At 72.4% G+C, this 57149-nt stretch carries 51 protein-coding genes and 1 riboswitch (1 of these 52 only partly in view); of the genes, 42 read left to right on the forward strand and 9 right to left on the reverse strand.

Annotated features, from left to right (window positions below; all coding sequences use genetic code 11):
• Nucleotides 1-156: 156 nt before the first annotated feature.
• From ACFVFQ_RS20950 to nusB, 4 genes are all read left to right on the forward strand, one after another.
• Nucleotides 157-1023 (forward strand): Pro-rich N-terminal domain-containing protein, encoded by an 867-nt coding sequence (locus ACFVFQ_RS20950; protein WP_383418153.1) that lies wholly within the window; start codon nt 157-159, stop codon nt 1021-1023.
• A gap of 66 nt (nt 1024-1089) precedes the next feature.
• Complete coding sequence (locus tag ACFVFQ_RS20955; protein WP_383418155.1) at nt 1090-2196, forward strand: aminopeptidase P family protein; 1107 nt, start codon at nt 1090-1092, stop codon at nt 2194-2196.
• A 63-nt stretch (nt 2197-2259) separates the two neighbouring features.
• Nucleotides 2260-2826 carry an elongation factor P gene (efp, locus tag ACFVFQ_RS20960; RefSeq protein WP_383418157.1) on the forward strand — a complete coding sequence of 189 codons (567 nt, stop codon included), beginning with the start codon at nt 2260-2262 and terminating at the stop codon, nt 2824-2826.
• Between the two features lie 2 nt (nt 2827-2828).
• Nucleotides 2829-3266, forward strand: coding sequence for a transcription antitermination factor NusB (nusB, locus tag ACFVFQ_RS20965; protein ID WP_383418159.1), 438 nt, complete (start codon nt 2829-2831; stop codon nt 3264-3266).
• A 268-nt stretch (nt 3267-3534) separates the two neighbouring features.
• Here the strand turns inward: nusB and bldD are convergent, their stop codons facing one another.
• Nucleotides 3535-4035 carry a transcriptional regulator BldD gene (gene bldD, locus ACFVFQ_RS20970; protein ID WP_018539834.1) on the reverse strand — a complete coding sequence of 167 codons (501 nt, stop codon included), beginning with the start codon at nt 4033-4035 and terminating at the stop codon, nt 3535-3537.
• 224 nt (nt 4036-4259) lie between these two features.
• Between bldD and pyrR the strand changes: the two genes are divergently transcribed.
• From pyrR to ACFVFQ_RS21040, 14 genes are all read left to right on the forward strand, one after another.
• Complete coding sequence (pyrR, locus tag ACFVFQ_RS20975) at nt 4260-4895, forward strand: bifunctional pyr operon transcriptional regulator/uracil phosphoribosyltransferase PyrR (RefSeq protein ID WP_383418161.1); 636 nt, start codon at nt 4260-4262, stop codon at nt 4893-4895.
• A gap of 94 nt (nt 4896-4989) precedes the next feature.
• Entirely contained in the window at nt 4990-6012 is a 1023-nt protein-coding gene (locus ACFVFQ_RS20980; RefSeq protein ID WP_383418163.1) for an aspartate carbamoyltransferase catalytic subunit, read from the forward strand.
• A gap of 4 nt (nt 6013-6016) precedes the next feature.
• Nucleotides 6017-7303 (forward strand): dihydroorotase, encoded by a 1287-nt coding sequence (locus tag ACFVFQ_RS20985; protein ID WP_383418165.1) that lies wholly within the window; start codon nt 6017-6019, stop codon nt 7301-7303.
• Nucleotides 7300-7884, forward strand: coding sequence for a hypothetical protein (locus ACFVFQ_RS20990; RefSeq protein WP_383418167.1), 585 nt, complete (start codon nt 7300-7302; stop codon nt 7882-7884). Before ACFVFQ_RS20985 ends, ACFVFQ_RS20990 begins: the two co-directional genes overlap by 4 nt.
• Entirely contained in the window at nt 7881-9038 is a 1158-nt protein-coding gene (gene carA, locus ACFVFQ_RS20995) for a glutamine-hydrolyzing carbamoyl-phosphate synthase small subunit (RefSeq protein ID WP_383418169.1), read from the forward strand. The genes ACFVFQ_RS20990 and carA overlap by 4 nt, the downstream gene beginning before the upstream one ends.
• Nucleotides 9031-12342: a carbamoyl-phosphate synthase large subunit gene (gene carB, locus ACFVFQ_RS21000; RefSeq protein WP_383418171.1), complete on the forward strand. Its 3312-nt coding sequence runs from the start codon at nt 9031-9033 to the stop codon at nt 12340-12342. The genes carA and carB overlap by 8 nt, the downstream gene beginning before the upstream one ends.
• A gap of 76 nt (nt 12343-12418) precedes the next feature.
• Nucleotides 12419-13528, forward strand: coding sequence for a quinone-dependent dihydroorotate dehydrogenase (locus tag ACFVFQ_RS21005; RefSeq protein WP_383418173.1), 1110 nt, complete (start codon nt 12419-12421; stop codon nt 13526-13528).
• Nucleotides 13525-14361: an orotidine-5'-phosphate decarboxylase gene (gene pyrF, locus ACFVFQ_RS21010; protein ID WP_383418175.1), complete on the forward strand. Its 837-nt coding sequence runs from the start codon at nt 13525-13527 to the stop codon at nt 14359-14361. The genes ACFVFQ_RS21005 and pyrF overlap by 4 nt, the downstream gene beginning before the upstream one ends.
• Before the next feature lie 205 nt (nt 14362-14566).
• Complete coding sequence (locus ACFVFQ_RS21015) at nt 14567-14890, forward strand: integration host factor (RefSeq protein WP_016572363.1); 324 nt, start codon at nt 14567-14569, stop codon at nt 14888-14890.
• Between the two features lie 38 nt (nt 14891-14928).
• Nucleotides 14929-15549 carry a guanylate kinase gene (gene gmk, locus ACFVFQ_RS21020; RefSeq protein WP_383418177.1) on the forward strand — a complete coding sequence of 207 codons (621 nt, stop codon included), beginning with the start codon at nt 14929-14931 and terminating at the stop codon, nt 15547-15549.
• A gap of 80 nt (nt 15550-15629) precedes the next feature.
• Complete coding sequence (gene rpoZ / locus ACFVFQ_RS21025) at nt 15630-15905, forward strand: DNA-directed RNA polymerase subunit omega (RefSeq protein WP_274917076.1); 276 nt, start codon at nt 15630-15632, stop codon at nt 15903-15905.
• Between the two features lie 110 nt (nt 15906-16015).
• A complete protein-coding gene (coaBC, locus tag ACFVFQ_RS21030) occupies nt 16016-17281 on the forward strand; it encodes a bifunctional phosphopantothenoylcysteine decarboxylase/phosphopantothenate--cysteine ligase CoaBC (protein ID WP_383418180.1) in 1266 nt (421 codons plus the stop codon).
• Between the two features lie 272 nt (nt 17282-17553).
• On the forward strand, nt 17554-18762 hold the full coding sequence (gene metK / locus ACFVFQ_RS21035) for a methionine adenosyltransferase (protein WP_383418181.1): 1209 nt from the start codon (nt 17554-17556) through the stop codon (nt 18760-18762).
• A gap of 115 nt (nt 18763-18877) precedes the next feature.
• Nucleotides 18878-21007 (forward strand): primosomal protein N', encoded by a 2130-nt coding sequence (locus ACFVFQ_RS21040; protein ID WP_383418183.1) that lies wholly within the window; start codon nt 18878-18880, stop codon nt 21005-21007.
• A 457-nt stretch (nt 21008-21464) separates the two neighbouring features.
• Here ACFVFQ_RS21040 and ACFVFQ_RS21045 read toward each other — a convergent pair whose 3' ends face one another.
• Nucleotides 21465-22007, reverse strand: a complete 543-nt coding sequence (locus tag ACFVFQ_RS21045) for a hypothetical protein (RefSeq protein ID WP_383418185.1) — start codon at nt 22005-22007, stop codon at nt 21465-21467.
• Nucleotides 22008-22259: 252 nt separating this feature from the next.
• On the opposite strand from ACFVFQ_RS21045, the gene fmt reads away from it, so the two are divergent.
• From fmt to ACFVFQ_RS21095, 10 genes are all read left to right on the forward strand, one after another.
• Nucleotides 22260-23198 carry a methionyl-tRNA formyltransferase gene (fmt, locus tag ACFVFQ_RS21050; protein WP_383418187.1) on the forward strand — a complete coding sequence of 313 codons (939 nt, stop codon included), beginning with the start codon at nt 22260-22262 and terminating at the stop codon, nt 23196-23198.
• Between the two features lie 117 nt (nt 23199-23315).
• Nucleotides 23316-24755 (forward strand): RsmB/NOP family class I SAM-dependent RNA methyltransferase, encoded by a 1440-nt coding sequence (locus ACFVFQ_RS21055; RefSeq protein ID WP_383418189.1) that lies wholly within the window; start codon nt 23316-23318, stop codon nt 24753-24755.
• Nucleotides 24756-24902: 147 nt separating this feature from the next.
• Nucleotides 24903-27125 (forward strand): NADP-dependent isocitrate dehydrogenase, encoded by a 2223-nt coding sequence (locus tag ACFVFQ_RS21060; RefSeq protein WP_383418191.1) that lies wholly within the window; start codon nt 24903-24905, stop codon nt 27123-27125.
• Nucleotides 27126-27270: 145 nt separating this feature from the next.
• Nucleotides 27271-27951 carry a ribulose-phosphate 3-epimerase gene (gene rpe / locus ACFVFQ_RS21065; protein ID WP_383418193.1) on the forward strand — a complete coding sequence of 227 codons (681 nt, stop codon included), beginning with the start codon at nt 27271-27273 and terminating at the stop codon, nt 27949-27951.
• A gap of 208 nt (nt 27952-28159) precedes the next feature.
• Nucleotides 28160-29149, forward strand: coding sequence for a sugar-binding transcriptional regulator (locus ACFVFQ_RS21070; protein ID WP_383418195.1), 990 nt, complete (start codon nt 28160-28162; stop codon nt 29147-29149).
• Between the two features lie 61 nt (nt 29150-29210).
• Nucleotides 29211-29684, forward strand: coding sequence for a ribonuclease domain-containing protein (locus tag ACFVFQ_RS21075; protein WP_383418197.1), 474 nt, complete (start codon nt 29211-29213; stop codon nt 29682-29684).
• Nucleotides 29681-30124 carry a barstar family protein gene (locus tag ACFVFQ_RS21080; RefSeq protein ID WP_383418199.1) on the forward strand — a complete coding sequence of 148 codons (444 nt, stop codon included), beginning with the start codon at nt 29681-29683 and terminating at the stop codon, nt 30122-30124. The genes ACFVFQ_RS21075 and ACFVFQ_RS21080 overlap by 4 nt, the downstream gene beginning before the upstream one ends.
• 163 nt (nt 30125-30287) lie before the next feature.
• Complete coding sequence (locus ACFVFQ_RS21085) at nt 30288-31751, forward strand: GuaB1 family IMP dehydrogenase-related protein (RefSeq protein WP_383418201.1); 1464 nt, start codon at nt 30288-30290, stop codon at nt 31749-31751.
• Nucleotides 31752-32105: 354 nt separating this feature from the next.
• On the forward strand, nt 32106-33575 hold the full coding sequence (locus ACFVFQ_RS21090; RefSeq protein ID WP_383418203.1) for an amino acid permease: 1470 nt from the start codon (nt 32106-32108) through the stop codon (nt 33573-33575).
• Between the two features lie 10 nt (nt 33576-33585).
• Nucleotides 33586-34041 carry an Lrp/AsnC family transcriptional regulator gene (locus tag ACFVFQ_RS21095; RefSeq protein WP_383418205.1) on the forward strand — a complete coding sequence of 152 codons (456 nt, stop codon included), beginning with the start codon at nt 33586-33588 and terminating at the stop codon, nt 34039-34041.
• A gap of 27 nt (nt 34042-34068) precedes the next feature.
• Here ACFVFQ_RS21095 and ACFVFQ_RS21100 read toward each other — a convergent pair whose 3' ends face one another.
• Nucleotides 34069-34572, reverse strand: a complete 504-nt coding sequence (locus ACFVFQ_RS21100) for a nuclear transport factor 2 family protein (RefSeq protein ID WP_383418207.1) — start codon at nt 34570-34572, stop codon at nt 34069-34071.
• A gap of 321 nt (nt 34573-34893) precedes the next feature.
• Between ACFVFQ_RS21100 and ACFVFQ_RS21105 the strand changes: the two genes are divergently transcribed.
• Together ACFVFQ_RS21105 and ACFVFQ_RS21110 are read left to right on the forward strand one after the other, a co-directional pair.
• Nucleotides 34894-35700, forward strand: coding sequence for a carbon-nitrogen hydrolase family protein (locus ACFVFQ_RS21105; protein ID WP_383418209.1), 807 nt, complete (start codon nt 34894-34896; stop codon nt 35698-35700).
• Nucleotides 35701-35922: 222 nt separating this feature from the next.
• Complete coding sequence (locus ACFVFQ_RS21110) at nt 35923-37638, forward strand: flavin monoamine oxidase family protein (protein WP_383418211.1); 1716 nt, start codon at nt 35923-35925, stop codon at nt 37636-37638.
• 20 nt (nt 37639-37658) lie between these two features.
• On the opposite strand, the gene ACFVFQ_RS21115 is transcribed toward ACFVFQ_RS21110, so the two are convergent.
• From ACFVFQ_RS21115 to ACFVFQ_RS21125, 3 genes are all read right to left on the reverse strand, one after another.
• Nucleotides 37659-38591, reverse strand: coding sequence for a TIGR03619 family F420-dependent LLM class oxidoreductase (locus ACFVFQ_RS21115; RefSeq protein WP_383418213.1), 933 nt, complete (start codon nt 38589-38591; stop codon nt 37659-37661).
• Nucleotides 38592-38675: 84 nt separating this feature from the next.
• Nucleotides 38676-39410, reverse strand: a complete 735-nt coding sequence (locus ACFVFQ_RS21120) for a DUF5995 family protein (protein ID WP_383418215.1) — start codon at nt 39408-39410, stop codon at nt 38676-38678.
• A gap of 118 nt (nt 39411-39528) precedes the next feature.
• A complete protein-coding gene (locus ACFVFQ_RS21125) occupies nt 39529-40923 on the reverse strand; it encodes a uracil-xanthine permease family protein (protein ID WP_383418217.1) in 1395 nt (464 codons plus the stop codon).
• A 144-nt stretch (nt 40924-41067) separates the two neighbouring features.
• Between ACFVFQ_RS21125 and ACFVFQ_RS21130 the strand changes: the two genes are divergently transcribed.
• The gene (locus ACFVFQ_RS21130; RefSeq protein WP_383418219.1) at nt 41068-41553 is read left to right on the forward strand and encodes an acyl-CoA thioesterase; all 486 of its coding nucleotides are present in this window, start codon (nt 41068-41070) and stop codon (nt 41551-41553) included.
• 10 nt (nt 41554-41563) lie between these two features.
• Here the strand turns inward: ACFVFQ_RS21130 and ACFVFQ_RS21135 are convergent, their stop codons facing one another.
• Nucleotides 41564-42766, reverse strand: coding sequence for an MFS transporter (locus tag ACFVFQ_RS21135; RefSeq protein ID WP_383418221.1), 1203 nt, complete (start codon nt 42764-42766; stop codon nt 41564-41566).
• Nucleotides 42767-43467: 701 nt separating this feature from the next.
• Nucleotides 43468-43598, forward strand: a riboswitch (FMN riboswitch).
• A gap of 184 nt (nt 43599-43782) precedes the next feature.
• Between ACFVFQ_RS21135 and ribD the strand changes: the two genes are divergently transcribed.
• The 10 genes from ribD (at nt 43783) to ACFVFQ_RS21185 (ending at nt 52681) form a co-directional block, all read left to right on the forward strand.
• The gene (gene ribD, locus ACFVFQ_RS21140) at nt 43783-44877 is read left to right on the forward strand and encodes a bifunctional diaminohydroxyphosphoribosylaminopyrimidine deaminase/5-amino-6-(5-phosphoribosylamino)uracil reductase RibD (protein WP_383418339.1); all 1095 of its coding nucleotides are present in this window, start codon (nt 43783-43785) and stop codon (nt 44875-44877) included.
• Nucleotides 44878-45513, forward strand: a complete 636-nt coding sequence (locus ACFVFQ_RS21145) for a riboflavin synthase (protein ID WP_383418223.1) — start codon at nt 44878-44880, stop codon at nt 45511-45513.
• On the forward strand, nt 45510-46172 hold the full coding sequence (locus tag ACFVFQ_RS21150) for a nicotinamide riboside transporter PnuC (protein ID WP_383418225.1): 663 nt from the start codon (nt 45510-45512) through the stop codon (nt 46170-46172). Before ACFVFQ_RS21145 ends, ACFVFQ_RS21150 begins: the two co-directional genes overlap by 4 nt.
• 94 nt (nt 46173-46266) lie before the next feature.
• Nucleotides 46267-47568 carry a bifunctional 3,4-dihydroxy-2-butanone-4-phosphate synthase/GTP cyclohydrolase II gene (locus ACFVFQ_RS21155; protein ID WP_383418227.1) on the forward strand — a complete coding sequence of 434 codons (1302 nt, stop codon included), beginning with the start codon at nt 46267-46269 and terminating at the stop codon, nt 47566-47568.
• Nucleotides 47569-47613: 45 nt separating this feature from the next.
• Nucleotides 47614-48099: a 6,7-dimethyl-8-ribityllumazine synthase gene (ribH, locus tag ACFVFQ_RS21160; protein WP_383418229.1), complete on the forward strand. Its 486-nt coding sequence runs from the start codon at nt 47614-47616 to the stop codon at nt 48097-48099.
• Nucleotides 48100-48182: 83 nt separating this feature from the next.
• Nucleotides 48183-48455 (forward strand): phosphoribosyl-ATP diphosphatase, encoded by a 273-nt coding sequence (locus ACFVFQ_RS21165; protein ID WP_383418231.1) that lies wholly within the window; start codon nt 48183-48185, stop codon nt 48453-48455.
• Nucleotides 48456-48504: 49 nt separating this feature from the next.
• The gene (gene hisG, locus ACFVFQ_RS21170; protein WP_383418233.1) at nt 48505-49353 is read left to right on the forward strand and encodes an ATP phosphoribosyltransferase; all 849 of its coding nucleotides are present in this window, start codon (nt 48505-48507) and stop codon (nt 49351-49353) included.
• 42 nt (nt 49354-49395) lie between these two features.
• Nucleotides 49396-49860, forward strand: a complete 465-nt coding sequence (locus ACFVFQ_RS21175) for a PH domain-containing protein (RefSeq protein WP_383418235.1) — start codon at nt 49396-49398, stop codon at nt 49858-49860.
• 179 nt (nt 49861-50039) lie between these two features.
• On the forward strand, nt 50040-51422 hold the full coding sequence (locus ACFVFQ_RS21180) for a hemolysin family protein (RefSeq protein WP_383418237.1): 1383 nt from the start codon (nt 50040-50042) through the stop codon (nt 51420-51422).
• Nucleotides 51419-52681, forward strand: a complete 1263-nt coding sequence (locus ACFVFQ_RS21185) for a hemolysin family protein (RefSeq protein ID WP_383418239.1) — start codon at nt 51419-51421, stop codon at nt 52679-52681. Before ACFVFQ_RS21180 ends, ACFVFQ_RS21185 begins: the two co-directional genes overlap by 4 nt.
• A 169-nt stretch (nt 52682-52850) precedes the next feature.
• On the opposite strand, the gene ACFVFQ_RS21190 is transcribed toward ACFVFQ_RS21185, so the two are convergent.
• Together ACFVFQ_RS21190 and ACFVFQ_RS21195 are read right to left on the reverse strand one after the other, a co-directional pair.
• Nucleotides 52851-54752 (reverse strand): AAA family ATPase, encoded by a 1902-nt coding sequence (locus tag ACFVFQ_RS21190; protein ID WP_383418241.1) that lies wholly within the window; start codon nt 54750-54752, stop codon nt 52851-52853.
• Nucleotides 54753-55246: 494 nt separating this feature from the next.
• On the reverse strand, nt 55247-55855 hold the full coding sequence (locus tag ACFVFQ_RS21195) for a uridine kinase (RefSeq protein WP_383418243.1): 609 nt from the start codon (nt 55853-55855) through the stop codon (nt 55247-55249).
• A gap of 154 nt (nt 55856-56009) precedes the next feature.
• Here ACFVFQ_RS21195 and ACFVFQ_RS21200 point away from each other — a divergent pair, with 154 nt between their 5' ends.
• On the forward strand, nt 56010-57149 hold the 5' portion of the coding sequence (locus ACFVFQ_RS21200) for a peptidase C39 family protein (protein WP_383418245.1). 228 nt of this gene lie beyond the right edge of the window; only the first 1140 of its 1368 coding nucleotides appear in the window; the start codon lies at nt 56010-56012; its stop codon lies off the right edge, out of view.

Raw genomic sequence — 57149 nt, forward strand, 5'->3', positions numbered from 1 at the left:
CCCGGGCCGGGGGCGGGTTTATCTGGCCCCCACCCACACCCCGGGGGGCCCCCCCCCCCCCGCGCCCCCCCCCGCGGGGGCCCCCGCCCCCCCGGCCCCCCCCCCCGGCCCCCCCGCCCCGCACCACGTCGACCGCACGAGACGGAGAGCCACCGGATGCAGTACGCAGTGGGGGCTCCGCTGCCACCGCCCCGCGGCCCGCTTCACACCCCCGGCGCCGGCATGACCATGAACTGGACGCCCCACCCCGGCCCGCCTCACCCGCCGGGCGCCCCGCACACCCCCGCGGCCCCACCGCCCCCGCCCGCCCCACCGGCGCCCGGCGCCCCCGCCCAGGGCTGGCCCGCCCCCGCTCCGCACCAGGCCCCGCACAGCGGGGACGTCACCGGCCACGTCCAGCTGCCCCCCGGCGCCCCCGTCCCGCTCCCCAGCCCGCCGCCCGGCAGCGCCGCCCCCGACGTCTCGGGGACCGCCGTCGCGGTGCTGCTGATCGGCCCGGCCGGCGCCGGCAAGACCAGCGTCGCCCGGCACTGGGCCGACACCCGGCGGGTGCCGACCGCGCACATCAGCCTGGACGACGTCCGCGAGTGGGTCCGCTCCGGCTTCGCCGACCCGCAGTCCGGCTGGAACGACAACTCCGAGGCCCAGTACCGCCTCGCCCGCCGCACCTGCGGCTTCGCCGCCCGCAACTTCCTCGCCAACGGCATCTCCTGCATCCTCGACGACGCCGTCTTCCCGGACCGCCCGGTCGTCGGCCTCGGCGGTTGGAAGCGCCACGTGGGCCCGGGACTGCTGCCGATAGTCCTGCTCCCGGGCCTGGAGGTCGTCCTGGAGCGCAACGCCCGACGCTCCGGCAACCGCCGCCTGACCGACGAGGAGGTGGCCCGCATCCACGGCCGGATGGCCGGCTGGTACGGCTCCGGCCTGCCGATCATCGACAACTCCCAGCACGACGTCGCCACCACCGTGCGCGCCCTCGACGAGGTCGTCGCCGGCAGCATCGCCAGCCCGCCGAGCTGGTAACCGCGCCCTTCCCCCGGGCGGCGCTCTCGAACGGCCGCCCCGGGACAGCGGTCGTACGCTGGCGATATGTCCGAGTTGTACGCGGTCCGACGCGCGCGGCTGCGCGACCGCTGCGCAGCAACCGGAAGCACCGCCGCCCTGATCTCGCGCCCCGCCAACGTCCGCTACCTCACCGGCTGCACCCCGCCCGGAGCGGCCCTGCTGCTCGGCCCCGGTGACGATGTCCTGCTCTGCGGCCGCCCGTTGACCGGTGACCCCACCGAGGGACGGCCCGCCGACGACGTCCGGACCTCGGTACTCCCCGCCCGCGGCGGCGACCCCGTCGTGGCCGCCGCCGGCCTCGCCGCCAAGCAGGGCGCCAGGACCCTCGCGGTGGAGGAGCACCACCTCACCGTCACCCGCCACCGGGCGCTCGCCCGGGTCGCCCCCGGGCTGCGCCTCGCCGACCTGGCCTGCGCCGTCGAGGCACAGCGGCTGGTCAAGGACGACGACGAGATCGCCTGCCTGCGGATCGCCGCCGAGATCAGCGACCAGGCGCTGGGCGAGCTCCTGGAGTCGATCCTGGTCGGCCGCACCGAGCGGCACCTCGCGCTGGAGCTGGAGCGCCGCCTGGTCGACCACGGCGCGGACGGCCCGGCCTTCCCGACCTCCGTCGCCACCGGCCCGAACTCCGGCCGCGCCGGACACCTGCCCTCCGACCGCCGCGTCGAGGAGGGCGACTTCCTCACCGTCAACCTGGGCGCCAACTACCGCGGCTACCGCTGCGAGATCGGCCGGACCTTCGTCATCGGCACCACCCCGGCGGACTGGCAGATCGACCTCTACGACCTGGTCTTCGCGGCCCAGAAGGCCGGTCGGGAGGCGCTGGCGCCGGGCGTGGAGTGCCACGAAGTGGACCGGGTGGCCCGTCAGATCCTGGAGACCGCGGGCCACGGCGACGGCCTCGGACTGTGGACCGGGCATGGAGTCGGACTGGAAATCGACGAGGACCCTCAGTTGTCACCCGGAGCCATGGGTAAACTGGACGCTTGCGTGCCGGTCACCGTCGAGCCAGGGGTCCACATCCCGGGCCGTGGGGGTGTCCGAATCGACGACACCCTCGTCGTCCGCCCCGAGGCGGACGGCGGACCCGAGCTACTCACGATCACGACCAAGGAGCTGCTCGCCCTCTGAGCCACCGGGCTCGCTGCGGGCGGTTCTGCGGTACCCACCACCTGTCCAGGAGATTCCGCAACCGTGGCTTCCACGAACGACCTCAAGAACGGCATGGTGCTCAAGCTCGAAGGCGGCCAGCTCTGGTCCGTCGTCGAGTTCCAGCACGTCAAGCCCGGTAAGGGCCCGGCCTTCGTCCGCACCAAGCTCAAGAACGTGCTCTCCGGCAAGGTGGTGGACAAGACCTTCAACGCCGGCGTCAAGGTCGAGACGGCCAACGTCGACAAGCGCGGCATGCAGTTCTCGTACATGGACGGCGACTACTTCGTCTTCATGGACATGGACACCTACGACCAGCTCCACATCGACCGCAAGACCGTCGGCGACGCGGCCAACTACCTCGTCGAGGGCTTCGACGCCGTCGTCGCGCAGCACGACGGTTCGGTGCTCTACGTCGAGCTGCCGGCCGCCGTCGAGCTGACCATCAAGCACACCGAGCCGGGCGTCCAGGGCGACCGTTCCACCGGCGGCTCCAAGCCCGCCGAGCTGGAGACCGGCCACTCGATCCAGGTGCCGCTCTTCATCACCACCGGTGAGAAGATCAAGGTCGACACCCGTACCGGCGACTACCTCGGCCGGGTGAACAGCTAACCGTGGCTGCCCGCACCAAGGCCCGTAAGCGCGCCTTCCAGATCCTCTTCGAGGCCGACCAGCGCGGTGCCGATGTGCAGTCCGTGCTCGCGGACTGGATGCGCCACGCCCGGACCGACCCGCGCCAGCCGCCCGTGCACGAGTACACCCTGGAGCTGGTCGAGGGGTACGCGGAGCGCGTCGCCCGGATCGACGAGCTGATCTCCACCTACTCCGTCGGCTGGGACCTGGACCGGATGCCGGCGGCCGACCGCTCGATCCTCCGGCTCGGCGCCTACGAACTGCTGTGGGTGGACGGTACGCCGGACGCGGTGGCGATCGACGAGGCCGTGCAGTTGGCCAAGGAATTCTCCACGGACGATTCCCCGGCCTTCGTCAACGGCCTGCTGGCCCGCTTCAAGGAACTGAAGCCGGGGCTGCGGCGCGAGGACGCGCGCTGAGCCGGTCCCGGCGGCCGGTGACCGGCTGACCGGACCCGAGGCACGACGAGGGGCCCGGGAGCGATGAGAACATCGCTCCCGGGCCCCTCGTCCGTCTGTTCCCGCCGCCGGCCCTCCCGGGGGTCTCCTCGGGCCTGTCCGATGGGTCATGGCCGGGGCCGACCCTGACCCATCGGACAGGCCCGAGGGCCCCAACGACGACCGCCGCTCCGGGCGGTGGCCCGGAGCGGCGGTACGTTTCTGCGTAGGAAGCGCGGGGCTTGGCCCGTCAGATCTCCTCGTGCTGCACGGCCCGGCGGGCGTCCGCGTCGAGCACGCCCCAGCTGATGAGCTGCTCGGTGAGCACCGAGGGCGACTGGTCGTAGATCACCGCGAGGGTGCGCAGGTCGTCCTGGCGGATCGAGAGGACCTTGCCGTTGTAGTCACCGCGCTGGCTCTGGATGGTGGCGGCGTAACGCTGGAGCGGGCCGGCCTTCTCCTGCGGGACGTGGGCCAGGCGCTCCAGGTCCAGCACCAGCTTCGGCGGCGGCTCGGCGGCGCCGCCCGGCGTCGTGCCCGGAAGCAGTTCCTGCACCGGCACGCCGTAGAAGTCCGCCAGCTCGGCGAGGCGCTGTACGGTCACGGCACGGTCGCCGCGCTCGTAAGACCCCACCACCACGGCCTTCCAGCGGCCCTGGGACTTCTCCTCGACGCCATGGAGAGAGAGGCCCTGCTGGGTACGGATGGCGCGGAGCTTGGCCCCGAGCTGTTTAGCGTATTCGCTGGACATAAAGCTCCCCAGACGGCTGTATCGACATGCGGCTCCGCCGCGTGGCTGGTAACTCACTGTGAGGTTACGCAGCGTAATCTGACTTCGTCAAGCCGAATGGGCCAGACCCTCACCCGTCAGGGGGGGGTGTACGGGTTCCAAAGAGCCTCCTGATAGCCTTAGGGCCGTAATTTCGACGTCCTTTAAAGTCCGTCCCGTGAGGCGGAGAAGGAGGTCCGTTTCGTATGGACGCACGCAGTTCCGACGCGAGAACTCAAACGCCCGCGCGCCCGGTGCTCGAAGGCCCGGACATCGCGCGGATGCTCACCCGTATCGCCCACGAAATCGTCGAGCGCGCCAAGGGCGCGGACGACGTGGTGCTCCTGGGAATCCCCACCCGCGGTGTCTTCCTCGCCCAGCGGCTGGCCGCCAAGCTGGAAGAGATCACCGGCCGCGCCATTCCGGTCGGCTCGCTCGACATCACGATGTACCGTGACGACCTGCGGCTGGGCCCGGCCCGCACGCTGGGGCGCACGGAGATCCCCGGTGACGGCATCGAGGGCCGGCTGGTCCTCCTCGTCGACGACGTGCTCTTCTCCGGGCGCACCATCCGGGCCGCCCTGGACGCCCTGGGCGACATCGGGCGCCCGCGCGCCGTACAGCTCGCCGTCCTGGTCGACCGCGGCCACCGCGAGCTGCCCATCCGCGCCGACTACGTGGGTAAAAACCTCCCCACCTCGCTGCGGGAAGCGGTCAAGGTCCAGCTCACCGAGGAGGACGGCCGCGACGCCGTGCTGCTCGGCCTGCGCTCCACCTCGCCCCGCCCCGGCGACGCCGAGTCCGCGGAAGCCGAGCGAGAAGCTCCGGCCGGCGGGCGCTGACGCCGCACACGTACGGACCCGGTGACCCCGGGCCGACAGTCATGCCCGCTCGACGGACATTCCCGTATACCTCCCTCACCCCCGGAGAAACCGGATGAAGCGTCACCTCATCTCGGCCGCCGATCTCACGCGGGACGACGCCGTGCTGATCCTCGACACCGCCGAGGAAATGGCCCGGGTCGCCGACCGGCCGATCAAGAAACTGCCCGCCCTGCGCGGACGCACCGTCTGCAATCTCTTCTTCGAGGACTCGACCCGGACCCGGATCTCGTTCGAGGCCGCCGAGAAGCGGCTCTCCGCGGACGTCATCAACTTCGCCGCCAAGGGCTCCAGCGTCTCCAAGGGCGAGTCCCTCAAGGACACCGCCCAGACCCTGGAGGCGATGGGCGTCGACGCCGTCGTCATCCGGCACAGCGCCTCCGGCGCCCCCTACCGGCTGGCCACCTCCGGCTGGATCGACGCCCCCGTCATCAACGCCGGCGACGGCACCCACCAGCACCCCACCCAGGCCCTGCTGGACGCCTTCACCATGCGGCGGCGGCTCGTCGGCCCGGACGCCGGGCTCGGCCGGGACCTCGACGGCAGGCGCATCACCCTCGTCGGCGACGTGCTGCACAGCCGGGTGGCCCGCTCCAACGTGGACCTGCTGCACACCCTCGGCGCCGAGGTCACCCTCGTCGCGCCGCCCACCCTCGTACCGGTCGGCGTCGAGACCTGGCCGTGCGAGGTCTCCTACGACCTCGACGCCGTGCTGCCCAAGTCCGACGCCGTGATGATGCTGCGGGTCCAGCGGGAGCGGATGAACGCGGCCTTCTTCCCGACCGAGCGGGAGTACTCGCGCCGCTACGGCCTGGACGGCGACCGGATGGCGCGGATGCCCGAGCACGCCCTCGTGATGCACCCCGGCCCGATGGTCCGCGGCATGGAGATCACCGCCGAGGTCGCCGACTCCGACCGCTGCACGGTCATCGAGCAGGTCGCCAACGGCGTCTCGATCCGCATGGCCGTGCTCTACCTGCTGCTCGGCGGCAACGAGCCCGCCCGCCCGTCGCCCACCACCACCCTTGGATCGAGGCGCTCCGCGCCCACCTCTGAATCCCGTACCGAGGAGAAGTAAGACCATGAGCAAGATCCTGATCCGCGGTGCGAAGGTGCTCGGCGGCGCGCCCCAGGACGTGCTGATCGACGGCGAGACCATCGAGGCGGTCGGAGGCGGGCTGTCCGCCGAGGGCGCCGAGGTGATCGAGGCCGACGGGAAGATCCTGCTGCCCGGCCTCGTGGACCTGCACACCCACCTGCGCGAGCCGGGCCGTGAGGACTCCGAGACGGTGCTGACCGGCACCCGGGCCGCGGCCAGCGGCGGCTTCACCGCGGTGTTCGCCATGGCCAACACCTTCCCGGTCGCCGACACCGCCGGCGTCGTCGAGCAGGTCTACCGGCTCGGCAAGGACCACGGCTACTGCGACGTGCAGCCCATCGGCGCCGTCACCGTCGGCCTGGAGGGCAAGAAGCTGGCCGAGCTGGGCGCGATGCACGAGTCGGCGGCCGGCGTCACGGTCTTCTCCGACGACGGCAAGTGCGTCGACGACGCGGTGATCATGCGGCGGGCCCTGGAGTACGTGAAGGCGTTCGGCGGCGTCGTCGCCCAGCACGCCCAGGAGCCGCGGCTGACCGAGGGTGCCCAGATGAACGAGGGCATCGTCTCGGCCGAGTTGGGGCTGGGCGGCTGGCCGGCCGTCGCCGAGGAGTCGATCATCGCCCGGGACGTGCTGCTCGCCGAGCACGTCGGCTCCCGGGTGCACATCTGTCACCTGTCGACCGCCGGCAGCGTCGAGATCGTCCGGTGGGCCAAGTCCCGCGGCATCGACGTGACCGCCGAGGTCACCCCGCACCACCTGCTGCTCACCGACGAGTTGGTGCGCAGCTACAACCCGGTCTACAAGGTCAACCCGCCGCTGCGCACCGAGCGCGACGTCATGGCGCTGCGCGAGGCCCTCGCCGACGGCACCATCGACATCGTCGCCACCGACCACGCCCCGCACCCGCACGAGGACAAGGACTGCGAGTGGGCCGCGGCCGCGATGGGCATGGTGGGCCTGGAGACCGCGCTGTCGGTCGTCCAGCACACCATGGTCGAGACCGGGCTGCTGGACTGGGCCGGCGTCGCCGACCGGATGTCCGCCACCCCGGCGCGGATCGGCTCCCTGGCCGGTCAGGGGCGCCCCATCGTCGCCGGTGAGCCTGCCAACCTCACCCTGCTCGATTCCGCTTACCGTGGAGAGGTGGACCCCGCGGGCTTCGCCTCCCGCAGCCGCAACACCCCCTACGAGGGCCGTGAGCTGCCGGGACGCGTCACCCACACCTTCCTGCGGGGCCGCGCAACGGTCGTCGACGGGAAGCTCGCGTGACTCCTCAACTCCTCACCCTGGCCGCGGCGCAGCACTCCGCCCCGGTCACCGACTGGTCCGGGCGCATCGCCTGGGTGGTCGGCCTCCTGGTCTTCGTCGCCTTCGTCTACTGGCTGATGCGCCAGGGCTGGAAGTGGCGCGGCACCCTCCAGGGCGACCTGCCCGAGCTGCCCGCCGCACCGGACGACGCGGGCGAGCCGCTGCTCACACTCAGCGGCCGCTACCACGGCTCGACCACCGCCGGGCAGTGGCTCGACCGGATCGTCGCCCACGGCCTGGGCACCCGCAGCCGCGCCGAACTGACCCTGACCGACCGGGGTTTGGTCGTCGAACGGCCCGGCGCCACGGACTTCTTCATCCCGGCCGCCGCGCTGCGCGGCGCCCGCCTGGAGGCGGGCATCGCCGGCAAGGTCCTCCCGGAGGGCGGCCTGCTGGTCGTCACCTGGGAGCTGGGCGGCAAGCAGATCGACTCCGGCTTCCGCTCCGACCGGGCAGCGGAGCACCCGGCCTGGGTCGCGGCCCTGGACCGGCTCAGCAGCGAGCACACCACCGAGCACACCGAAACGGAAGGCGCACGATGACGACCTCCACCAAGGGGACCGCCAAGATCCCCGCCGTACTCGTCCTGGAGGACGGCCGCACCTTCCGCGGCCGCGCCTACGGGGCCGTGGGGGAGACCTTCGGCGAGGCGGTGTTCTCCACCGGCATGACCGGCTACCAGGAGACGCTGACCGACCCCTCCTACCACCGCCAGGTGGTCGTCATGACCGCCCCGCACGTCGGCAACACCGGCGTGAACGACGAGGACCCCGAGTCGCAGCGGATCTGGGTCTCCGGCTACGTCGTCCGCGACCCCGCCCGGATCCCGTCCAACTGGCGCTCCCGCCGCTCCCTCGACGAGGAGCTGCGCCGCCAGGGCGTCGTCGGCATCAGCGGCGTCGACACCCGGGCGCTCACCCGCCACCTGCGTGAGCGCGGTGCGATGCGGGTCGGGATCTTCTCCGGCAACGCGCTGCCCGACGAGGGCACCATGCTCGCCGAGGTCCGCCAGCAGCCCGAGATGCAGGGCGCCGACCTCTGCGCGCAGGTCACCACCAAGGAGGCGTACGTCGTCCCGGCCATCGGTGAAAGGAAGTTCACCGTCGCCGCGATCGACCTCGGCATCAAGGGCATGACCCCGCAGCGGATGGCCGAGCGCGGCATCGAGGTGCACGTCCTGCCGGCCACCGCCACCGCCGAGGACGTCTACGCGGTCAACCCCGACGGCGTGTTCTTCTCCAACGGCCCCGGCGACCCGGCCACCGCCGACCACGCGGTCTCGGTGATGCGCGAGGTGCTGTCCCGGAAGACCCCGCTGTTCGGCATCTGCTTCGGCAACCAGATCCTGGGCCGGGCGCTGGGCTTCGGCACGTACAAGCTCAAGTACGGGCACCGCGGCATCAACCAGCCGGTGCAGGACCGCACGACCGGCAAGGTCGAGATCACCGCGCACAACCACGGGTTCGCCGTGGACGCGCCGCTCGACAAGGTCTCCGACACCCCCTTCGGCCGGGCCGAGGTCACCCACGTCTGCCTCAACGACAACGTGGTGGAGGGGCTCCAGCTCCTGGACCAGCCGGCCTTCAGCGTGCAGTACCACCCCGAGGCGGCCGCCGGCCCGCACGACGCCGCGTATCTCTTCGATCGCTTCACGTCTTTGATGAACACCGTCCTGATGGAGGGCCAGCGTGCCTAAGCGCACCGATATCCAGTCCGTCCTGGTCATCGGCTCCGGCCCGATCGTCATCGGTCAGGCCGCCGAGTTCGACTACTCCGGTACCCAGGCTTGCCGGGTCCTCAAGTCCGAGGGCCTGCGCGTCATCCTGGTCAACTCCAACCCGGCCACGATCATGACCGACCCGGAGATCGCCGACGCCACCTACGTCGAGCCGATCACCCCGGAGTTCGTCGAGAAGATCATCGCCAAGGAGCGCCCCGACGCCCTGCTGCCGACCCTCGGTGGCCAGACGGCGCTCAACACCGCCATCTCGCTGCACGAGGCCGGCACCCTCGACAAGTACGGCGTCGAGCTGATCGGCGCCAACGTCGAGGCGATCCACAAGGGCGAGGACCGCGACCAGTTCAAGGAGGTCGTGGAGGCCGTCCGCCGCAAGATCGGGCACGGCGAGTCCGCGCGCTCCTACATCTGCCACTCCATGGACGACGTCCTCAAGGGCGTTGAGGAGCTCGGCGGTTACCCGGTCGTGGTCCGCCCGTCCTTCACCATGGGCGGCGCCGGCTCCGGCTTCGCGCACGACGAGGAGGAGCTGCGCCGGATCGCCGGCCAGGGCCTGACCCTCTCGCCGACCACCGAGGTGCTCCTGGAGGAGTCCATCCTCGGGTGGAAGGAGTACGAGCTGGAGCTGATGCGCGACAAGCACGACAACGTCGTGGTCGTCTGCTCCATCGAGAACTTCGACCCGATGGGCGTGCACACCGGCGACTCGATCACCGTCGCGCCGGCGATGACGCTCACCGACCGCGAGTACCAGATCCTCCGGGACATCGGCATCGCGGTGATTCGCGAGGTCGGCGTGGACACCGGCGGCTGCAACATCCAGTTCGCGGTGAACCCCGAGGACGGCCGGGTCATCGTCATCGAGATGAACCCCCGGGTCTCCCGCTCCTCGGCGCTGGCCTCCAAGGCCACCGGCTTCCCGATCGCGAAGATCGCCGCCCGGCTCGCCGTCGGCTACACCCTCGACGAGATCCCCAACGACATCACCGAGCAGACCCCGGCGTCGTTCGAGCCCACCCTCGACTACGTCGTCGTCAAGGTCCCGCGGTTCGCCTTCGAGAAGTTCCCGGCCGCCGACGCCACGCTCACCACCACCATGAAGTCGGTCGGCGAGGCGATGGCTATCGGTCGCAACTTCACCGAGGCGCTCAACAAGGCGCTGCGCTCGCTGGAGAAGAAGGGCAGCCAGTTCGACTTCACCGGCGAGCCCGGCGCGAAGGCGGAGCTGCTGGAGCGGGCCAAGGTCCCCACCGACGGCCGGATCAACACCGTGATGGCCGCGATCCGGGCCGGTGCCACCCCGCAGGAGGTCTTCGACGCCACCAAGATCGACCCGTGGTTCGTCGACCAGCTCTTCCTCGTCAAGGAGGTCGCCGACGAGATCGCGGCCGCCGACAAGCTGGACCCCGAAGTCCTTGCGGATGCAAAGCGTCACGGCTTCTCCGACGCCCAGATCGCCGCCCTCCGCGGCCTGCGCGAGGAGGTCGTCCGCGAGGTCCGGCACGCCCTCGGCCTCCGCCCGGTCTACAAGACGGTCGACACCTGCGCCGCCGAATTCGCCGCCCGCACCCCGTACTTCTACTCGTCCTACGACGAGGAGAGCGAGGTCGCGCCGCGCGAGAAGCCCGCGGTGATCATCCTGGGCTCCGGCCCCAACCGCATCGGCCAGGGCATCGAGTTCGACTACTCCTGCGTCCACGCCAGCTTCGCGCTGAGCGACGCCGGCTACGAGACCGTGATGGTCAACTGCAACCCGGAGACCGTCTCCACCGACTACGACACCTCCGACCGGCTCTACTTCGAGCCGCTCACCCTGGAGGACGTGCTGGAGATCGTGCACGCCGAGCAGCAGGCCGGGCCGGTCGCCGGCGTCGTCGTCCAGCTCGGCGGGCAGACCCCGCTCGGCCTGGCCCAGGCGCTCAAGGACAACGGCGTGCCGATCGTGGGCACTTCGCCGGAGGCGATCGACCTCGCCGAGGAGCGCGGCGCGTTCGGCCGGGTGCTGACCGAGGCCGGACTGCCGGCCCCCAAGTACGGCACCGCCTTCTCCTTCGACGAGGCCAAGACGATCGCCGCCGAGATCGGCTACCCGGTCATGGTCCGCCCGTCCTACGTCCTCGGCGGCCGCGGCATGGAGATCGTCTACGACGAGCCCTCGCTGGCCGAGTACCTTCAGCGGCACGCCGGCCTGATCGACCAGCACCCGGTCCTGATCGACCGGTTCCTCGACGACGCCATCGAGATCGACGTCGACGCGCTCTACGACGGTCACGAGCTCTACCTCGGCGGCGTCATGGAGCACATCGAGGAGGCCGGCATCCACTCCGGCGACTCCGCCTGCGCGCTGCCCCCGATCACCCTCGGCGGCTTCGACATCAAGCGGCTGCGGGCCTCAACGGAGGCCATCGCCAAGGGAGTTGGCGTCCGCGGCCTGATCAACATCCAGTTCGCGATGGCCGGCGACATCCTCTACGTCCTGGAGGCCAACCCGCGCGCCTCGCGGACCGTGCCGTTCACCTCGAAGGCCACCGCGGTGCCGCTGGCCAAGGCCGCCGCCCGGATCTCGCTGGGCGCCACCATCGCCGAGCTGCGCGCCGAGGGCATGCTGCCCAAGACCGGGGACGGCGGCACGCTGCCGCTGGACGCCCCGATCTCCGTCAAGGAGGCGGTCCTGCCCTGGTCGCGCTTCCGGGACCGCTCGGGCCGCGGCGTGGACACCATCCTCGGCCCGGAGATGCGCTCCACCGGCGAGGTCATGGGCATCGACTCGGTCTTCGGCACGGCCTACGCCAAGTCGCAGTCCGGCGCCTATGGCGCGCTGCCCACCAAGGGCCGGGCGTTCGTCTCCGTCGCCAACCGCGACAAGCGCTCGATGATCTTCCCGGCCCGCGAACTGGTCGCCCACGGCTTCGAGTTGCTGGCCACCTCCGGTACCGCCGAGGTGCTGCGCCGCAACGGCATCAAGACCACCGTGGTGCGCAAGCACTCCGAGGGCGAGGGGCCGAACGGCGAGAAGACCATCGTCCAGCTCATCCACGACGGCGAGGTCGACCTGATCGTCAACACCCCCTACGGGACCGGCGGTCGGCTCGACGGCTACGACATCCGCACCGCCTCCGTGGCGCGCGGCATCCCCTGCCTGACCACGGTCCAGGCGCTGGCCGCCGCCGTCCAGGGCATCGAGGCGATGTCCCGGGGTGACGTCGGGGTGCGCTCCCTCCAGGAGCACGCCAGGCACCTGACGGCGGCCCGCGAGGAGTGAGGCCCGGAGGGGGACACCACGGCGGTGTCCCCCTCTTCATGAGCCCGCCCACTCTCTCCCGTAAGGCCAACACCCCATGTACCGCCTGTTCTTCCAGCTGTTCTTCCAGCGCATGGACCCCGAGAAGGCCCACCACCTGGCCTTCCGGTGGATCCGCCTGGCCGCGCGCGTCCCGGTGCTGCGCACCTTCGTGGCGGCCGTCCTCGCCCCCCGCCACAAGGAGCTGCGCACCGAGGCCCTGGGCCGCCGGATGCACGGCCCGTTCGGACTGGCCGCCGGCTTCGACAAGAACGCCGTCGCCATCGACGGGATGGCGATGCTCGGCTTCGACCACGTCGAGATCGGCACGGTCACCGCCCAGCCGCAGCCCGGCAACCCCAAGAAGCGGCTCTTCCGGCTCGTCCCGGACCGCGCGCTGATCAACCGGATGGGCTTCAACAACGACGGCTCGGCGGTCGTCGCCGCCCGTCTGGCCGCCCGGAACCCGGTCTTCCGGACCACCGTCGGCGTCAACATCGGCAAGACCAAGGTCGTGCCGGAGGCCGAGGCGGTCGCCGACTACGTCACCTCCACCGAGCGCCTGGCCCGGCACGCCGACTACCTGGTCGTCAACGTCTCCTCGCCGAACACCCCGGGGCTGCGCAACCTCCAGGCCACGGACCACCTGCGCCCGCTGCTCACCGCGGTCCGCGAGGCCGCCGACCGCACGGTCACCGACCGCCGCGTCCCGCTCCTGGTCAAGATCGCGCCCGACCTGGCCGACGAGGACATCGACGCGGTCGCCGACCTCGCCCTGGAACTGGGCCTGGACGGCATCATCGCCACCAACACCACCATCGCCCGCGAGGGCCTGGGCCTGACCTCCGACCCGGAGCTGGTCGCCGAGACCGGCGGCCTGTCCGGCGCCCCCGTCAAGGAGCGCTCCCTGGAGGTCCTGCGCCGCCTGTACGCCCGGGTCGGCGACCGGATCACCCTGATCGGCGTCGGGGGCATCGAGACCGCCGAGGACGCCTGGCAGCGCATCCTCGCCGGCGCCACCCTCGTCCAGGGCTACAGCGCCTTCATCTACCAGGGCCCGTTCTGGTGCCGCGCGATCCACCAGGGCCTGGCCGCGCGGCTGCGCACCAGCCCGTACGCCACCCTCGCCGACGCGGTCGGCGCCGAGCACAAGCAGGTGACCAAATGAGTCCCGAACCCTTCGGCGCCCGCCTCCGCCGGGCCATGGACGCGCGCGGCCCGCTCTGCGTCGGCATCGACCCGCACGCCTCGCTGCTGGCCGACTGGGGCCTGAACGACGATGTGGCGGGGCTGGCCCGGTTCACCCGGACCGTCGTCGAGGCGCTCGGCGAGCACGTCGCGGTCTTCAAGCCGCAGTCGGCCTTCTTCGAGCGGTTCGGCTCGCGCGGCATCGCGGTCCTGGAGACCGCCGTCGAGGAGGCCCGGGACCGTGGCGCACTGATCCTCATGGACGCCAAGCGCGGCGACATCGGTTCCACCATGGGCGCCTACGCCGAGGCGTTCCTGCGCCCGGACTCCCCGCTGTTCTCGGACGCGCTCACCCTCTCCCCGTACCTCGGCTACGGCTCGCTGCGGCCGGCCGTGGAGCTGGCGCGGCAGAGCGGTGCCGGGCTCTTCGTGCTGGGCCTGACGTCCAACCCGGAGGGCGCGGAGGTCCAGCGCGCGCTCCGCGAGGACGGCCGCACCGTCGCCGCCACGATGCTCGGTCACCTCGCCGCCGAGAACGCCGGGGCACAGCCGCTGGGGTCCTTCGGCGCGGTCGTCGGCGCCACCCTCGGCGATCTCTCCGCGTTCGACCTGGCGATCAACGGCCCGCTGCTGGCTCCCGGCATCGGCGCGCAGGGCGCCACCCCCGCGGACCTGCCCACGGTCTTCGGCGGGACGGTCCGCAACGTGGTCCCGAGCGTCAGTCGGGGCGTGCTCAAGCACGGTCCGGACGCCGGTGCACTGCGCGCGGCGGCGGCCCGGTTCGCCGACGAAGTGCGCGCGGCAGTTGCATAACGAGGTCGGTTAGTCCCGAAATGTCCTGGTCAGCAGAGTCTGACCAGGACTTTTCGTCTGTTCTCGCTGACTGGAGCGCCATCGGCCGCTAGTCTCCGTCGAGAGCACTGCACGTAAGCGCGTTGCTCGTTGCTCCGTTGTGACGGGGCGACTAGGTTCCACACCGGTCCGTATCCGACAGTTCGACATCCGAGGTGACGTAGGCGTGGCTCTTCCGCCCCTTACCCCTGAACAGCGCGCTGCCGCGCTCGAAAAGGCCGCCGCGGCTCGCCGGGAGCGCGCCGAGGTCAAGAATCGGCTCAAGCACTCCGGAGCCTCCCTCCACGAGGTCATCCAGCAGGGCCAGAAGAACGATGTCATCGGCAAGATGAAGGTCTCCGCCCTCCTGGAGTCCCTGCCCGGCGTCGGCAAGGTCCGCGCGAAGCAGATCATGGAGCGGCTCGGCATCTCCGAGAGCCGCCGCGTCCGCGGTCTGGGCTCGAACCAGATCGCATCGCTGGAGCGCGAGTTCGGGAGCACTGGTTCCTGAGTTTCTCGGCACTGCCGGGTAGCTGGAATAATCGCTGCATGAGTTCAGCAGTCTCCCGGGGGTCCGCCCCCGTACCCCCGGCCAGACAACCGCGCCTGACCGTGCTCTCCGGCCCCTCGGGGGTCGGCAAGAGCACGGTCGTCGCGCATCTGCGCAAGGTCCACCCCGAAATCTGGCTCTCGGTGTCGGCCACCACCCGCAAGCCGCGCCCGGGGGAGCGTCACGGCGTCCAGTACTTCTTCGTCGAGGACGAGGAGTTCGACAAGCTGATCGCCAACGGCGAACTGCTGGAGTGGGCCGAGTTCGCCGGTAACCGCTACGGCACCCCGCGCAAGGCGGTCCTGGACCGACTGGAGTCCGGCGAGCCCGTCCTGCTGGAGATCGACCTCCAGGGCGCCCGCCAGGTCCGCGAGTCCATGCCCGACGCCAACCTGGTCTTCCTGGCCCCGCCGAGCTGGGAGGAGCTGGTCCGCCGGCTCACCGGCCGCGGCACGGAGGCGGCGGAGGTCATCGAGCGGCGCCTGGAGGCGGCCCGGATCGAGCTGGCGGCGGAGAAGGAGTTCGACGTCACACTCGTCAACACCTCCGTCGAGGACGTCAGCCGTGAGCTGCTAGCCTTGATGCTGCGTCGCTCTGAGGACCGGGCCACCGGCGACTGACCCGGTCCCGATCCCGGCGCCACGGATTTGAGCGCGGCCGCGCGCTACCACCTGCTTCATCCCCTTTCGGAAGGTAGAGAGTGTCCTCTTCCATCACCGCACCCGAGGGCATCATCAACCCGCCCATTGATGAGCTTCTTGAGGCCACGGACTCGAAGTACAGCCTCGTGATCTACGCCGCCAAGCGCGCGCGCCAGATCAACGCCTACTACTCCCAGCTCGGCGAGGGCCTGCTGGAGTACGTCGGCCCGCTGGTCGACACCCACGTCCACGAGAAGCCCCTGTCGATCGCGCTGCGCGAGATCAACGCGGGTCTGCTGACCTCGGAGGCCGTCGAGGGCCCCGTCGGCCAGTAAGCGGCACCAAGGCTTTACCTCACCAAGGGCCCGGCAGGGGCGCCTCCCAGCATGTGGCTGGGCGGACCTGCCGGGCCCTTGGCGTGCCCGGAGGGCATAGGTTGAGGGACATGCGTTCGGACCTGAGCTCGGGGAGCGGGGAAGCGATGGAGAAGCGGGAGCGGCCCAGGGTCGTCCTGGGGGTCAGTGGCGGGATCGCCGCGTACAAGGCGTGCGAGCTGCTGCGGCGGCTCACGGAGTCCGGCCACGACGTACGGGTCGTGCCGACCGCCTCGGCGCTGCACTTCGTCGGGGAGGCCACCTGGTCGGCGCTGTCCGGCAACCCGGCCACCACCGAGGTCTGGGAGTCCGTCCACGAGGTCCCGCACGTCCGCATCGGCCAGGCCGCCGACCTCGTCGTGGTCGCCCCGGCCACCGCCGACCTGATGGCCAAGGCCGCCCACGGCCTCGCCGACGACCTGCTGACCAACACCCTGCTCACCGCCCGCTGTCCGGTGGTCTTCGCGCCCGCGATGCACACCGAGATGTGGGAGAACCCCGCCACCCAGGAGAACGTCGCCACGCTGCGGCGCCGCGGTGCGCTGGTCATCGAGCCCGCGGTGGGCCGGCTCACCGGCGTCGACACCGGCAAGGGTCGCTTCCCCGACCCGGTGGAGATCTTCGACCTGTGTCGGCAGGTGCTGGCCCGCGGCGCCCAGGGGCTGGCGCAGGACCTGGCCGGCCGGCACGTGGTGGTCAGCGCCGGCGGCACCCGGGAGCCGCTGGACCCGGTGCGCTACCTGGGCAACCGCTCCTCCGGCAAGCAGGGTTACGCGCTGGCTCGTACGGCCGCGGCCCGCGGCGCCCGGGTCACCCTGGTCGCCGGCAACACCGAGTTGCCCGACCCGGCCGGGGTGGACGTGATCCGCATCGGCACCGCCCGGCAGCTCCGGGAGGCCGTGCTCAAGGCCGCGGCCGACGCCGATGCGGTCGTGATGGCCGCCGCGGTGGCCGATTTCCGGCCCGCCAGCTACGCCACCGGCAAGATCAAGAAGCAGGAGGGGCAGGAGCCGGAACCCATCGCCCTGGTGCGTAATCCGGACATCCTTGCCGAGCTCTCCGCCGACCGGGCCCGACCCGGCCAGGTGGTCGTCGGCTTCGCCGCGGAGACCGACGACGTCCTCGCCAACGGCCGCGCCAAGCTGGCCCGTAAGGGCTGCGATCTCCTGGTGGTGAACGAGGTCGGCGAGCGCAAGACCTTCGGTTCGGCCGAAAACGAGGCCGTGATCCTGGCCACGGACGGCACCGAGACCCCCGTCCCGTACGGCCCGAAAGAAGCCCTCGCCGACACGGTTTGGGACCTGGTGGCGCCCCGTCTGGCGGCCCCGGGAGCCTGACCGGGAACGCCCCGCGGAATCCCCGATACCGGGTCCGGAAGGGCCTTCACCGACCCATCGAAATTCGGCGTGCCCTCTTGACCGGACCGAATGTCGAGGTGATCGTCACTACGGTGAGGCGTGGTGTCCCAGGTCACGGGGGTTCCATAAAACGAGACTGCGTACCCGCGCGCCACGTTAGACCGATAAACTGGCAGCGGTCCGGCCGAGCGCAGCTCTCGGCCGTTCCGCTAAATGATCAGCCAGCAGCCGCTGCAACCCCAGGGAGCGATGTGTCCCGCCGCCTGTTCACCTCGGAGTCTGTCACCGAGGGCCACCCTGACAAGATCGCTGACCAGATCAGCGACACCATTCTCGACGCGCTCCTCAAGGAGGACCCGAGCTCTCGGGTCGCCGTTGAGACGTTGATCACCACCGGCCTGGTGCACGTGGCCGGCGAGGTGACGACCAAGGCGTACGCCGACATCCCCAACCTCGTCCGGAACAAGATCCTGGAGATCGGTTACGACTCGTCGAAGAAGGGCTTCGACGGCGCCTCCTGCGGCGTCTCGGTGTCCATCGGCGCGCAGTCCCCGGACATCGCCCAGGGCGTCGACACCGCCTACGAGAACCGCGTCGAGGGCGATGACGACGAGCTCGACCGGCAGGGCGCCGGCGACCAGGGCCTGATGTTCGGGTTCGCCTGCGACGAGACCCCCGAGCTCATGCCGCTCCCGATCTACCTGGCGCACCGCCTGTCGCGCCGGCTGTCGGAGGTCCGCAAGAACGGGACCATCCCCTACCTGCGTCCCGACGGCAAGACCCAGGTGACCATCGAGTACGACGGCAACAAGGCCGTCCGCCTCGACACCGTGGTGGTCTCCTCGCAGCACGCCAGCGACATCGACCTGGACTCGCTGCTGGCGCCCGACATCCGCGAGTTCGTGGTCGAGCACGTGCTGTCCCAGCTCGTCGAGGACGGCATCAAGCTGGACACCGAGGACTACCGGCTGCTGGTCAACCCGACCGGTCGCTTCGAGATCGGCGGCCCGATGGGCGACGCCGGCCTGACCGGTCGCAAGATCATCATCGACACCTACGGCGGCATGGCCCGCCACGGTGGCGGCGCCTTCTCCGGCAAGGACCCGTCCAAGGTGGACCGTTCGGCCGCGTACGCGATGCGCTGGGTCGCCAAGAACGTGGTCGCCGCCGGCCTCGCCGCGCGCTGCGAGGTCCAGGTCGCCTACGCCATCGGCAAGGCCGAGCCGGTCGGCCTCTTCGTCGAGACCTTCGGCACCAACGCGGTCGACACCGACAAGATCGAGCAGGCCATCGGCGAGGTCTTCGACCTCCGCCCGGCCGCGATCATCCGCGACCTCGACCTGCTCCGCCCGATCTACGCCCAGACCGCCGCGTACGGCCACTTCGGCCGTGAGCAGGAGGAGTTCACCTGGGAGCGCACCGACCGGGTGGACGCCCTCCGCAAGGCCGCGGGCCTGTAAGGCACCGCACCGCAAGGGAACCTTCCTGGGGCCCCGGACCGCTTCGGCGATCCGGGGCCCCAGGCCGTTCGCCGGCACCGGCCGTTGTCAGTGGCGTCTGCTAAGACTGGATGCTGTGAGCAGGGAGAACGGGCGGGAGCCGGGGGAGCAGGGCGAGCAGTTGGCCCTGATCCGGGAGACCGTGCGGGAGACGAAGGCGGAGCGCGCCAAGCCGCGGACGTGGCGGGGGGCCGCGCTGGCGGCGGAGCTGCCGGTGGCGCGGGTGCTGGTGGACAAGGGGCTGGTGCACCTCGACCGGTTCTTCGACTACGCGGTGCCCGCCGCCATGGACTCCGACGCGCGGCCCGGGGTGCGGGTGCGGGTGCGCTTCGGGGCGGGGGAGAAGGGCGGGCGGCGCGAGGGCGGCCGGCTGGTCAGCGGCTTCATCGTGGAGCGGGTGGCGGAGAGCGACTTTCGGGGGGTGTTGGCCCCGCTCGCCCAGGTGCTCTCGCCGGAGCCGGTGCTGAGCCCGGAGCTGCTGGCGCTGTGCCGGGCGGTCGCCGACCGGTACGCCGGGTCGCTGGCCGACGTGGTGCAGCTGGCGGTGCCGCCGCGCCGGGCGCGCGTCGAGGCCAAGCCGTCGCCGGCGCCGTTGCCGCCGAACGCCCCGCCGGAGCCCGGGAGTTGGGAGCGTTACGGGGCGGGCCCGGGGTTCCTGGCCGCGTTGGTGCGCGGGGACGCGCCGCGGGCGGTGTGGACGGCGTTGCCGGGTCCGAGCTGGCCGGAGGAGCTGGCGCGGGCGGCGGCCGCGGCGCTTGCCGGGGGGCGCGGGGCGCTGGTGGTGGTGCCCGACGGGCGGGCCGCGGCCCGGGTGGACGCCGCGCTCGGCGCGCTGATCGGCGCCGACCGGCATGTGGTGCTGACGGCGGAGTGCGGGCCCGAGGAGCGCTATCGGCGCTGGCTGGCGGTCAGCCGGGGCTCGGTGCGGGCGGTGATCGGCACGCGGGCGGCGATGTTCGCCCCCGTCGCCGGGTTGGGGCTGGTCGCCCTGTGGGACGACGGGGACGCCAGCCACAGCGATCCGCACGCCCCGCAGCCGCACGCTCGGGAGGTGTTGATCCAGCGCGCGGTCAGCGAGCGGGCCGGGTTCCTGCTCGGCGGGCTGAGCTGCACGGTGGAGGCGGCACAGCTCGTGGAGACCGGCTGGGCGCGGCCGTTGACCGCCGGCCGCGAGCGGGTCCGGGCCGCCGCTCCCCTGGTGCGTATGGTCGGGGACGGCGACGAGGCGCGGGACGCCGCGGCGCGCGCGGCCCGGCTCCCGTCGATGGCATGGCAGATCGTGCGGGACGGGCTCACCCGTGGGCCGGTGCTGGTGCAGGTGCCGCGGCGGGGTTACGCGCCCCGGCTGGCCTGTGAGCGGTGTCGGACGCCGGCCCGTTGCCGGGCGTGCGCCGGCCCGTTGGAGGCGCGCGAGGCCGGCGAGTTGGCCTGCGCCTGGTGCGGCCGCGAGGAGTCGGCCTGGCACTGCGCGGAATGCGGCGGGGCCCGGTTGCGGGCGCAGATCGTCGGGGCGCGGCGCACCGCGGAGGAGTTGGGCCGGGCGTTCCCGGCGGTGCCGGTGCGTACGTCGGGGCGGGACCACGTCCTGACGTCGGTGCCCGGTACGCCCGCGCTGGTGGTCAGCACGCCCGGCGCCGAGCCGGTCGCGGACGGCGAGGGGTACGCCGCCGCGCTGCTGCTGGACGGCTGGGCGCTGCTCGGGCGGCCGGATCTGCGCGCCGGCGAGGAGGCGTTGCGCCGCTGGTTGGGCGCGGCCGCGCTGGTCCGCGGCCAAGAGGCGGGTGGCACGGTCGCGGTGATCGCGGAGCCGACCCTGCGGCCGGTGCAGGCGCTGGTGCGGTGGGATCCGGTCGGCCATGCGGTCCGGGAGCTGGCCGAGCGGGCGGAGCTGGGCTTTCCGCCGGTGTCGCGGATGGCCTCGGTGGCGGGCCGCCCCGAGGACGTGGCCGGCCTGCTGGCCGCGGCCGAACTCCCTGCGGGGGCCGAGGTGTTGGGCCCCGTGCCGCTGCCGATACCGGACGCCGGGCGGCCCCGTCGGCCGGGCGACCCCCCGCCGGGCGAGGCGTGGGAGCGCGCGCTCGTACGGGTCCGTCCCGGCCAGGGTGCCGCACTGGCGGCGGCGCTGAAGTCCGCCCGCGCGGCCCGCCTGGTCAAGCGCGAGGGCGAGCCGGTCCGGGTCCGGATCGACCCGCCGGACCTGGGCTGAGGGGCGGGGCCGGGGCCCATCGGACAGACCCCAGGCGGGCGCCGGTCGCTCAACCTTCACCGGTGGCACGGTGGTTGAGGGCCGGTGGCCGAGAGCGCGGCCCGCGTCGACGCACCGCCCCGGGCTCGCGTCGGCCCAACTGCCCGTATCGGCCGCGGTCCTGGACGTTCGGGGCGCGCCCGTCGTCCGTGCCGTTCCCGGCGTCGTGTGGTGCGCCGCGCGTAGCCCGGACCCGTAGCCGCCGAGCGGTCCGGATCACGGGCGAGCCGTGCGCACCGCCCGCCGCCCTCATCACCCCGTCCTGCGTGCGCGCCGTCCCGGCCTCGCTTCGCCAACCGCCCGCTCCGGGACCGTAGTCGGCAGGCGGTCCCGGCATCGGGTCATCGGGTCGTCGGAAACGTGGGGGCGTAGGGGTGTGGGGTACGGGCGGAGGAGTACGGAGGGGGACGGCGGGAAGTCAGCCGTTGCGGGGGCCGGGGAAGGCGCCGGGGCGGGACTCGTCGCGGGAGACCGCGGAGGGCTGGCTGGGCATGGAGCGGGCGGCGGGGACGGAGGGGGTCCCGGACAGCCCGCCGGCCATGCTGACGGCGCGGGCGGCGGAGGCGTCGGAGGAGCGCACCGCGGGGTCGGTGCCGTCGCCGGACGGCTGGGCGGCGCGCCGGGCGCCGTAACGGCGGTGCACCGCCTGCTTGGTGACGCCGAGCGCGGAGCCCACCGCGTCCCAGGAGAAGCCCAGCGAGCGGTCGAAGTCGACGGCGGCGGTGACGAGGGTCTCGACGCTGTCGCGAAGTTCCTGCGCGAGCCGCACGGTCGGGGCGGGGGCGCGTCCGTAGACGACGAAGCCCGCGGAGGGGCCCGTGCGCCGCGGCCGGTAGACGTTGCCGAGCTGCGCGGTGAGCGTGCGCAGGGCGTCCACCTGCCGGCGGACGCGCTCGATGTCCCGCACCAGGAGATGCAGGCTGGCGCGCGCCTGGGCGTCGTGGGTTGCGTGGTCGGCCATGAGCAAGCCTCTCGAACCGGCGTGGAAAAGGAAGGGTGAAGCGCGATCGGGCCGCCAAAGCGGCCCGAAATTCGGTCAATGCTGCTTGACCAACGCGCCAGGAGCGGCTCTGGTCACGGTATGGGGGCGTACGAGCTTGTGCGCGGGGCGTGGGTAAGTTCGCACGCCCCCCGGCGTTCCGGCCCATGACCTGCGCCAAGGCTCATAGACTGGTGCGTCGTTCCGCTGCGTGTGAGAGGTAGTCCGTCACCCATGAGGCTTGTCTTCGCCGGTACCCCCGAGGTCGCCGTGCCCGCCCTCGATGCCCTGATCGCCTCGGACCGGCACGAGGTGGTGGCCGTCGTGACCCGGCCCGATGCGCCGGCCGGGCGGGGGCGCCGGCTGGTGGCCAGCCCGGTCGCGGAGCGCGCGGAGGAGGCCGGCATCGAGGTGCTGAAGCCGGCGAAGCCGCGGGACGAGGAGTTCCTCGCGCGGCTGCGGGAGATCGGGCCGGACTGCTGCCCGGTGGTGGCGTACGGGGCGCTGTTGCCCAAGGCGGCGTTGGAGATTCCGGCGCACGGGTGGGTCAATCTGCACTTCTCGCTGCTGCCGGCGTGGCGGGGGGCGGCGCCGGTGCAGCACGCGGTGTTGGCCGGCGACGAGATCACCGGTGCCGCCACCTTCCAGATCGAGCAGGGGCTGGACTCCGGCCCGGTGTACGGGGTGATCACCGAGGAGATCCGGCCGACGGACACCAGCGGCGATCTGCTGACCCGGCTCGCGTTCGCCGGTTCCGGGCTGCTGGTGGCCACGATGGACGGCATTGAGGACGGCACGCTCAAGGCGGTGCCGCAGCCGGCGGAGGGGGTCACCCTGGCCCCGAAGATCGAGGTCGAGGACGCCCGGATCGAGTGGAGCGCGCCCGCGCTCCGGGTGGACCGGGTGATCCGCGGTTGTGCGCCGGCGCCCGGCGCCTGGACGGTCTTCCGCGGGGAGCGGCTGAAGGTGATGTCGGGCGCCCTGGCCCCCGGTTACGACGGTCCGGAGCTCGCCCCGGGCGAGTTGGCCGTCACGAAGAAGGCGGTGCACGTGGGCACCGGCAGCCACCCCGTCGAGCTGGTGTGGGTGCAGCCGCAGGGCAAGAAGCCGATGAAGGGCGCGGACTGGGCGCGCGGGGTGCGGATCGCGGCCGGCGAGCGGCTGGGCGGCTGACGGCCCGGCGGCTGACCGACCGGCGGTGCGGGCCCGGGGTTGTCCCCGCGCGCTGCCGGTCAGGGGCCCGCGTAGGCTGGGGCGGACCCCCGTCCCGTAATACCGGAGCACCTTTTCGTGAGTCAGCAGCCGCCCCGCCGCCACGGCACCCGTAAGCCCTACCGCCGCCCGAAGAAGGACCCGGTCCGGATCCTCGCGTTCGAGGCGCTGCGGGCGGTGGACGAGCGGGACGCGTACGCCAACCTCGTCCTGCCGCCGTTGCTGCGCAAGGCGCGCGAGGGCGGGGAGTTCGACGCCCGGGACGCGGCGCTGGCAACGGAGTTGGTCTACGGGACGCTGCGCCGCCAGGGCACCTACGACGCGATCCTGGACCGTTGCGTGGACCGGCCACTGCGCGAGGTGGACCCGCCGGTGCTGGACGTGCTGACGCTGGGCGCGCACCAGTTGCTCGGCACCCGCATCCCGACGCACGCCGCGGTGAGCGCCACCGTGGAGCTGGCCCGGGTGGTGCTGGGCGACGGCCGGGCGAAGTTCGTCAACGCGGTGCTGCGCAAGGTCGCGGCGGACGATCTGGACGGCTGGCTGGAGCGGGTGGCCCCGGAGTACGACGACGATCCCGAGGAGCACCTGGGGATCGTGCACGCGCATCCGCGCTGGGTCGTCTCCGCCCTGTGGGACGCGCTCGGCGGTGGCCGGGCGGGCATCGAGGACCTGCTGGCGGCGGACAACGAGCGTCCCGAGGTGACGCTGGTGGCGCGGCCCGGACGGTCCACCGCCCAGGAGCTGTTGACCGCCGCGGGCGAGGAGGGTGCGGTGCCGGGCCGGTGGTCGCCGTACGCGGTCCGGCTCGCCGAGGGCGGGGAGCCGGGCGCGCTGGACGCGGTGCGCGAGGGGCGCGCCGGAGTGCAGGACGAGGGCAGCCAGTTGGTGGCGCTGGCGCTGGCCAACGCCCCGTTGGACGGCCCGGACCGGGCCTGGTTGGACGGCTGTGCGGGGCCGGGCGGCAAGGCGGCGCTGCTGGGTGCACTGGCGGCGCAGCGCGGCGCGGCGCTGCTGGCGTCGGAGAAGCAGCCGCACCGGGCGCGGTTGGTGGCCCGGGCGCTGGCCGGCAACCCCGGCCCGTACGCGGTGATCGCCGCCGACGGCACCCGTCCGGCGTGGCGGCCCGGGGCCTTCGACCGGGTGTTGGTGGACGTGCCGTGCACCGGGCTGGGTGCGCTGCGCCGGCGGCCCGAGGCGCGCTGGCGCCGCCGCCCCGAGGACCTGGACGGATTCGCGCCGCTGCAGCGGGAGTTGCTGCGGCAGGCGCTGGCGGCGGTGCGGGTCGGCGGGGTGGTCGGCTACGCGACCTGCTCGCCGCATCCGGCGGAGACCCGGGCGGTGGTGGAGGACGTCCTCAAGGGGCGCGGCGGCCCGGCGGTCGAGGCCGAGTGGGTCGACGCCCGGCCGCTGATGCCGGGGGTCCTGGGGCTCGGCGACGGCCCGGACGTCCAGTTGTGGCCGCATCTGCACGGCACCGACGCGATGTATCTGGCACTGCTGCGGCGGACCGGCTGACGGGGCGGCCGCAGCGGTGACCGGTTCCGGGCGGAGGTGGGGAGCACACCCCCGGGGAGCCGGATTGGACGACGAGATATCTTGATGTCGAGCGATGTTGATATCTTGATGTCGAGAAATTTTGCAGACGTGGATGGAGCGGACCCGGTGACTGACTCGACCATCATTTACACCCACACTGACGAGGCACCCGCCCTGGCGACGTACTCGTTCCTGCCGGTGGCCAAGGCGTACGCGGCGACGGCCGGGGTGACGCTGGAGACCCGCGACATCTCGCTGTCCGGCCGGATCATCGCCGTGTTCCCCGAGTACCTCAAGGAGGAGCAGCGGATCCCCGACGCCCTCGCCGAGCTCGGTGAGCTGGCCAAGACGCCCGGCGCCAACATCATCAAGCTGCCGAACATCTCGGCCTCCATCCCGCAGCTCAAGGCGGCCGTCGCCGAGCTCCAGGAGCAGGGCTACGCGCTCCCGGACTACCCGGACGACCCGAAGACCGACGAGGAGCGCGAGATCCGCGCCCGCTACGACAAGGTCAAGGGCAGCGCCGTCAACCCCGTGCTGCGCGAGGGCAATTCGGACCGCCGCGCCCCCGCGTCGGTCAAGAACTACGCCAAGGCGCACCCGCACCGCATGGGCGCCTGGACCCCCGAGTCCAAGACCAACGTCGCCACCATGGGCGCCAACGACTTCCGCTCCACCGAGAAGTCCGCGGTGATCGCCGCGGACGGCACGCTCCGCATCGAGCTGGTCGGCGACGACGGCACCACCACCGTGCTGCGCGAGTCGGTGCCGGTCCTCAAGGACGAGGTCGTCGACGCCTCCGTCATGCGCGTCGCCGAGCTGGAGCAGTTCCTCGCCGCGCAGGTCGCCCGCGCCAAGGCCGAGGGCGTGCTGTTCTCGGTGCACCTGAAGGCCACGATGATGAAGGTCTCCGACCCGATCATCTTCGGTCACGTGGTGCGCGCCTTCTTCCCGAAGACCTTCGAGCAGTACGGCGAGGCGCTGGCCGCCGCCGGGCTGACCCCGAACGACGGCCTCGGCGGCATCTACAAGGGCCTGGACGCGCTGCCCAACGGCGCCGAGATCAAGGCGTCGTTCGACGCCGAGCTGGCCGAGGGCCCGGAGCTGGCGATGGTCGACTCCGACCGCGGCATCACCAACCTGCACGTCCCCAGCGACGTCATCGTGGACGCCTCCATGCCCGCCATGATCCGCACCTCCGGCCACATGTGGGGCCCGGACGGCGCCGAGGCCGACACCCTCGCGGTCCTCCCGGACTCCTCCTACGCCGGCGTCTACCAGGCCGTCATCGAGGACTGCCGTGCGCACGGCGCCTACGACCCGGCCACCATGGGCTCGGTGCCCAACGTCGGCCTGATGGCGCAGAAGGCCGAGGAGTACGGCTCGCACGACAAGACCTTCGAGGTCCCGGCCGCGGGCACCGTGCGCCTGGTCGACCAGGACGGCAACGTCGTCCTGGAACAGGCCGTCGCCGCCGGTGACATCTTCCGCGCCTGCCAGACCAAGGACGCCCCGATCCGCGACTGGGTCAAGCTGGCCGTCACCCGCGCCCGCGCCACCGGCGACCCGGCCGTGTTCTGGCTGGACGAGGGCCGCGCCCACGACGCGCAGCTGATCGCCAAGGTCAAGCAGTACCTGCCGGAGCACGACACCGAGGGCCTGGACATCAAGATCCTCAACCCGGTCGAGGCCACCAAGCTGTCGATCGAGCGGATCCGTCGCGGCGAGAACACCATCTCGGTCACCGGCAACGTGCTGCGCGACTACCTGACCGACCTGTTCCCGATCCTGGAGCTGGGCACCAGCGCCAAGATGCTCTCGGTCGTGCCGCTGATGAACGGTGGCGGCCTCTTCGAGACCGGCGCCGGCGGCTCCGCCCCGAAGCACGTCCAGCAGCTGGTCAAGGAGAACTACCTCCGCTGGGACAGCCTGGGCGAGTTCCTGGCCCTCGCGGTCAGCTTCGAGCACCTCGCGACGACCACCGGCAACGCCCGTGCCAAGGTCCTCGCCGACACTCTCGACCGCGCCACCGGCTCGTTCCTCAACGAGAACAAGTCGCCGAGCCGCCGCCTGGGCGGTATCGACAACCGCGGCAGCCACTTCTACCTGGCCACCTACTGGGCCCAGGAGTTGGCCAAGCAGACCGACGACGCGCAGCTCGCCGAGGCGTTCGGGCCGCTGGCCAAGACGCTGACCGAGCAGGAGCAGACCATCGTCGACGAGCTGGTCGCGGTGCAGGGCTCCCCGGCCGAGATCGGCGGCTACTACCGTCCCGACGCCGCCAAGGCGTCCGCGGTGATGCGTCCGTCGAAGACGCTGAACCAGGCGCTGGCGGCCCTGGAGGGCTGACCCACCGCCGTCAGGCACCACCTCGTCCGCCCCGGCCGGGCCGCGCGTTTGGCCGGGGCGGCCCGGTGCCAAGGCCCGTGCCGGGGTGACGGGAGTCTCCCGGCCCGGCGCGGACCGTGCGGGGGCGGACCGCCATACTGGGGGCATGGCCTTGATCAACCCCAGCATCCTGTCCGCCGACTTCGCCCGCCTCGCCGAGGAGGCGAAGGCCGTCGAGGGCGCCGACTGGCTCCATGTCGACGTGATGGACAACCACTTCGTCCCCAACCTCACCCTCGGTGTGCCGATCGTCGAGGCGCTGAGCAAGGCGACGGAGACCCCCCTCGATCTGCACCTGATGATCGAGGACCCGGACCGCTGGGCGCCGCAGTACGTGGAGGCCGGGGCCGGTTCGGTCACCTTCCACGCGGAGGCGGCCGGGGCGCCGGTGCGGCTGGCGCGGGAGATCCGGGCCAAGGGCGCGCGGGCGTCGATGGCGCTGAAGCCGGCCACCCCGATCGAGCCGTTCGAGGACCTGCTGCCCGAGCTGGACATGCTGTTGATCATGACCGTCGAGCCGGGCTTCGGCGGCCAGGCGTTCCTGGACATCATGCTGCCGAAGATCCGCCGCACCCGAGAGCTGATCTCCCGGCACGGCCTCCAGGTGTGGCTCCAGGTGGACGGCGGCGTCTCGGCGGAGACCATCGAGCGCTGCGCGGAGGCCGGCGCCGACGTGTTCGTCGCGGGCTCCGCGGTGTACGGGGCGGACGATCCGGCCAAGGCCGTCCGCGATCTGCGGGAGAAGGCCGAGGCGGCGACGGCCGGGAGCTGGGGCTGCGCCCACTGATCGAGTCGGCGGCGAAGCCCGAGGGGCCCGGGAGCGGGCCGTACGGCGCGGTGTGCGGCGGTGGTTGACCTGCCGGCCACCGAGCGTTCATGCCCGTCGTGCCGGTCATGGTCCCCGTACACCTCGGGTTTCTGAAAGGATGAGCAAAGACTCGATCAGATGCGCAAAAGGGGAGATTTTCGTGGTAGCCAGCCGCCCACAGTCCGGAATGGGCCCTGCCGAGCTGGTGCAGGCCGCGGCCATGGCCCGCCGCTTCTACCTTGAGGGCAAGTCCAAGATCCAGATCGCGGAGGAGTTCGGCGTCAGCCGCTTCAAGGTCGCCCGCGTTCTGGAGACGGCCCTGGAGCGCGATCTCGTGCGGATCGAGATCCGGGTGCCCTCCGAGCTCGACGCGGAGCGCTCCGATGCCCTGCGCGCCCGCTACGGCCTGCGGCACGCGGTCGTTGTCGAATCGCCCGCCGATGCCACGGAGGACGCCGCCGACCCCGAGAACCTCGGCGAGGTGGCCGCCGACCTGCTCGGCGAACTCGTCACCGAGGGCGATGTGTTGGGCCTCGCCTGGGGTCGTTCGACGATCCACATGGCGGCCGCGCTGCACCAGCTTCCGCCGTGCACCGTCGTCCAGTTGACCGGGGTCTACGACGCCGGGACCGCCGACCGCGGCTCGGTCGAGGCGGTCCGCCGCGCTGCCGACGTCTCCGGCGGCGAGGCGCACCCGATCTACGCGCCGATGCTGCTGCCGGACTCGGCGACCGCCGCCGCGCTGCGCGGCCAGACCGGCATCGCCCGCGCCTTCGACTACTTCGACAAGGTCACCGTCGCCTGCGTCTCCATCGGCTCCTGGGAGCCGGGCGTCTCGACCGTCTACGACATGCTGTCCGAGGACGAGCGGGAGCACTACGCCTCGCTGGGCGCGGCCGCCGAGATGTCCGCGCACCTCTTCGACGCCGAGGGCCGGCGCATCGGCCGCGACCTCGGCGAGCGCTGCATCACCGTCGAGGCGGACCGGCTGCGCCGGATCCCCGAGGTGGTGGCGATCGCCGGCGGCCGGCGCAAGGCCGCGGCCATCGGCGCGGTGCTCCGCTCCGGCCTGGTGACGAGCCTGGTCACGGACACCGCGGCCGCCGACCACCTGCTGCTGGAGACCGGCCCCGGCCCGCGCCCCGCGCTGGACCGGGCCGACCCCGACGGGCGCTGAGCGGGGCCCGCACCACCACCATCGGCGAGCAGCCCGTGCGCGGCTGTGACAGCATCGGCGCATGCTGATCCAATCCGCCCCGCGCCGGGCCGCCGCCGTGCTCGGCGCGCTGTTCGCCGCCCTGCTCCTCGTCCTCACCGGCTGCTCCACCGGCGGTGCCGGCAAAGGGAGTTCGGCCGGCGCGCACCACCCGGCCGCGACTGCCACGGCCGACGGCCGGTCGCCCGGCGGCACCGCCGTACCGCCCTGGGCGAAGGGCCACCCGACCGTCCCGGCGAAGAGCCTGCCCGCCGAGGCGCAGCACACCCTCAAGCTGATCGACGCCGGCGGCCCGTTCCCGTACCCGAAGGACGGCACCGTCTTCGGCAACTACGAGAAGCAGCTGCCCAAGGAACCGCGCGGCTACTACCACGAGTACACGGTCGACACCCCCGGCTCCCGCAACCGCGGCGCCCGGCGCCTGATCACCGGCAAGCAGCACGAGTTCTTCTACACCGACGACCACTACAAGTCCTTCAAGGCGGTGCTCCGGTGAGCCCCGAGGTGCCCCCGGCGCTGGTCGCGGTGCTCGACGGGCGGACGCCGGCGGGGGTGCTGCCCTGGCCGGCGGACCGGCCGGTGGCCCACGCGCTGGCCGCGGCCCGGCAGGCGGGCTGGCACGCGGCCGCGCTCGACCTCAACGGGGTCGGCGACAAGGCCGCCTTCATGGACCGGTGCGCCGCCGCGCTGGACTTCCCCGCCTACTTCGGCGGCAACTGGGACGCGCTGGCGGACTGCCTGACCGATCTGTCCTGGTGCCCGCCCGCGCGCGGCCGGCTGCTGGTCGTCACCGGCTGGCAGGAGTACGCGGCCGCCGCCCCGGAGGACTGGGGCGTGGTCGAGGGGGTGTTGGCGGACGCCGTCGGGTACTGGCGGGACACCGACACCGGGCTCGTGGTGATCATGGCCGGCGGGCGCGGCCGGCAGGGGGCGTAGCCGCCGGGACCGGGCCGTCCGGGACGCCGTTGCGCGACGTTACGGGTGCGTCGGGTGAGGCGGCGTCCCGGTGGGCGGACGGCGGATTGGCGGATCGCACACATGCTCCAGGGACTCGTAGGACTATCGCATGAGTCCTGGTCAGGGCCCGTATCCTGGCGGTATGCGATTCCTCAATCCGAAGAACGGCGCCCTCGAAGAGAGTTCTTCGGTGCCCTACGACCTGACCTACGACGACGTGTTCATGGTGCCCGGCCGCTCGGCGGTGGGCTCCCGCCAGGCCGTGGACCTCGCCTCGCGCGACGGCTCCGGCACGACCATCCCGCTGGTTGTCGCCAACATGACGGCGATCGCCGGTCGCCGCATGGCCGAGACCGTGGCCCGCCGCGGCGGTCTGGTCGTCATCCCCCAGGACATCCCGATCGACGTCGTCACCGACGTCATCACCTGGGTCAAGCAGCGCCACCTCGTGCTGGACACGCCGATCGTGCTGTCCCCGGTCTCGACCGTGGCGGACGCGCTGTCGCTGCTGCCCAAGCGGGCGCACGGCGCGGGCATCGTCGTCGAGGGCGGCCGGCCGGTCGGCGTCGTCACCGAGCACGACCTGGCCGGGGTGGATCGCTTCACCCAGGTCTCCGAGGTCATGTCCAAGGACCTGCTGGTCCTGGACGCCGACATCGAGCCCCGCGAGGCGTTCAACCGCCTCGACGCCGCCAACCGCAAGCTGGCCCCCGCGGTCGACGCGGACGGCATGCTGGTCGGCATCCTGACCCGCAAGGGCGCGCTGCGCGCCACCCTCTACACCCCCGCCACCGACGCCAACGGCAAGCTGCGGATCGCCGCCGCCGTGGGCATCAACGGCGACGTGGCCGGCAAGGCCAAGGCGCTGCTGGACGCCGGCGTGGACACCCTCGTGGTGGACACCGCGCACGGTCACCAGGAGTCGATGATCAGCGCGATCAAGGCGGTCCGGGCGCTGGACCCGCAGGTCCCGATCGTCGCGGGCAACATTGTCGCCGCCTCCGGCGTGCGCGACCTCATCGAGGCCGGCGCGGACATCATCAAGGTCGGCGTCGGTCCGGGCGCCATGTGCACCACCCGCATGATGACGGGCGTGGGCCGGCCGCAGTTCTCCGCGGTCCTGGAGTGCGCCGCCGAGGCCAAGAAGTACGGCAAGCACGTCTGGGCCGACGGTGGCGTCCGGCACCCCCGCGACGTGGCCATGGCGCTGGCCGCGGGCGCGTCCAACGTCATGATCGGCTCGTGGTTCGCCGGCACCCTGGAGTCGCCCGGCGACCTCCAGCACACCGCCGACGGCAAGCCGTACAAGGAGAGCTTCGGGATGGCCTCGGCGCGTGCGGTGCGCAACCGCACCAGCGAGGAGTCCGCCTACGACCGCGCCCGCAAGGCGCTGTTCGAGGAGGGCATCTCCACCTCCCGGATGTTCATCGACCAGGCCCGGCCGGGCGTCGAGGACCTGATCGACTCGATCATCGCGGGCGTCCGCAGCTCCTGCACCTACGCCGGCGCCGCCTCCGTCGAGGAGTTCGCCGAGAAGGCCGTGGTCGGCGTCCAGAGCGCCGCCGGTTACGCCGAGGGCAAGCCGCTGCACAACAGCTGGAACTGACCCGCCGGCCCGCCGAGGGCCGACGCAACCGCCGCTCACCGGCCCCGCACCGACCTGGTGCGGGGCCGGTCGCGTTCTGCGGTGGCGGGCGTGATTGACTGCGGTGGCGCGCAACGATCCGCCGCCCTTCGCCGCCGTGCGCAATGTTCCACCGCGGTTGCGCAAGGAACCTGCATTACGGCAGGTCAACGAGGGGCCGTAAGGTCATGCGCTGTACGTGGAGTGGCGGAGACCGCCTGCTCGGCGGTCTCCTGCTACAGGGTGGTTCGTCCTGCCTGTCTGGCCGCTGCGGTCCTGCTCACCGGAATGTGCCGGAATGTGCGAGTCTGACCGGCAGCGACGAAGGAGCCCCCAGTGTTGGAGAACGGCGCCGCCCCACCCCCAGGGGGCAGCTTGCCCCAGCCGCCGGCCGGAGGGCTCGGCACTCGTCTGATGCGCCGCAAGCCGGTCGAGCGACTCGTCGCCGAGGGCGGCCAGGGAGAGGGGGGCACCCTCCGCCGCTCGATGGGCGTCTGGCAGCTGACGATGATCAGCATCGGCGCCACGCTCGGCACCGGCATCTTCGTGGTGCTCGGCGAGGCCGTCCCGTCCGCCGGCCCCGCGGTCGTGCTCTCCTTCGTCATCGCCGGCATCACCGCGCTGTTCTCCGCGCTCTCCTACGCCGAACTGGCCGGCACCATCCCGGTCTCCGGCTCGTCGTACTCCTACGCCTACGCCACCCTCGGCGAGCTGATCGCCTGGGTCTGCGGCTGGTGTCTGATCCTGGAGTACGGCGTCTCGGTCGCCGCGGTCGCGGTCGGCTGGGGCCAGTACCTCAACGAGTTCCTCGCCGGGACGGTGGGCGTCACCATCCCCGCCGCGCTCTCCGCGCCCCCGGGCCAGGGCGGTTACTTCAACCTGCCGGCGCTGCTGGTGGTGTTGCTGGCGATGGTGTTCCTGCTGGGCGGTGCCAAGGAGAGCGCCCGGGCCAACACCATCATGGTGGTCGTCAAGATCATCACGCTGCTGCTCTTCTGCGCCGTCGCGATCCAGGGCGTGAAGTCCGGCAACTACGCCAACTTCATGCCGATGGGCATGGCGGGCGTCAGCGCCGCCGGCGCCACCCTGTTCTTCTCCTACATCGGCTTCGACGCCGCCTCCACGGCCGGCGAGGAGGCCCGGAACCCGCAGCGCGACCTGCCGCGCGCCATCATGCTCTCGCTGGTGATCGTCACCGCCCTGTACTGCCTGGTCGCGGCCATCGCGGTCGGCGCGCTGCCCTGGCAGCAGTTCAAGGGCTCGGAGGCCGCGCTCGCCGGGATCCTCAAGTCCGTTACCGGCCAGGGCTATTGGTCGGTGATGCTGGCCTTCGGCGCCGTCGTCGCCATCGCCAGCGTCGTACTGACCGTGCTCTACGGACAGACCCGGATCCTCTTCGCGATGTCCCGCGACCGGCTGGTGCCCACGGTGTTCTCCAAGGTTCACCCCAAGAGCGGCGTGCCCCGGGTGAACACCGTGATCGTCTCGCTGTTCTGCGGCGTGCTCGCCGCCGCGGTGCCGCTCGGTCAGCTCGCGGACGCCACCAGCATCGGCACGCTCTTCGCGTTCGCGCTGGTCAACGTGGCCGTGATCGTGCTGCGCCGGACCCGTCCCGACATGCCGCGGGCGTTCCGCACCCCGCTGTCGCCGCTCTTCCCGGCGATCGGTTTCCTGCTCTGCCTCTACATGATGGGCAGCCTCGGCCCGGTGACCTGGGTGGTCTTCGGAGTCTGGATGGCGGTCGGCCTTGTGATCTACTTCGGATACGGCATGCGCCGCTCCCGATTGGCCACCGCAGAGAAGTGATCCACCCGCAGTGCGACTGAACGATCTCGACGAACGCATCGTCCACGCCCTCGCCGAGGACGCCCGCCGCAGTTACGCGGACATCGGCCAGGAGGTCGGGCTGTCCGCCCCGGCGGTCAAACGGCGGGTGGACCGGCTGCGGGCGGAGGGCGCGATCACCGGCTTCACGGTGCGCGTCGACCCGGCCGCCCTCGGTTGGGAGACCGAGGGGTTCATCGAGATCTTCTGCCGCCGCAACACCTCGCCCGAGGCGATCCACCGCGGCCTGTCGCGCTACCCGGAAGTGGCGTCCGCCTCCACCGTCACCGGTGAGGCGGACGCCCTGGTGCAGGTCTTCGCCTCCGACATGCGGCACTTCGAGCGGGTCCTGGAACGGATCGCCGGCGAGCCCTTCGTCGAACGGACCAAGTCGGTGCTGGTCCTCTCCCCGTTGCTGCGCAGGTACGGGGCGGGGGCGCCGGGCTAGGGCTTGTCCGATGGGGCGGGACCGACCCTAGGCCGGGTCCGCCGCCGGGCCCATTCCCGCCGGCAGCCGGGGCGGAGTGCCCTGGGTCCAGGCGACGCGCAGGGCGGAGGCGGTGATCCGCCAGCCGTCCGGGGTGCGGACCAGTTCGGTGGCGGCGTGGCCGCCGGAGACGAACAGCGCGCCGGAGCCGTCCGCCAGGACGTGGGTGCTCAGTTGGGGCGCGCGGGCGGTGGCCCGGTCGCCGTCGACCTCGATGAGGGCGGCGCCGCTCAGGTGCATCGTCCGGGCGAAGAGCGCCATCCCCTCTCGTATCCGGGTCACCACGGCGCCCCGGCCGCGGACCGTGCCGATCGGCATCTCGGCCGTGACGTCCTCGGCGTAGTAGGCGCGGCCCCACGCCTCGTCGAAGACCCCCTCGTCGAGGGAGTGCGCATAGCGGGTCAGCAGGTCGGTGATCTCGGCGCGGTCGAGGAGGAGTTGGAGCCGCCGGCCGTCGGGACGTCGGGCGGAGACGGTCTGGTGTGTGGTCATGAGGGCGATCCTTTTACCTCAAGCGGACTTGAGGTCAAGGGGGTGTTTTGGTTGCGGCGCGGGGGAGTGGCGTTGCGGTCGATCCGGGCCACCGTTGGCTGCGCGCGGTGGTGCGCGGGACGGTCGCCGCCACGGTGGCCTGAGTCACCCGCCGACGCCCCGCCCGACCAGTGCGGATGGTTCATGCAACGAATCGCCGCGCTGGCCCTTGAACGCGCAACGAATCGTCCGCCGTCGCGCAACGCTGGAGCCTTGTCGTGGATCATCGCCGGCCCGTACCGTCATTGCGTCCCGCCCGCACCGCCACCGCCGAGGGGTCCCATGTCGCCGCTGCACACCGCCCTGCTCCAGAGTTCGGGACGGCCCGGCGACGTCGCCCACAACCTCGCGGTGCTCGCCGACGCGGCGCGCGAGGCGGCCGCGACCGGCGCCCGGCTGCTGGTCTGCCCCGAGCTCTTCCTCACCGGCTACGCCATCGGCGCCGACCTGCACCGCCTGGCCGAGCCGGCCGACGGCCTCAGCGCCCGGGCCATCGCCGGGATCGCCGCCGAACACGGTATCGCGGTGCTCTACGGCTACCCGGAGCGCGCACCCGAGGAGCACGGCGTGGTGCACAACTCCGTCCAGCTCATCGGCCCCGACGGCACCCCGCTCGCCAACTACCGCAAGACCCACCTCTTCGGCTGCTTCGAGCGGGAGTGGTTCACCCCCGGCGAAGTGCCGGTCGTCCAGGCGGAGTTGGACGGGGTCCGGATCGGCCTGCTGATCTGCTACGACGTGGAGTTCCCGGAGAACGTCCGGGCGCACGCGCTGGCCGGCACCGATCTGCTGCTGGTGCCCACCGCGCAGCTGCACCCCTTCCAGATCGTGCCCGAGCAGATGATCCCGGTGCGCGCCTTCGAGAGCCAGATGTACATCGCGTACGTCAACCGGGTCGGCCTGGAAGGGGAGTTCGAGTTCGTCGGGCTCAGCTGCCTGGCCGGGCCGGACGGCGTGGTCCGCGCCCGCGCCGGGCGCGCCGAGCAGCTGGTGCAGGCGGCGGTCGACCCGGCCTTCCTCAAGGAATCGCGGGAGAACAACCCCTATCTGCACGACCGGAGGCCGGAGCTCTACACCGACCTGACCTGACCGGCCCCGCGCCCAGCAACCCCAACCGGCCCTGGCGCGCCCCGGTCCGCCTCCGCGAACGCCCCGCCACCGTCCCACCCCGCCCGCGCGCACCCGACCGCGTCCCTCGCGCCCACCGCGCGCCCGAAACACCCGCATACGGCCGCATACGGCCGTGTGCACCCCCTGTCCGTCCCGCCCGTCCTGCCCGTCCCGCCCGTCCGCCCGCAAGGAGTCCGCCCGATGACGTCCACGGTGCCCCCCGCCGTCCCGCACACCGCCGCGCAGCCGCCGATCACCATGTTCGGCCCGGACTTCCCCTACGCGTACGACGACTTCCTCGCCCACCCGGCCGGCCTCGGGCAGATCCCGGCGACCGAGCACGGCACCGAGGTGGCCATCGTCGGCGGCGGCCTCTCCGGCATCGTCACCGCGTACGAGCTGATGAAGATGGGCCTCAAGCCCGTCGTCTACGAGGCGGACCAGATAGGCGGCCGGCTGCGCACCGTCGGATTCGAGGGCTGCGGCATTCCGGCAGAGGGACTCAACTGCGAGCTGGGCGCGATGCGTTTCCCGCCGTCCTCCACCGCCCTCCAGCACTACATCGACCTGGTGGGCCTGACGACCCGCCCGTTCCCCAACCCGCTGGCCGAGGCCACCCCGTCGACCGTCGTCGACCTCAAGGGCGAGTCGCACTACGCCGAGACCGTCGACGACCTGCCCGCGGTCTACCGCCAGGTCGCCGAGGCGTGGAACGCCTGCCTCGAAGAGGGCGCCGACTTCTCCGACATGAACCAGGCGATGCGCGAGCGCGACGTGCCGCGCATCCGCGAGATCTGGGCGAAGCTGGTCGAGAAGCTGGACAACCAGACCTTCTACGGCTTCCTCTGCGACTCCGAGGCGTTCAAGTCCTTCCGGCACCGCGAGATCTTCGGCCAGGTCGGCTTCGGCACCGGCGGTTGGGACACCGACTTCCCCAACTCCATCCTGGAGATCCTCCGCGTCGTCTACACCGAGGCCGACGACCACCACCGCGGCATCGTCGGCGGCTCCCAGCAGCTTCCGCTGCGCCTGTGGGAGCGGGAGCCGCAGAAGATCGTGCACTGGGCGCCGGGCACCTCGCTCTCGTCGCTGCACGACGGCGCGCCCCGCCCGGCCGTGACCCGGCTGCACCGCACCGCCGGCAACCGCATCACCGTCACCGACTCCTCCGGCGACATCCGCTCCTACAAGGCGGTGGTCTTCACCGCCCAGTCGTGGATGCTGCTGTCGAAGATCGAGTGCGACGACGAGCTGTTCCCGATCGACCACTGGACGGCGATCGAGCGCACCCACTACATGGAGAGCTCCAAGCTCTTCGTCCCCGTGGACCGCCCCTTCTGGCTGGACAAGGCCGTCGACGACGAGGGCAACGAGACCGGCCGGGACGTGATGTCGATGACGCTCACCGACCGCATGACGCGCGGGACGTACCTCCTCGACAACGGCCCGGACCAGCCGGCCGTCATCTGCCTCTCCTACACCTGGTGCGACGACAGCCTGAAGTGGCTGCCGCTGTCGGCCAACGAGCGGATGGAGGTCATGCTCAAGTCGCTCGGCGAGATCTATCCCAAGGTCGACATCCGCAAGCACATCATCGGCAACCCGGTGACCGTGTCGTGGGAGAACGAGCCGTACTTCATGGGCGCGTTCAAGGCCAACCTGCCCGGCCACTACCGCTACCAGCGGCGCCTGTTCACCCACTTCATGCAGGAGCTGCTCCCCGAGGACAAGCGCGGCATCTTCCTCGCCGGCGACGACATCTCGTGGACGGCGGGCTGGGCCGAGGGTGCCGTGCAGACCGCGCTGAACGCGGTCTGGGGCGTGATGCACCACCTCGGCGGCTCCACCGACGCGGCCAACCCGGGCCCCGGCGACGCCTACCACGAGCTCGCACCGGTGGAGCTCCCGGAGGACTGAGCGCCTCGCGGGCGGCCGTCCTACAGCCCGGCCGCCCGGATGCGGGCGTACAGGTCGGCGGCGCGGTCCGCCAGCTCCGCGCCGTCCCGGCAGTGCTGTTGGACGTCCAACAGCACTTCCTGGGCGCCGGCTTCGGCCGCCCCGGCGAGGTCGGCCAGCACCTGCTCGTGGCTGCCGCGGTACGGACGGCGGTCGGCCTCGGGCAGCGGCGCGCCGGTCAGCTCCACCCCGACCCGCAGGACGACGTCCAACTCCCCGACGGCGCGGCCGTGCCGCTCGGCCGCCTCCGCCAACTGCCGCATGAACGGGGCGAGTTGATCGCCGGTCAGGTGGGCCGGTAGCCAGCCGTCGGCGCGCCGGGCCACCCGTTCCAGGGCCCGGCGGTTGCTCCCGGCCAGGTAGACCGGGATCGGCCGGGCCGGCTTGGGCCCGACCGAGGCCGACCCGATCTCCGTCCAACGCCCCCGGTACGCAACCGGGTCGGGGCCCCAGACCGCCGCGCAGACGTCCAGCAACTCGTCCAACTGGGCGCCGCGGTCGGGGAAGGCGGTGACCCCCGCGGCCCGGTACTCGTCCCGCGACCAACCGGTGCCCAGGCCCGCCAGCACCCGCCCACCGCCGGCCGCGTCGAGCGTCGCCAGCGTCCGGGCGAGCGGGAACGGCGCGTGCAGCCCGGAGACCAGCACGCTGCTGCCGAGCCGGACCCGGTCGGTGACCGCGGCGGCCAGCGCGAGGGTGACCAGCGGGTCCGCGCAGTGGCGGTAGAAGTCGGGCCAGGGCAGGCCCGGCACGCCGTAGAGCCCGTCCAGCGGCTCGCGCGGGAACACCGTCCGCTCGAAGACCCAGACGCTGTCGTAACCGGTTTCCTCCGCGGTGCGGGCCACGCCCCGCACATCGCGCCGCGGGTCGTACTGCGGCATCTGGGGCAACCCCAGTCCCAGTCGCAAGGTCATGGCCGGCACCCTACGACGGGTCGCCCGGAAGCGGAACGCCTCGGCAGCGGCCGCGGCGCGTCGCCCGCCCGTGCGCCTCCCTGGCTACCCAAGGGGTGTCAGCAGGCAGCGCCCGATCAGGCCCACGCTCGCGTCCAGGCGGTCGGCGAACTCCTCGACCAGCTCCGGGAATCGGCGGACGCCCCACATCATCCGGGCCGCGGCCCAGGCGCCGTCGCGGGCCTTGGTCAGGCTCCAGGAACCGATGAGGTGGGTGAGCGGATCGGCGATGTCCAGGAGGTCGGGGCCGGGCATCAGGGTCTCCCGGATGCCCTCCTCCAGGCCGGTCAGGACGGTGCCGATGCGGTCGAAGTCGCCCTCCAGGGCGGGCGGTTCGCACTCCAGGGCTCGGCAGGTGTCCACGACGGCCAGCGCGAGGTCGTGGCCGATGTGCGCGTTGATGCCGGCCAGCGCGAACTGGAGCGGACGGATCCGGGGGTGGCGGCGCAGCTGGAACAGCGGCCGCCAACAGGCCGGCGGCCGCAGTCCGGTGGCGTCCGCGTCGACCGCGGTGAGGTAGCGGTGGGCGAACTGGACGTCGAGTTCGCCGGTGGCCTTCGGGTCGGCGAAGGTGCCGTCCCCCACCCGTTGGGCGACGGCCTCGGTGACGGTCAGGTAGACGCGGTTGAAGACGGCCACCCCGTCGTCGGCGGGGAGCGCGCGGTCCAGTGCCCGCATCCGTTCCAGTACGTGTGCCACGCCCGCGGTCGGCGGGGTGGTGGGCTGTGTGGCGGTGGCGTGGTGCGGGCCGCCACCGCCGTGCTGCTGAAGGGTCGTCATCCGGTCAGCGTGGCAGCGAATTGCCCCGAAATATGCGGACGAACATGGCGAGTTGCCCGGAACGGGGTAACGGGCGGCGCGCCGTCTTGAGGCTCTTTCCGCCCGACCGGCCCGGCCGTTACTGCTTCCCTTCCGCCCCCTCCGGCCGGTCGTACGCCGAGGTGCCCTCGTCCAGGAGCGGGCGCTGCTCCTTGAGGTGGGCGGGGGCCAGGGCCTTCAGGGCGTGGTAGCCGGTGAGCACCACGATGGTGCCGAGGGCGATCCCGCTGAGCTCGAAGGTGCTGGTCAGGTGCAGGCCGACGCCACCGATGCCGATGATGATGCCCGCGGCGACCGGGACGAGGTTGAGCGGATTGCGCAGGTCCACCTTGTTGTGCACCCAGATCTGGGCGCCCAGCAGGCCGATCATGCCGTAGAGGATGACGGTGATGCCGCCCAGCACCCCGCCGGGGATCGCGGCCACCACGGCGCCGAACTTCGGGCAGAGTCCGAAGAGCAGCGCGAAGCCGGCCGCCGCCCAGTAGGCCGCGGTGGAGTAGACCCGGGTCGCCGCCATCACGCCGATGTTCTCGGAGTAGGTGGTGTTCGGCGGGCCGCCCAGCGCGGTGGAGAGGACCGAGGCCGCGCCGTCCGCGGAGATCGCGGTGCCCAGCTTGTCGTCGAGCGGGTCGCCGGTCATCTCGCCGACCGCCTTGACGTGTCCGGCGTTCTCCGCGACCAGGGCGATCACGACCGGCAGCGCCACCAGGACCGCCGACCAGTGGAAGCTGGGCCCGTGGAAGGACGGCAGGCCGATCCAGTCGGCCTTGCCGACCGCGGAGAAGTCCAGTCGCCAGTGGTCGGTCACCTTCCCCGCACCGTTGAGGGAGTGGATCATCCCGAAGGCCCGGTCGAAGACCCAGGAGATCGCGTAGCCGAAGACTAGCCCCAGGAAGATCGCGATCCGGGACCAGAAGCCGCGCAGGCACACCACGGCGAGCCCGGTGAACAGCATGGTCAGCAGCGCCACCCACTGGTCCTGCGGCCAGTACGTGCTCGCCGTCACCGGCGCCAGGTTGAAGCCGATCAGCATCACCACGGCACCCGTCACCACCGGCGGCATCGCGGCGTGGATGATCCGCGCCCCGAACCGCTGCACGGCCAGCCCGATCAGGAACAGCACCACCCCGACCACCAGCACCGCGCCGGTGACCGTGGCGCTGGTGCCGCCCTGCGCCCGGATGACGGCCGCCACCCCGACGAAGGAGAGCGAGCAGCCGAGGTAGGACGGCACCCGCCCGCGGGTGGCCAGCAGGAAGATGACGGTCGCGACGCCGGACATCATGATCGCGAGGTTGGGGTCGAGCCCCATGAGGACGGGGGCGACGAAACTCGCCCCGAACATCGCGACGACGTGCTGCGCACCGAGGCCGATCGTGCGCGGCCACGACAGCCGCTCGTCCGGTCTGACCACGGCACCAGGGGCCGGATTGCGCCCGTCGCCATGCACGGTCCAGCGCACGCCGAGGCCCATGACTGCTCCAGTTGTTCAGGTGTTCTTCACGGGGGGACGCAAAGCATTCTAAGCAGCCGCTTACGATGGCTCGGGCTCGTCGCGCCGGCCCGGCCGGCCCCGCGCGCCCCGAACATCCCGTCGTAAACCCCAGGAGCACCACCCGTGAGCGTCGAACCCCTCCAGACCGTCGGACCCGTCGACTACGGTCAACTGGTCCCCGTCACCGTCCACTTCGACGACCTCGACGCGCTCGGCATGCTCCACAACTCCCGCTACCCGCTGCTGGCCGAGCGCGCCTGGGCTGAGTACTGGCACGGCTTCGGCTACGAATTCGACGGCGACTGGGCCGCCGCCGGTGACATGTGCAACGTCATCAAGGAGATGAAGGTCTCCTACGAGCGCCCGCTCACCCGCGCCGGCCACTACGCCGCGCACCTGTGGGTCGAGCGCCTCGGCCGCACCGGCCTCACCTACGGCTTCAGGATCTGCTCCGCCGACGGCACCGAGACCCACGCGTACGGCCACCGGGTGCTGGTCCGCGTCGACCCGCAGACGCTGCGCCCCACCCCGTGGTCGGAGCGGGCCCGCGCGATAGCCACGGACCTGCTGCGGCCGGCCCAGGAGGGCACCGGGGTCGACGCGGCCTGAGCCGCCGCGGTCAGGAGCGCTCCAGGTCGCTGCCGCGTTCGGCGCCGGCCGGGGCGCCCGCGCAGGCCGTCCGGGCCGGCATCCGCAGCACCCGGGCCCCCGCCACCAGCCCGAAGGCCAGCGTCGTCACCAGCACGAACGATCCGGTCAGCGAGGTCGCCTGGGCGATCCCGCCGATCGCCGAGGGGGCGATCAGCCCCGAGGTGTAGGCGATGGTGGCCACCCCCGCGATGGCCTGGCTGGGCGCCGGGCCGCTGCGCGCGGCCGCCGCGAACGCCAGCGGGACCACCACCGCGATCCCCAACCCCACCAGTCCGAAGCCGGCCATCGCCCAGGCCGGCCGGCCCGCGGTGACGATCAACAGCCCGCCGGCGGTGGCCAGCACCCCGCCGGCCCGGACCGTGCGGGCCGGACCGAAACGCGCCACCATCCGGTCCCCGGCCAGCCGGGCGAGGGCCATCGTGCAGGAGAACGCGGTGGTGCACGCGGCCGCCAACCCCGCGTCGGTGCCCAGCCGGTCGCGGAGGTAGACCGCCGACCAGTCCAGCGAGGCGCCCTCGGCGAACACCGCGCAGAACCCGACGGCGCCGATGACCAGCGCCGACCGCGGCGGGAGCGCGAAGCGCGGCGGCGGATGCTCCTCGGGCGCGCTGCGCAGATCCAGTACGCCCCCGCAGGCGAGCGCGCCGAGCAGGGTCAACACCAGGGCGGCGCCGGCGAGATGGAGCCGGGCGTCGGTACCGGCGTGCGCGGCGACGGTGCCGGCCGCCGAGCCGAGCAGCGCGCCCACGCTCCACATCCCGTGCAGCCCCGACATGATCGGCCGACCCAGCCGGTCCTCGGTCTCCACGCCCAGCGCGTTCATCGCCACGTCCGCCGTGCCCGAGGTCGCGCCGTAGACCAACAGCGCGCCGCAGAGCACGAACAGGTCGGGGGAGAGGGCGGGCAGGGCCAGGGCGAGCGTCCACAGCGTGAGCAGCACGCGCAACGCGGTGCGGGTGCCGAGGCGGTGGCTGATCCGCCCGGCCAACGGCATGGCCAGCGATGCGCCGATGGCGGGGAAGGCCAGGGCCAGGCCGAGTTGACCGGGCGGAATCTGGGTGTGGTCCTGGATCCAGGGGATGCGGGTGGCGAAGTTGCCGGTGACCGAGCCGTGCACGAGGAAGACCGCGGCTATCGCCCAACGGGACGCTGCGCTTGGCTGGCTTCCCACGTTGTTGGCTTTCCCTCCGTGTGGGTTGCTGTTCTTCGCGCCTGCTGCGCGGGGCTGTCGGGGTGCGGTGACGGGCCTCCGGGGCGGGGTGCCAGACTGCTTCGCTTTACGTCTGGCACCCCGCCCCTCCGGCCCGTCCCCTCCCGTGGGGGTGGGTAAACAACGGTGGGTGCCGCGACCGCCCGGTGGGTCAACTCGGGCCGCTGGGTTGAGTGGTGACCGTCAGCGGACGAGGACGACGCGTGAGTCTGCGTGGCGACCGTCAGAAGACAGGCGGCCCCAGCCACCGGGCGGTGACCGTAAGAGGACCGGCAGCCCAGTCACACCGGGCCACGGCCGTCAGGGGACCACAAGGATCAGCCCCAACTCACCTGGTTTTCCACCCACCCACGGGAGGAGACGGGTCGGAGGGGGCGGTAGGCCAGACGTAAAGCGAAGCAGTCTGGCCTACCGCCCCCGGAGACCCGTCACCGCACCCCGACAGCCCCGCGCAGCGGACACAAATCGGCCCGCCCCGCGCAGCGGAAAGGCGAACAACAAGCCCGCGCCGCAAGGCGCAAACAACCGCACCCCGCACGGCGGGAAAGCCAACAACGTGGGAACCAACCGGCCGCCAGGCCGAAACGTGAGGGAGGCCACAACCCCCAGCCCACCCCGCCCCCACCCCCCATGGCACACTGGGCGCGTACAGGCATAAGCAGCAGCGCACTCCGGGGTCGGTGTAATTCCGAACCGGCGGTAACAGTCCGCGACCCGTCCGCAGCCAGCGGCCGGTTGAGCAGGTGGAATTCCTGCACCGACGGTGAAAGTCCGGATGGGAGGCAGTGCGCGGCGGGCGAGCTCGATGTACACCGCCGTTGGCGGCGCGTCCGAGGTTTTCGGGCAGGGCCGCGCCTTTCGGTACCGGTGTCGTCGTGTGTCGCGTCCGCTCCTGTCGTTTTCGACAGCCCCGGAGTCCGTGCCCGAAGAGGCAGGAGGACCCGGTGGCCACCGAAGCCCCCGTAGAGATCGCGGCGATGCGCCGGGCCATCGAGCTCGCCGCCCGCGGCCTCGGTCACACCAGCCCGAACCCGGTCGTCGGTTGCGTCGTCCTGGATTCCGCGGGCGGCATCGTGGGCGAGGGTTGGCACCAGCGGGCCGGTGGGCCGCATGCCGAGGTGCACGCGCTGCGCGCCGCGGGCGAGCGGGCCCGGGGCGGGACCGCGCTGGTCACCCTGGAGCCCTGCAACCACACCGGGCGTACGGGGCCGTGTGCCCAGGCGTTGATCGACGCCGGCATCGCGCGGGTCGTCTACGCCGTGTCCGACCCCAACCCCACCGCCACCGGCGGCGCGCTGACGCTGGCCGAGGCCGGCGTCGACGTCGAGGGCGGGCTGCTCGCCGACGAGGCCGCGGCCGGCAACGAGGCGTGGTTGACGTCGGTGCTGCGCGGCCGCCCGTTCGTGCTGTGGAAGTACGCGGCCACCCTGGACGGCCGGATCGCCGCCGCCGACGGCACCAGCCGGTGGATCTCCTCGCCCGAGTCGCGGGCCGATGTGCACCGGCTGCGGGCCGCCGCGGACGCGGTCGTGGTCGGCTCCGGCACCGCCCGCGCGGACGATCCGCACCTCGGCGCGCGGATCGCCGGGCTCGCGGACGACGAGGTCAGCCAGCCGCTGCGGGTGGTCCTCGACTCCGATGCCGGCGTGGTCAAGGCCGGCGCCCGGGTGTTGGACGGGACCGCCCCGACCCTGATCGCGGTCGCCGAGGACGCGGACGCCGCCCACCTCGAAGGGCTCGCGCCGATCGTCCGGTTGCCGCGCGCGCCCGAGGGCCGCGGCCTGTCCATCCCCGCCCTGCTCCGGGCCCTGACGGCCCGCGGTGTGCGGTCCGTGCTGCTCGAAGGCGGGCCCACGCTCGCCGGGGCCTTCCTCGCCGCCGGGGCCGTCGACAAGGTCGTCGGCTATCTCGCGCCGGTGCTGCTCGGCGCCGGCCCGGCCGCCGTCGGCGAGGCCGGAATCACCACCCTCACCGAGGCGTTGCGGCTCGATGTGACCGATGCCGCCCGCCTCGGCCCCGATCTGCGCATCACCGCCGTCCCCAATCGCCACGCTCGCACCGAGGAGAACTGAGTGTTCACCGGAATCGTCGAAGAACTGGGTGAGGTCGTCGCCGTCGAGAGCCTCGGCGACTCCTCCCGCTTCCGCCTGCGCGGCCCCGTCGTCACCGAGGACGCCAAGCACGGCGACTCGATCGCCGTCAACGGCGTCTGTCTGACGGTGGTGGACACCGGCGGCGGCGAGTTCACCGCCGATGTGATGGCCGAGACCCTCAACCGCTCCAGCCTCGGCGCGCTGGTCCCCGGCTCCCGGGTCAACCTGGAGCGCCCGATGGCGCTGGGCGGCCGGCTCGGCGGACACCTCGTCCAGGGCCATGTCGACGGCACGGGCACGATCCTTGCGCGCACGCCCGGCGAGCACTGGGAGTTGGTGAAGGTGGGCTTGCCCGCCCAACTCGCCCGCTACGTCGTCGAGAAGGGGTCCATCACCGTCGACGGTGTCAGCCTCACCGTCGTCGACGCCGCCGACGACCACTTCACCATCAGCCTCATCCCCACCACCCTCGCCCTGACCACCCTCGGCATCAAACAGCCCGGCGACCCCGTCAACCTCGAAGTGGACGTGCTCGCCAAGTACGTCGAGCGGCTGCTCGGCCGGGGCGGCACGGGCGCGGGCGACCTCGCGGAGCTTCAGGGGACGGACCGGTGAGCGTCCTGGACTGGCTCAACGGCCCGGCGTTCACGGCCTTCGGGCAGCGCGTCATCTGGTCCGACATGATCGGCAACACCGTCGGCCTGGCCGCCCTGGCGCTCGGCTGGCGGCGCTCGATATGGACCTGGCCGGCCCAGTTCCTCTCCGGCGTCATCCTCGTCGCCGCCTACGCCTCCGCCCACCTCAGCGGTGGCGTCGGCAAGCAACTGCTCGTCATCGGGGTGGCGTTGTGGGGCTGGCGGCAGTGGCAGCGCGGCCGCCGGCAGGCCCAGGACGGCTCGATCGCCGTCCGGTTCGCCACCTGGCGCGAGCGCGGGCTCTTGATCGGCGGCACCGCCGTCGGCACGCTCGCCGTCGGCGGGCTGTTCACCCTGGTCCCGCAGCTGTCCTGGAACCCCTGGCCGGACGCGTACATCTTCGTCGGCACGCTCGCCGCGATGGTCGCCCAGGCCCGCGGGCTGGTCGAGTTCTGGTTCGCCTGGCTCCTGGTCGACGTGGTCGGCGTCCCGCTCGCCTTCAGCAGCGGCCTGGCCTTCTCCGGCCTCGTCTACGTCGTCTACCTCGCCCTCGTCGCATGGGGCATGCGCGACTGGTGGCTCCGCTCGCGGGCCGCCGATGTCGAGGAGAGCCCCGCACTGGAAGGAGCCCTGCTGTGAGCGACGCACCTGCGGCCGCCGGGCTGCACGTGACAGCAACGAGAGGTGCGCCTCGGCGCCGTACGGGCACAGAAGCGATCAAGGGAGTTGGAGCATGACCGCACTGCAGAGCTGGTACGCCGAGGTCGAGTCCGACGACCTCACCCTGGACCCGGTCGAGCGGGCCGTCTCCGACATCGCCGCCGGCCGGCCGGTCGTCGTGGTCGACGACGAGAACCGCGAGAACGAGGGCGACCTGATCGTCGCGGCCGAGAAGGCCACCCCCGAGATCATCGCGTTCATGATGAGCGAGTGCCGCGGCCTGATCTGCGCCCCCATGGAGGGCCCCGAGCTGGACCGGCTCGACCTGCCGCAGATGGTCGAGCACAACACCGAGTCGATGCGGACCGCCTTCACCGTCTCCGTCGACGCCACCGCCGCGCACGGCGTCTCCACCGGCATCTCCGCCGCCGACCGCGCCACCACCCTGCGCCTGCTGGCTTCCGGCGACTCCACTCCCGGCGACTTCGTCCGGCCCGGCCACATCTTCCCGCTGCGCGCCAAGCCCGGCGGCGTCCTGGTCCGCAACGGCCACACCGAGGCCGGCGTGGACCTCGCCCGGCTGGCCGGACTGCGCCCCGCCGCCGCCATCGTCGAGATCGCCGGCGAGGACGGCACCATGCTGCGGCTGCCCGAGCTCGTCCCGTTCGCCCGCAAGCACGGCCTGTCGATCATCTCCATCGAGGACCTGATCGCCTACCGGCGCTCCGCCGAGCCCACCGTCCGCCGCGAGGCCACCACCCGACTCCCCACCGCCTTCGGCGAGTTCACCGCCCACGGCTACCGCTCCACGGTCGACGGCGTCGAGCACATCGCCCTGGTCGCCGGCGACCTCGGCGACGGCGAGGACGTCCTGGTCCGGGTCCACTCCGAGTGCCTGACCGGGGACGTCTTCCACTCGCTGCGCTGCGACTGCGGCCCCCAACTGGAGGCGTCGCTGCGCCGGATCAGCCAGGCCGGCCGCGGCGTGGTGGTCTACCTCCGCGGCCACGAGGGGCGCGGCATCGGCCTGCTGTCCAAGCTGCGCGCCTACGAGCTCCAGGAGAACGGCCGGGACACCCTCGACGCCAACCTCGAACTGGGGCTGCCCGCCGACTCCCGCGACTACGGCGCCGGCGCCCGGATGCTCGCCGACCTCGGCGTCCGCTCGCTGCGGCTGCTGACCAACAACCCCGACAAGACCGACGCCCTGGTGCGGCACGGCCTCACCGTCATCGGCCGCGAGCCGATGCCCGTCCAGGCCGGCGAGCACAACCTGCGGTACCTGCGCACCAAGCGCGACCGGATGGGGCACGACCTGCCCTGGCTGGACGGCACCGCCGACCCCGCCGCGGCCGGCCCCTGCGGCAACCAGTGACGACCGTCAGCCGGACCCCACACCACCACCCGTAAGAGGAGAAGCATGAGCGGCAAGGGCGCACCCGAACTGTCCGTGAAGAACTGTGGCGACCTGCGGGTGGCCGTAATCGCCGCGCAGTGGCACCAGAAGGTCATGGACGGCCTGGTGGACGGCGCGCTGCGGGCCCTGTCGGAACTGGGCATCGACGAGCCGACGCTGCTGCGGGTGCCCGGCACCTTCGAACTCCCGGTGGTCGCCAAGGTCCTGGCCGGCCGCGGCTACGACGCGGTGGTCGCGCTCGGCGTCGTCATCCGCGGCGGCACCCCGCACTTCGACTACGTCTGCCAGGGCGTCACCCAGGGCCTGACCCAGGTCTCGGTGGACACCGGCGTGCCGGTCGGCTTCGGCGTGCTGACCTGCGACACCGAGGAGCAGGCGCTGGACCGCGCCGGCCTGCCCGGGTCGGTCGAGGACAAGGGCCACGAGGCGGTCACCGCCGCGGTCGCCACCGCCGCCACGCTCCGCACCGTCGCCGAGCCCTGGCGCTGACCGGCCCGCCCGTCACCCGCCACCGCCCTTGGGTCGAGGCGCTGCGCGCCACTGTGACATCACCGCGTAGGGTAGGCGACATCATGTCCAAGAAGACGTTCGAGGAGCTCTTCGCCGAGCTCCAGCAGAAGGCCGCCAGCGGCGACCCGGCCACCTCCCGCACCGCCGAGCTGGTGCAGTCCGGCGTCCATTCCATCGGCAAGAAGATCGTCGAGGAGGCCGCCGAGGTCTGGATGGCCGCGGAGCACGAGTCGCACGACGCCGCCGCCGAGGAGATCTCCCAGCTCCTCTACCACCTTCAGGTGATGATGGTCGCCAAGGGCATCTCCCTCGACGACGTCTACGCCCACCTCTGAACCCCCCCCGCAATCCCCAACTCTCCCAGCCGTAAAGGAATTCGCTGTCATGCTGCGCATCGCTGTCCCCAACAAGGGTTCACTGTCCGAGCCTGCGTCGGCGATGCTCCATGAGGCCGGCTACCGCCAGCGCAAGGACCGTCGGGAGCTGGTCCTGGTCGACGCCGAGAACGAGGTCGAGTTCTTCTTCCTGCGCCCCCGCGACATCGCGGTCTACGTCGGCTCGGGCAAGCTCGACATCGGCATCACCGGCCGGGACCTGCTGCTGGACTCCGGCTCGCCGGCCGAGGAGATCCTCCAGCTCGGCTTCGCCGGCTCCACGTTCCGCTACGCCACCCGCCCGGGCACGGCCAAGGACGTGGCCGACTTCGGCGGCATGACCATCGCCACCTCCTTCTCCGGCCTGGTCACCAAGCACCTGGCCGACAACGGCGTGGACGCCTCCGTCGTCCACCTCGACGGCGCGGTGGAGACCGCCATCCAGCTCGGCGTCGCCGAGATCATCGCCGACGTCGTGGAGACCGGCACCACCCTGCGCAACGCCGGACTGGAGATCATCGGCGAGCCGATCCTCAGGTCCGAGGCCGTGGTCATCCGCGGCACCGGCGCCCCGGACGACGACCCCAAGGTCCGTCAGTTCCTCCGCCGGATGCAGGGCGTCCTGGTGGCCCGCCGGTACGTGATGATGGACTACGACATCCGCGTCGACCAGGTCGAGAAGGCCGTGGCGCTCACGCCGGGCCTGGAGTCCCCGACCGTCTCCCCGCTGCACCACGAGGGCTGGGTGGCGGTCCGCTCGATGGTCCCGTCCAAGGACGCCCAGCGGATCATGGACGAGCTCTACGACCTCGGCGCCCGCGCGATCCTGACCACCGGTATCCACGCCTGCCGGCTCTGATCACCCACCGCCCCGCCCACACCACCTGACGGAAGACGACCCGTGTCCGCGCCCGCGTCCCCCGCCGCCCTGCCCGACCTCCCGGTGACCTTCCGGCCGACCCGCACCCGGGCCGTCCTGTACACCGTCGGCATCGCCCAACTCGCCGCCCTCGTGGCGATCGCGCTGCTGCTGCCGGAGTTGAGCGGCGGGGAGCGGATCAGCTTCGTGGCCACCGGTGTCTTGGTGGGCGCCGTCCTGATGCTGCTCAGCCGCCCCAAGGTGGTCGCCCAGCCGGAGGGCGTGCGGATCGTCAACCTCACCACCCGGCGCGACCTGGCCTGGGCCCAGGTGCTGCGCGTCAACCTCCGCGCCGGCGACCCCTGGGTCCATCTGGACCTCGCCGACGGCACCAGCCTGCCCGCGATGGGCATCCAGCCCGGCATCGCCCGGGAGCAGGCCATCCGCGACGCCAGGGCGCTGCGCGACCTCGTCGAGCGGCACGGTGCCGTCGACCACACGGACTGATGACCCTGGCCCTGACGCCGGCCCCGCTGTTTACTCTGTTCTCCGGGGCGCGCCCGCGCCCCGTCCCCGCAGAGGGGAACCCAACGACCCGAGGAGTGACTCCCTCCGGCAATGGACGGATCGTCCTGTAGTACCTGCGCCGCCCCTCCCGAACCCCCGCATACGACGGAGGCGGCGGCATGACCGGCCCCCTGCTGCTCCTCCTTGCGGCACTCGCGCTGATCCTCGCCAACGGCTTCTTCGTGGCCGCCGAGTTCGGACTCGTCACCGTCGAGAAGGCGGACGCCGAACGGGCCGCGGCCGAGGGCGACCGCCGGGCCGGCACCGTCGTCTCCGCACTGCGGGAACTCTCCTTCCAGCTCTCCGGCACCCAACTCGGCATCACCATCACCTCGTTGGTGGTCGGCATGCTCGCCGAGCCGGCGCTGGCCGAGCTGCTCTCCGACCCGCTGCGCGCCCTCCGGCTGCCCGAGGGCGCCATACCGGGCATCGCGGTGGTCATCGGCATGCTGGTGGCCTCCGCCGTCCAGATGGTCGTCGGCGAACTGGTGCCCAAGAACTGGGCGGTCTCCAAGCCGCTCCAGGTCGCCCGCGTCGTCGCCGGTCCGCAGAACGCCTTCTCCCGCTTCTTCCGGCCGGTGATCACGCTGTTGAACACCGTCGCCAACCGGCTGGTCCGCGCCCTGGGCGTGGAGCCCACCGACGAGCTCGCCTCCGCCCGCACCCCCGGCGAACTGGTTTCGCTGGCCCGGCACTCGGCCCGGGCCGGGGCGATCGAGCAGGACACCGCGGACCTCTTCGTCCGCACCCTCTCGCTGGGCGACCTCACCGCGGAGAACGTGATGACGCCCCGCGTCCGGGTCAGCGCCCTCCAGGCGAACGCCACCGCCGAGGACGTCGTCAACCTCACCCGCGCCACCGGCCTCTCCCGCTTCCCCGTCTACCGCACCCGGCTCGACGAGATCGTCGGCATGGTGCACCTCAAGGACGCCCTGGCGGTCCCCACCGAGGAGCGGCTGCGCGTCCCGGCGGCCCGGATCGCGGTGGCGCCGCTGCTGGTCCCCGAGACGCTGCCGGTGCAGCCGCTGTTGGAGCGGCTGCGCAGCGAGCAGCCGATCGCCGTGGTCGTCGACGAGTACGGCGGCACCGCCGGCGTGGTGACCCTGGAGGACATCATCGAGGAACTCGTCGGCGAGGTCCGCGACGAGCACGACCGGGTGGACCTGCCCGAGCTCGGCCAGGCCCCGCCGGAGGACGGCCGGCCCGCGTGGGACGCCGACGGCGGCTGCCGGGTCGACACCCTGCGCCGAATCGGCCTGTCCGCCCCCGAGGGCCCGTACGAGACCGTCGCGGGACTGGTCGCGCACATACTCGGCCGGATTCCGGCCCCGGGCGACACCGCGGAACTCGACGGCTGGCGGCTGCGGGTGCGGCTGGTCTCGCACCACCGCGCCGAGCGGATACGACTGGTCCGGCTGGCGCCCGCGGCGCCCGCGGCTCCCGCGGTTCCCGAGGCGGCCGCCAGGGAGCGGGTCGCGGCCGGTGCGGAGGTGGCCCGATGACCGTGGCCCAACTCCTCTTCGCCGTCCTGCTCGTGCTCGCCAACGGCTTCTTCGTCGGCGCCGAGTTCGCCCTGGTGTCGGTCCGCCGCAGCCAGATCGAACCGCTCGCCGTCATGGGCTCCAAACGGGCCCGCCGGGTCCTGCACGGCCTGGAGAACCTGCCGCAGATGATGGCCGCCGCCCAGTTCGGCATCACCATCTGCTCCCTGACCCTCGGCGCGGTCGCCGAACCGACCGTCGCCCGCCTGCTGGAGCCGGCCTTCGCGGCCGTCCGGCTGCCGGCCGCCCTCATCCACCCGCTCGGCTACGCCATCGCCCTGGCCCTGGTGGTCTTCCTCCACCTGGTCATCGGCGAGATGGTCCCGAAGAACCTCGCGATGGCCGCGCCGGAGAAGACCGCCCTGTGGTTCAGCCCCGGGCTGGTCGCCTTCGCCCGGCTCTGCCGCCCGGTCACCGCGCTGCTCGGCGCGCTGGCCCGCGGGGTGCTGCGGCTCTTCCGCGTCGAGCCCAAGGACGAGGTCGAGGCGGTCTTCACCAGCGAGCAACTCACCCACCTCGTCGAGGACTCCGGCCAGGCGGGGCTGCTCGACCCGGTCGAGCAGGAGCGGCTCTCCGACGCCCTGGAGCTCGGCAGCCGCCCGGTCACCGATGTGCTCCTGGACCCCGCCGGGCTGATCACCGTCGAACCGACGGTAACGCCCCGGCAGGTGGAGGAGCTGACCGTGCGGACCGGCTACTCCCGCTTCCCGGTGTGTGCGCCGGGCGGCGCCTACATGGGCTATCTGCACGTCAAGGACGTCCTGGACCTGGAGGAACGGGACCGGGCGGTGCCGCAGCGGTTCTGGCACCCGATGGCCACGCTCCGCGCCGAACTGCCCCTGGACGACGCCCTGACGGCGATGCGCCGGGCCGCCTCGCACCTCGCGTCGGTCGCCGACGCCACCGGGCGGGTGCTCGGCCTGGTCGCGCTGGAGGATGTCCTGGAGATGTTGGTCGGCGAGGTCCGCGACCCGGCGCACCGGACGGAGCCGGCGGCGACGGCCACTTCGGTGGCGGTGGTTCCTTCGGGGGCCGCGGCCGGTACGGAGGCCGACCGGGCCTACGAGGCAGACGAGGCCGACGAGGCTGGCGATCCGGGCGAGCGGTGCGGCGAGGTGCACGAGTTGACCGAGCCGCGGGAGCCGCGTGGGCCGCATGAGTCGGACGAGGCGCGCGAGGGCGCGCCTTCGGCGGCCGAGAACCCCGCGCTGGCGAGCTGAGCGGTGCCGAGCGACCGCGCGAGGTGCGGGACGTGAAGGGGGCGCGCCGGGACCACCGGCGCGCCCCGCATCCGTTCCTGTGCCCTCACCGGCGGCGCCGGTTCCCGCGCTCCCCCTGGCCGCGTCCGTTCCGGTGCTCCCACCAGGCCAGTTGCCCGCCGGCTCCGGCCTACAGGTCCAGCTCGTGTGGCGGCGCCTGCGGGTCCGGGCCGCGGCCCGAGAGCACCTCGCCGTACGCCTGCATCAGGTCCGGCAGGCGGAGCGTGGCGAGGTCGTCCCGGGACGGGGTGGACTGCCAGGTGGACAGCCGCAGATCGCGGTAGGCGCAGCTCTTCTCGTAAAGGGTGCGCAGGAAGCGGCCGTTGCCGAGTTCGTCGATCCATCCCTGCTCGACGACATGGCCGTTGATGCTGCACAGCTCCTCGCGGGCCTCCTCGTCCCAGCGGTCGCCGTTCTCCGCGGCCAACACCTCGCCGATCTTGGTCAGTTCCAGCGGCCGGTAGCTGGGGAAGTTCACCCGGCTGGTGAACCGCGACGACAGGCCCGGGTTGGCGGCCAGCAGCCGGTCCATGCCCTCGGGGTAGCCGGCCAGGATGACGACCAGCCGGTCGCGGTTGTCCTCGGCCCGCTTCAGCAGCACCTGGAGGGCCTCGTCGCCGTACGCGTCGCCCTTGCTGTAGCCGGAGTTGGCGAGGCTGTACGCCTCGTCGACGAAGAGCACGCCGCCCAGCGCCGAGTCGATCAGTTCGTTCGCCTTGACCGCGGTCTGGCCGAGGAACTCGCCGACCAGATCCGCCCGTTGGGCCTCCACGAGATGGTCGCCGCCGAGCAGCCCCAGCGCGTAGAAGACCCGGCCGAGTATCCGGGCCACCGTGGTCTTGCCGGTCCCCGAGGGCCCGGAGAAGACGAAGTGCCGCTTCGGGGGCGCCACCGGCAGACCCTGGCTCGCGCGCAGCCGGGCCATCCGCAACTGCGCCGAGAGCGCCCGCACATGACGCTTGACCGGCTCCATGCCGACCATCCGCTCCAGCTCCGCCAGCGCCTTCTCCAGCAGCACCGGATCGGCCGGCCCGGCGGGCAGCCGGTCGGCGCCGTAGCGGCCCGGCGCGGTGGCCTTGGCGCGGGCCGCGCGGCCGTCCTCGGTGGGTGGCACCGCCGGCTCCGCCTCCTGCCCGGCCCCCTCGCCGGTCACCAGCAACTCCCGGCCGTCCACCGGGTCCAGCGGTGCCAGCGGATCGAGGTCGCCGCCGGCCTGTTGGGCCGGGCCCTGGACGGGGACGGTCGCCAGGCCGCCGCCCTCGTCCAGTCCGTCCGCCTCGGCGATGGCGGCCAGTCGGGCGGCGGTGTCCATGAACGTCGGGTCGACGCGGTGCACCGCGCGGTAGAGGGGGAGGGCGGCGGCGCTGCGGCCGGTGCCCTCGTAGGCGCGGGCGAGCCAGTAGCGCAGCTCCTTGCGCTGCGGCTGCTCGCTGCGGCACCGCATCAGCGCGGTGGCCAGCAGCGGTTCGGCCTGCCCGTACATCTCCAGCCGGACCCGCGCCATGCCGCCGAACAGCCCCGCCTCGATGCCCAGTACCGGGTCGCCGAGCAGCGGTTCGGTGTGCCGGACGAGCTGGTCCCAGTCCTTGACGAGGTAGGCGCGGCAGGCGTGCAGGAACCGCACCTGGGGGTCGGTGTCCACCGGCGGGCAGCCGGCCAGCGCCTGGTCGAGCTCGGCGACGTGCCGGCCGTCGAGCCAGTGGGAGGCGTGCGCCAGGAGGAGGTCGCGGCCGGTCTCCAGTACGGGTTGGACCCACCAGCCCAGCCAGTACCAGGAGTTGAGGGCGCGTCGGTGGCGGGCCCGCTGCTCGCCGAAGCGGTCGCGGTGCTGGTGCATCCGCAGCAGCGCCATGGTGGTGTCGGCGCGCAGCGCGTGCAGGCCGAGCCAGGCGTCGGCCATCGACGGGTCGAGCCGCACCGCGGCACGGAACTCCTCCTCGGCCTGGGGGTAGGCCCCCATGGTGTAGGCGTCCACCGCGCGCAGCCAGGCGAGTTCGGCCGGGGCGGGCGAACCCTGAGTGCCGACATCCATCCCGTCCCCCCACAAAACGTCCCCCCGTGGTGTACCACCGGACGTGTGCCGGGCCGCGCTCCCAGGGCCGGCCGGCCCTGGCCGAACCGGTGTGTGGGGGACGGGAGTTGCCCCGCCACGCGCTCTGGTCCGGGTCCTGCGGTGGCACAGACTCGCATCGTACCTGCGCTGTCGGTGCAGGTCGTAGAGGGCCGCACGAGGTGGAAACGGGGGCGTGAACGGGGGCGCATCGGCGGGAAGAAGGCGGTGACCCTGGGTAAGGGAAGTGCGCCGTGGTGGCCGTCGCGCAGGGAATGAGCGCAGAACGAAGCCCCCGATCACGGGGGAACAACCGGGGGCTTCGCGTCTGCAGGCGGTCCGAAGAACCGCACATTCAGAACGTAAGTCCTGTACGCCCCCTGGGTCAAGCCGAGTTGGCGCACTCGGCGGGTCCCGTTCGGCGACTGTCGGCGTGTCAGCCACGGCCGGCTACCCAGGGTGAACTCCGGGCCTGTTCACGGCCGTCCGGCCGGTCCCACCCGTACCTCGTATCCCATCTGCCCCTGGAGCACCAGGAGATCGGCGTGCGGTCGGGACGGATCGGCCGCGAAGTGCGCACGCTCCGCCGGGATCCAGCCATCCCAGAACGCGGACTGCCCCGGCCCGTCCCGGAGTTGACCTCGTTCCCATGAATGCTCGCTCGCCAGTTCCATCCACAGCAGGCACGCCGCGTACGGCCGCAGCGCGCGCCGCCCGGTGCCGACGCCCTCGACGAGCACCACCGGGGCCGGCGGCAGTTCCCGCACCGCGGTGAACTCCCGGCGCACCCAGTCGTAGACCCCGTAGTGCGCCGTCTCGCCACGGGACAGCGGGGCGAGCACCTGCTCGCGGAACCGGTCGCTCCACTCGAACAGTTCCTCGTGCGTCGCCAGGTCGTCGGTGTGCACCACCGGGGCGCCGCCCAGCGCCGCCGCCAGCCGCGCCGCGAAGGTGCTCTTGCCGGAGCCCGCGTGCCCGTCCACCGCGATCAGCCGCACCGGGCCGCAGGAGGGCGGCAGGGTGTGCAGCCGGGCGGCGAGCGGGGCCAGTACGGGGTCCGGGGCGGGGGCGGGTCCGGGGGTCATTCCACCAGCCTACGCATCAGTGGTCCACACCAATGTTCCTGGCGCGACGCGCGTCGCAGCGCCTTCCGAAGCCCGCCCGGAACGGAGATAGTTGAGCCCACTCGCACCAGCCCCGCACGTCCCGACCGCGTCCGACGTCCGACAGGGGGACCTCATGAGCAGCTCCGCACCCCGGCGCACCGTCCTGGCCGCCGCGCTCGCCGCCGCCGCGGCCGCGGCCACCCCCCTCCCCGCGACCGCCGCCCCCCACCGTGCCACCCCACCGCCCCCGACCCGGACGACGAACCCCGTGGACTACCACGCCTGGACCACCCCCACCGACTGGCACCGGGGCACCGCCCACGGCACCCGCGTCGCCGCCGGCCACCGCCCCGGCATCCGCATCGCCCGCCCCGCCGGCACCACCGTCTACCACGACCCCCACACCGGTAAGTCCGCCACCTGGGAATACGCGACCTGGACCAGCCCCGTCCACCGCCTCCCGGTGCCCGCCACCGAGGCCGTCGCCTCCTGGAACGCGCACACCCCGCCCGGCACCTGGATCACCGTGGAACTGCGCGCCACCTACTCCGACGGCGGCCGCACCCCCTGGTACGTCATGGGCCGCTGGACCGCCGGCGACGGCGACGCCGACATCCGGCGCACCTCCGTCGACGACCAGAAGGACGGCCGCAGCGCCGTCTCCACCGACACCCTCGCCCTCGACGACCCCACCACCGGCCTCCGCTTCACCGCCTACCAGCTCCGCCTCACCCTCCTGTGCCGCCCCGGCACCACCGCCACCCCCACCGTCTGGCGCCTGGGCGCCATGGCCTCCGACGTCCCGGCCCGCTTCGAGGTCCCGCCCTCCACCCCCGGCCTGGTCGGCCACGAACTCCGCGTCCCCCGCTACTCGCAGGAGATCCACAAGGGTCAGTACCCCGAGTACGACAACGGGGGAGAGGCGTGGTGCAGCCCCACCTCCTCCGAGATGATCATCGAGCACTGGGGCCGCCGCCCCACCCGCGAACAGCTCGCCTGGGTCGACCCCAGCTACGCCGACCCCCAGGTCTGCCACGCCGCCCGCTACACCTTCGACTACCAGTACAAGGGCTGCGGCAACTGGCCCTTCAACGCCGCCTACGCCGCCACCTACCGCGACCTCCAGGCCATCGTCACCCGCCTGACCTCCCTCAACGACGTCGAACGCCTCGTCCACGCCGGCATCCCCGTCATCACCTCCCAGTCCTTCCTCAAGTCCGAACTGGACGGCGCCGGTTACGGCACCGCCGGCCACCTCATGACCGTCATCGGC

Origin of the sequence: Streptomyces sp. NPDC057743 (assembly GCF_042798755.1) — a bacterium.
Taxonomy (GTDB): domain Bacteria; phylum Actinomycetota; class Actinomycetes; order Streptomycetales; family Streptomycetaceae; genus Streptomyces.

What these genes read in the sequence shown, in the direction of transcription:
- ACFVFQ_RS21125 (WP_383418217.1), bottom strand. Translation starts at nt 40,923, where the DNA reads ATGGGCCTCGGCGTGCGCTGGACCGTGCATGGCGACGGGCGCAATCCG.
- ACFVFQ_RS21045 (WP_383418185.1), bottom strand. Translation starts at nt 22,007, where the DNA reads ATGGCCGACCACGCAACCCACGACGCCCAGGCGCGCGCCAGCCTGCAT.
- ribH (WP_383418229.1), top strand. Translation starts at nt 47,614, where the DNA reads ATGAGCGGCAAGGGCGCACCCGAACTGTCCGTGAAGAACTGTGGCGAC.
- ACFVFQ_RS21120 (WP_383418215.1), bottom strand. Translation starts at nt 39,410, where the DNA reads ATGACGACCCTTCAGCAGCACGGCGGTGGCGGCCCGCACCACGCCACC.
- ACFVFQ_RS20980 (WP_383418163.1), top strand. Translation starts at nt 4,990, where the DNA reads ATGAAGCGTCACCTCATCTCGGCCGCCGATCTCACGCGGGACGACGCC.
- ACFVFQ_RS21165 (WP_383418231.1), top strand. Translation starts at nt 48,183, where the DNA reads ATGTCCAAGAAGACGTTCGAGGAGCTCTTCGCCGAGCTCCAGCAGAAG.
- fmt (WP_383418187.1), top strand. Translation starts at nt 22,260, where the DNA reads ATGAGGCTTGTCTTCGCCGGTACCCCCGAGGTCGCCGTGCCCGCCCTC.
- ACFVFQ_RS21180 (WP_383418237.1), top strand. Translation starts at nt 50,040, where the DNA reads ATGACCGGCCCCCTGCTGCTCCTCCTTGCGGCACTCGCGCTGATCCTC.
- coaBC (WP_383418180.1), top strand. Translation starts at nt 16,016, where the DNA reads ATGCGTTCGGACCTGAGCTCGGGGAGCGGGGAAGCGATGGAGAAGCGG.
- gmk (WP_383418177.1), top strand. Translation starts at nt 14,929, where the DNA reads ATGAGTTCAGCAGTCTCCCGGGGGTCCGCCCCCGTACCCCCGGCCAGA.
- pyrF (WP_383418175.1), top strand. Translation starts at nt 13,525, where the DNA reads ATGAGTCCCGAACCCTTCGGCGCCCGCCTCCGCCGGGCCATGGACGCG.
- ACFVFQ_RS21155 (WP_383418227.1), top strand. Translation starts at nt 46,267, where the DNA reads ATGACCGCACTGCAGAGCTGGTACGCCGAGGTCGAGTCCGACGACCTC.
- ACFVFQ_RS21085 (WP_383418201.1), top strand. Translation starts at nt 30,288, where the DNA reads ATGCGATTCCTCAATCCGAAGAACGGCGCCCTCGAAGAGAGTTCTTCG.
- ACFVFQ_RS20985 (WP_383418165.1), top strand. Translation starts at nt 6,017, where the DNA reads ATGAGCAAGATCCTGATCCGCGGTGCGAAGGTGCTCGGCGGCGCGCCC.
- pyrR (WP_383418161.1), top strand. Translation starts at nt 4,260, where the DNA reads ATGGACGCACGCAGTTCCGACGCGAGAACTCAAACGCCCGCGCGCCCG.
- ACFVFQ_RS20950 (WP_383418153.1), top strand. Translation starts at nt 157, where the DNA reads ATGCAGTACGCAGTGGGGGCTCCGCTGCCACCGCCCCGCGGCCCGCTT.
- carA (WP_383418169.1), top strand. Translation starts at nt 7,881, where the DNA reads ATGACGACCTCCACCAAGGGGACCGCCAAGATCCCCGCCGTACTCGTC.
- rpe (WP_383418193.1), top strand. Translation starts at nt 27,271, where the DNA reads ATGGCCTTGATCAACCCCAGCATCCTGTCCGCCGACTTCGCCCGCCTC.
- ribD (WP_383418339.1), top strand. Translation starts at nt 43,783, where the DNA reads ATGCGCCGGGCCATCGAGCTCGCCGCCCGCGGCCTCGGTCACACCAGC.
- ACFVFQ_RS21100 (WP_383418207.1), bottom strand. Translation starts at nt 34,572, where the DNA reads ATGACCACACACCAGACCGTCTCCGCCCGACGTCCCGACGGCCGGCGG.
- bldD (WP_018539834.1), bottom strand. Translation starts at nt 4,035, where the DNA reads ATGTCCAGCGAATACGCTAAACAGCTCGGGGCCAAGCTCCGCGCCATC.
- ACFVFQ_RS21005 (WP_383418173.1), top strand. Translation starts at nt 12,419, where the DNA reads ATGTACCGCCTGTTCTTCCAGCTGTTCTTCCAGCGCATGGACCCCGAG.
- ACFVFQ_RS21075 (WP_383418197.1), top strand. Translation starts at nt 29,211, where the DNA reads ATGCTGATCCAATCCGCCCCGCGCCGGGCCGCCGCCGTGCTCGGCGCG.
- ACFVFQ_RS21110 (WP_383418211.1), top strand. Translation starts at nt 35,923, where the DNA reads ATGACGTCCACGGTGCCCCCCGCCGTCCCGCACACCGCCGCGCAGCCG.
- ACFVFQ_RS21190 (WP_383418241.1), bottom strand. Translation starts at nt 54,752, where the DNA reads ATGGATGTCGGCACTCAGGGTTCGCCCGCCCCGGCCGAACTCGCCTGG.
- ACFVFQ_RS21105 (WP_383418209.1), top strand. Translation starts at nt 34,894, where the DNA reads ATGTCGCCGCTGCACACCGCCCTGCTCCAGAGTTCGGGACGGCCCGGC.
- ACFVFQ_RS21185 (WP_383418239.1), top strand. Translation starts at nt 51,419, where the DNA reads ATGACCGTGGCCCAACTCCTCTTCGCCGTCCTGCTCGTGCTCGCCAAC.
- ACFVFQ_RS20955 (WP_383418155.1), top strand. Translation starts at nt 1,090, where the DNA reads ATGTCCGAGTTGTACGCGGTCCGACGCGCGCGGCTGCGCGACCGCTGC.
- hisG (WP_383418233.1), top strand. Translation starts at nt 48,505, where the DNA reads ATGCTGCGCATCGCTGTCCCCAACAAGGGTTCACTGTCCGAGCCTGCG.
- ACFVFQ_RS21070 (WP_383418195.1), top strand. Translation starts at nt 28,160, where the DNA reads ATGGGCCCTGCCGAGCTGGTGCAGGCCGCGGCCATGGCCCGCCGCTTC.
- ACFVFQ_RS21195 (WP_383418243.1), bottom strand. Translation starts at nt 55,855, where the DNA reads ATGACCCCCGGACCCGCCCCCGCCCCGGACCCCGTACTGGCCCCGCTC.
- ACFVFQ_RS21115 (WP_383418213.1), bottom strand. Translation starts at nt 38,591, where the DNA reads ATGACCTTGCGACTGGGACTGGGGTTGCCCCAGATGCCGCAGTACGAC.